The 56,970-nt window shown below is 59.4% G+C and carries 53 protein-coding genes and 1 other RNA gene (2 of these 54 running past the window's edge); 26 read left to right on the top strand and 28 right to left on the bottom strand.

Going from position 1 to position 56,970, the window contains the following annotated elements; all coding sequences use genetic code 11:
- From gshA to pyk, 3 genes are all read right to left on the bottom strand, one after another.
- Positions 1-497, bottom strand: partial view of a glutamate--cysteine ligase gene (gene gshA / locus ABIE60_RS11995; protein WP_354469616.1) — the start only. 1,075 nt of this gene lie to the left of the window's left edge; only the first 497 of its 1,572 coding nucleotides appear in the window; its start codon is at positions 495-497; its stop codon lies off the left edge, out of view.
- A 66-nt stretch (positions 498-563) separates the two neighbouring features.
- Entirely contained in the window at positions 564-2,828 is a 2,265-nt protein-coding gene (locus tag ABIE60_RS11990; RefSeq protein WP_354469615.1) for a Tex family protein, read from the bottom strand.
- Positions 2,829-2,846: 18 nt separating this feature from the next.
- Entirely contained in the window at positions 2,847-4,298 is a 1,452-nt protein-coding gene (gene pyk / locus ABIE60_RS11985) for a pyruvate kinase (protein WP_354469613.1), read from the bottom strand.
- 107 nt (positions 4,299-4,405) lie between these two features.
- Between pyk and ABIE60_RS11980 the strand changes: the two genes are divergently transcribed.
- Positions 4,406-6,292: a sensor histidine kinase gene (locus ABIE60_RS11980; RefSeq protein ID WP_354469612.1), complete on the top strand. Its 1,887-nt coding sequence runs from the start codon at positions 4,406-4,408 to the stop codon at positions 6,290-6,292.
- Positions 6,289-7,656 (top strand): sigma-54-dependent transcriptional regulator, encoded by a 1,368-nt coding sequence (locus ABIE60_RS11975; RefSeq protein WP_354469610.1) that lies wholly within the window; start codon positions 6,289-6,291, stop codon positions 7,654-7,656. Before ABIE60_RS11980 ends, ABIE60_RS11975 begins: the two co-directional genes overlap by 4 nt.
- A gap of 66 nt (positions 7,657-7,722) precedes the next feature.
- On the opposite strand, the gene ABIE60_RS11970 is transcribed toward ABIE60_RS11975, so the two are convergent.
- The 4 genes from ABIE60_RS11970 to ABIE60_RS11955 form a co-directional block, all read right to left on the bottom strand.
- A complete protein-coding gene (locus tag ABIE60_RS11970) occupies positions 7,723-9,330 on the bottom strand; it encodes a methyl-accepting chemotaxis protein (RefSeq protein WP_354469608.1) in 1,608 nt (535 codons plus the stop codon).
- A 215-nt stretch (positions 9,331-9,545) separates the two neighbouring features.
- On the bottom strand, positions 9,546-11,711 hold the full coding sequence (locus ABIE60_RS11965; RefSeq protein ID WP_354469607.1) for a TRAP transporter fused permease subunit: 2,166 nt from the start codon (positions 11,709-11,711) through the stop codon (positions 9,546-9,548).
- A gap of 82 nt (positions 11,712-11,793) precedes the next feature.
- Positions 11,794-12,777, bottom strand: coding sequence for a TAXI family TRAP transporter solute-binding subunit (locus ABIE60_RS11960; protein ID WP_354469606.1), 984 nt, complete (start codon positions 12,775-12,777; stop codon positions 11,794-11,796).
- Between the two features lie 64 nt (positions 12,778-12,841).
- Positions 12,842-13,294, bottom strand: coding sequence for a universal stress protein (locus ABIE60_RS11955; RefSeq protein WP_354469604.1), 453 nt, complete (start codon positions 13,292-13,294; stop codon positions 12,842-12,844).
- Between the two features lie 274 nt (positions 13,295-13,568).
- Here ABIE60_RS11955 and ABIE60_RS11950 point away from each other — a divergent pair, with 274 nt between their 5' ends.
- A complete protein-coding gene (locus tag ABIE60_RS11950) occupies positions 13,569-14,120 on the top strand; it encodes a hypothetical protein (protein ID WP_354469603.1) in 552 nt (183 codons plus the stop codon).
- Here ABIE60_RS11950 and ilvA read toward each other — a convergent pair.
- Positions 14,106-15,623, bottom strand: a complete 1,518-nt coding sequence (gene ilvA / locus ABIE60_RS11945) for a threonine ammonia-lyase, biosynthetic (RefSeq protein WP_354469602.1) — start codon at positions 15,621-15,623, stop codon at positions 14,106-14,108. The two genes, ABIE60_RS11950 and ilvA, sit on opposite strands and share 15 nt — an antisense overlap.
- Before the next feature lie 143 nt (positions 15,624-15,766).
- Here ilvA and rpiA point away from each other — a divergent pair, with 143 nt between their 5' ends.
- Complete coding sequence (gene rpiA, locus ABIE60_RS11940) at positions 15,767-16,438, top strand: ribose-5-phosphate isomerase RpiA (RefSeq protein WP_354469601.1); 672 nt, start codon at positions 15,767-15,769, stop codon at positions 16,436-16,438.
- A 2-nt stretch (positions 16,439-16,440) separates the two neighbouring features.
- Here the strand turns inward: rpiA and ABIE60_RS11935 are convergent, their stop codons facing one another.
- The 4 genes from ABIE60_RS11935 to ABIE60_RS11920 form a co-directional block, all read right to left on the bottom strand.
- Positions 16,441-16,890: a heavy metal-responsive transcriptional regulator gene (locus tag ABIE60_RS11935; protein ID WP_354469600.1), complete on the bottom strand. Its 450-nt coding sequence runs from the start codon at positions 16,888-16,890 to the stop codon at positions 16,441-16,443.
- A gap of 16 nt (positions 16,891-16,906) precedes the next feature.
- Positions 16,907-17,032 carry a hypothetical protein gene (locus ABIE60_RS11930; protein WP_354469599.1) on the bottom strand — a complete coding sequence of 42 codons (126 nt, stop codon included), beginning with the start codon at positions 17,030-17,032 and terminating at the stop codon, positions 16,907-16,909.
- Positions 17,033-17,162: 130 nt separating this feature from the next.
- Entirely contained in the window at positions 17,163-19,631 is a 2,469-nt protein-coding gene (locus tag ABIE60_RS11925; protein WP_354469598.1) for an ABC transporter permease, read from the bottom strand.
- Positions 19,628-20,323 (bottom strand): ABC transporter ATP-binding protein, encoded by a 696-nt coding sequence (locus tag ABIE60_RS11920; RefSeq protein WP_354469597.1) that lies wholly within the window; start codon positions 20,321-20,323, stop codon positions 19,628-19,630. Before ABIE60_RS11920 ends, ABIE60_RS11925 begins: the two co-directional genes overlap by 4 nt.
- Between ABIE60_RS11920 and ABIE60_RS11915 the strand changes: the two genes are divergently transcribed.
- Positions 20,322-20,939 (top strand): arylesterase, encoded by a 618-nt coding sequence (locus ABIE60_RS11915; RefSeq protein ID WP_354469596.1) that lies wholly within the window; start codon positions 20,322-20,324, stop codon positions 20,937-20,939. The genes ABIE60_RS11920 and ABIE60_RS11915 overlap by 2 nt on opposite strands.
- Here the strand turns inward: ABIE60_RS11915 and ABIE60_RS11910 are convergent.
- The 3 genes from ABIE60_RS11910 to nudE form a co-directional block, all read right to left on the bottom strand.
- On the bottom strand, positions 20,878-22,593 hold the full coding sequence (locus tag ABIE60_RS11910; RefSeq protein WP_354469595.1) for a sensor histidine kinase: 1,716 nt from the start codon (positions 22,591-22,593) through the stop codon (positions 20,878-20,880). The genes ABIE60_RS11915 and ABIE60_RS11910 overlap by 62 nt on opposite strands.
- A gap of 88 nt (positions 22,594-22,681) precedes the next feature.
- The gene (locus ABIE60_RS11905) at positions 22,682-23,266 is read right to left on the bottom strand and encodes a Fe-Mn family superoxide dismutase (protein ID WP_354469594.1); all 585 of its coding nucleotides are present in this window, start codon (positions 23,264-23,266) and stop codon (positions 22,682-22,684) included.
- 216 nt (positions 23,267-23,482) lie between these two features.
- A complete protein-coding gene (nudE, locus tag ABIE60_RS11900; RefSeq protein ID WP_354469593.1) occupies positions 23,483-24,031 on the bottom strand; it encodes an ADP compounds hydrolase NudE in 549 nt (182 codons plus the stop codon).
- A gap of 46 nt (positions 24,032-24,077) precedes the next feature.
- Here nudE and yrfG point away from each other — a divergent pair, with 46 nt between their 5' ends.
- A complete protein-coding gene (gene yrfG, locus ABIE60_RS11895) occupies positions 24,078-24,734 on the top strand; it encodes a GMP/IMP nucleotidase (protein ID WP_354469592.1) in 657 nt (218 codons plus the stop codon).
- A complete protein-coding gene (gene hslR, locus ABIE60_RS11890) occupies positions 24,731-25,156 on the top strand; it encodes a ribosome-associated heat shock protein Hsp15 (protein WP_354469591.1) in 426 nt (141 codons plus the stop codon). Before yrfG ends, hslR begins: the two co-directional genes overlap by 4 nt.
- On the opposite strand, the gene ABIE60_RS11885 is transcribed toward hslR, so the two are convergent.
- Positions 25,157-25,951: a phosphatase PAP2 family protein gene (locus tag ABIE60_RS11885; RefSeq protein WP_354469590.1), complete on the bottom strand. Its 795-nt coding sequence runs from the start codon at positions 25,949-25,951 to the stop codon at positions 25,157-25,159.
- A 95-nt stretch (positions 25,952-26,046) separates the two neighbouring features.
- Here ABIE60_RS11885 and hslO point away from each other — a divergent pair, with 95 nt between their 5' ends.
- Positions 26,047-26,922 carry an Hsp33 family molecular chaperone HslO gene (gene hslO, locus ABIE60_RS11880; protein WP_354469589.1) on the top strand — a complete coding sequence of 292 codons (876 nt, stop codon included), beginning with the start codon at positions 26,047-26,049 and terminating at the stop codon, positions 26,920-26,922.
- A 196-nt stretch (positions 26,923-27,118) separates the two neighbouring features.
- Positions 27,119-28,666, top strand: coding sequence for a phosphoenolpyruvate carboxykinase (locus ABIE60_RS11875; RefSeq protein ID WP_354469588.1), 1,548 nt, complete (start codon positions 27,119-27,121; stop codon positions 28,664-28,666).
- Positions 28,667-28,724: 58 nt separating this feature from the next.
- Here the strand turns inward: ABIE60_RS11875 and ABIE60_RS11870 are convergent, their stop codons facing one another.
- A complete protein-coding gene (locus ABIE60_RS11870) occupies positions 28,725-29,696 on the bottom strand; it encodes a hypothetical protein (RefSeq protein ID WP_354469587.1) in 972 nt (323 codons plus the stop codon).
- On the bottom strand, positions 29,696-31,216 hold the full coding sequence (gene ppx, locus ABIE60_RS11865) for an exopolyphosphatase (RefSeq protein ID WP_354469586.1): 1,521 nt from the start codon (positions 31,214-31,216) through the stop codon (positions 29,696-29,698). The genes ABIE60_RS11870 and ppx overlap by 1 nt, the downstream gene beginning before the upstream one ends.
- A 187-nt stretch (positions 31,217-31,403) precedes the next feature.
- Between ppx and trxA the strand changes: the two genes are divergently transcribed.
- From trxA to ABIE60_RS11845, 4 genes are all read left to right on the top strand, one after another.
- Entirely contained in the window at positions 31,404-31,730 is a 327-nt protein-coding gene (gene trxA, locus ABIE60_RS11860) for a thioredoxin TrxA (RefSeq protein ID WP_091826310.1), read from the top strand.
- 217 nt (positions 31,731-31,947) lie between these two features.
- Complete coding sequence (rho, locus tag ABIE60_RS11855) at positions 31,948-33,207, top strand: transcription termination factor Rho (RefSeq protein ID WP_354469585.1); 1,260 nt, start codon at positions 31,948-31,950, stop codon at positions 33,205-33,207.
- A gap of 154 nt (positions 33,208-33,361) precedes the next feature.
- The gene (ubiD, locus tag ABIE60_RS11850) at positions 33,362-34,843 is read left to right on the top strand and encodes a 4-hydroxy-3-polyprenylbenzoate decarboxylase (RefSeq protein ID WP_354469584.1); all 1,482 of its coding nucleotides are present in this window, start codon (positions 33,362-33,364) and stop codon (positions 34,841-34,843) included.
- 43 nt (positions 34,844-34,886) lie between these two features.
- The gene (locus ABIE60_RS11845; RefSeq protein WP_354469583.1) at positions 34,887-35,624 is read left to right on the top strand and encodes an NAD(P)H-flavin reductase; all 738 of its coding nucleotides are present in this window, start codon (positions 34,887-34,889) and stop codon (positions 35,622-35,624) included.
- A gap of 66 nt (positions 35,625-35,690) precedes the next feature.
- Here ABIE60_RS11845 and ABIE60_RS11840 read toward each other — a convergent pair whose 3' ends face one another.
- From ABIE60_RS11840 to hemC, 4 genes are read right to left on the bottom strand one after another with little or no spacing between them, the layout of a single operon-like run.
- Entirely contained in the window at positions 35,691-36,944 is a 1,254-nt protein-coding gene (locus ABIE60_RS11840) for a heme biosynthesis HemY N-terminal domain-containing protein (protein WP_354469582.1), read from the bottom strand.
- A complete protein-coding gene (locus tag ABIE60_RS11835) occupies positions 36,941-38,227 on the bottom strand; it encodes a uroporphyrinogen-III C-methyltransferase (protein ID WP_354469581.1) in 1,287 nt (428 codons plus the stop codon). The genes ABIE60_RS11840 and ABIE60_RS11835 overlap by 4 nt, the downstream gene beginning before the upstream one ends.
- Positions 38,228-38,244: 17 nt before the next feature.
- Entirely contained in the window at positions 38,245-39,027 is a 783-nt protein-coding gene (locus ABIE60_RS11830) for a uroporphyrinogen-III synthase (RefSeq protein WP_354469580.1), read from the bottom strand.
- Positions 39,020-39,958 carry a hydroxymethylbilane synthase gene (gene hemC, locus ABIE60_RS11825; protein WP_354469579.1) on the bottom strand — a complete coding sequence of 313 codons (939 nt, stop codon included), beginning with the start codon at positions 39,956-39,958 and terminating at the stop codon, positions 39,020-39,022. Before hemC ends, ABIE60_RS11830 begins: the two co-directional genes overlap by 8 nt.
- A 185-nt stretch (positions 39,959-40,143) precedes the next feature.
- Here hemC and argH point away from each other — a divergent pair, with 185 nt between their 5' ends.
- Positions 40,144-41,544, top strand: a complete 1,401-nt coding sequence (gene argH / locus ABIE60_RS11820; protein ID WP_354469578.1) for an argininosuccinate lyase — start codon at positions 40,144-40,146, stop codon at positions 41,542-41,544.
- 82 nt (positions 41,545-41,626) lie between these two features.
- On the opposite strand, the gene ABIE60_RS11815 is transcribed toward argH, so the two are convergent.
- Positions 41,627-42,142 carry a glycine cleavage system transcriptional repressor gene (locus ABIE60_RS11815; RefSeq protein WP_354469577.1) on the bottom strand — a complete coding sequence of 172 codons (516 nt, stop codon included), beginning with the start codon at positions 42,140-42,142 and terminating at the stop codon, positions 41,627-41,629.
- 71 nt (positions 42,143-42,213) lie between these two features.
- Here ABIE60_RS11815 and ABIE60_RS11810 point away from each other — a divergent pair, with 71 nt between their 5' ends.
- Complete coding sequence (locus ABIE60_RS11810) at positions 42,214-43,122, top strand: AEC family transporter (protein WP_354469576.1); 909 nt, start codon at positions 42,214-42,216, stop codon at positions 43,120-43,122.
- Positions 43,123-43,451: 329 nt separating this feature from the next.
- Here ABIE60_RS11810 and ABIE60_RS11805 read toward each other — a convergent pair whose 3' ends face one another.
- The 4 genes from ABIE60_RS11805 to ABIE60_RS11790 all read right to left on the bottom strand — a co-directional run bounded on the left by ABIE60_RS11805 (position 43,452) and on the right by ABIE60_RS11790 (position 44,860).
- Positions 43,452-44,045: a 5-formyltetrahydrofolate cyclo-ligase gene (locus ABIE60_RS11805; protein WP_354469575.1), complete on the bottom strand. Its 594-nt coding sequence runs from the start codon at positions 44,043-44,045 to the stop codon at positions 43,452-43,454.
- Positions 44,046-44,053: 8 nt separating this feature from the next.
- A non-coding RNA gene (ssrS, locus tag ABIE60_RS11800) (6S RNA) lies at positions 44,054-44,233 on the bottom strand.
- A gap of 94 nt (positions 44,234-44,327) precedes the next feature.
- Positions 44,328-44,654: a cell division protein ZapA gene (locus tag ABIE60_RS11795; protein WP_354469574.1), complete on the bottom strand. Its 327-nt coding sequence runs from the start codon at positions 44,652-44,654 to the stop codon at positions 44,328-44,330.
- Entirely contained in the window at positions 44,651-44,860 is a 210-nt protein-coding gene (locus ABIE60_RS11790; RefSeq protein WP_091826339.1) for a TIGR02449 family protein, read from the bottom strand. Before ABIE60_RS11790 ends, ABIE60_RS11795 begins: the two co-directional genes overlap by 4 nt.
- Positions 44,861-45,025: 165 nt before the next feature.
- Between ABIE60_RS11790 and ABIE60_RS11785 the strand changes: the two genes are divergently transcribed.
- From ABIE60_RS11785 to ABIE60_RS11745, 9 genes are all read left to right on the top strand, one after another.
- Positions 45,026-45,634: a UPF0149 family protein gene (locus ABIE60_RS11785; protein ID WP_354469573.1), complete on the top strand. Its 609-nt coding sequence runs from the start codon at positions 45,026-45,028 to the stop codon at positions 45,632-45,634.
- Positions 45,635-45,650: 16 nt separating this feature from the next.
- The gene (pepP, locus tag ABIE60_RS11780) at positions 45,651-46,967 is read left to right on the top strand and encodes a Xaa-Pro aminopeptidase (protein ID WP_354469572.1); all 1,317 of its coding nucleotides are present in this window, start codon (positions 45,651-45,653) and stop codon (positions 46,965-46,967) included.
- A gap of 18 nt (positions 46,968-46,985) precedes the next feature.
- On the top strand, positions 46,986-48,230 hold the full coding sequence (ubiH, locus tag ABIE60_RS11775) for a 2-octaprenyl-6-methoxyphenyl hydroxylase (protein ID WP_354469571.1): 1,245 nt from the start codon (positions 46,986-46,988) through the stop codon (positions 48,228-48,230).
- Positions 48,231-48,254: 24 nt separating this feature from the next.
- Entirely contained in the window at positions 48,255-49,520 is a 1,266-nt protein-coding gene (locus tag ABIE60_RS11770) for a UbiH/UbiF/VisC/COQ6 family ubiquinone biosynthesis hydroxylase (RefSeq protein WP_354469570.1), read from the top strand.
- A 126-nt stretch (positions 49,521-49,646) separates the two neighbouring features.
- Positions 49,647-50,750: a glycine cleavage system aminomethyltransferase GcvT gene (gene gcvT / locus ABIE60_RS11765; RefSeq protein ID WP_354469569.1), complete on the top strand. Its 1,104-nt coding sequence runs from the start codon at positions 49,647-49,649 to the stop codon at positions 50,748-50,750.
- A 29-nt stretch (positions 50,751-50,779) separates the two neighbouring features.
- Positions 50,780-51,172 (top strand): glycine cleavage system protein GcvH, encoded by a 393-nt coding sequence (gene gcvH, locus ABIE60_RS11760; RefSeq protein ID WP_354469568.1) that lies wholly within the window; start codon positions 50,780-50,782, stop codon positions 51,170-51,172.
- A gap of 75 nt (positions 51,173-51,247) precedes the next feature.
- Positions 51,248-52,444: a class I SAM-dependent rRNA methyltransferase gene (locus ABIE60_RS11755; RefSeq protein WP_354469567.1), complete on the top strand. Its 1,197-nt coding sequence runs from the start codon at positions 51,248-51,250 to the stop codon at positions 52,442-52,444.
- Positions 52,445-52,471: 27 nt separating this feature from the next.
- Entirely contained in the window at positions 52,472-53,509 is a 1,038-nt protein-coding gene (locus ABIE60_RS11750; RefSeq protein WP_354469566.1) for an NADP(H)-dependent aldo-keto reductase, read from the top strand.
- 122 nt (positions 53,510-53,631) lie between these two features.
- Positions 53,632-54,021 (top strand): CBS domain-containing protein, encoded by a 390-nt coding sequence (locus tag ABIE60_RS11745; protein WP_354469565.1) that lies wholly within the window; start codon positions 53,632-53,634, stop codon positions 54,019-54,021.
- A gap of 45 nt (positions 54,022-54,066) precedes the next feature.
- Here ABIE60_RS11745 and ABIE60_RS11740 read toward each other — a convergent pair whose 3' ends face one another.
- Positions 54,067-54,723 (bottom strand): histidinol-phosphatase, encoded by a 657-nt coding sequence (locus ABIE60_RS11740; RefSeq protein WP_354469564.1) that lies wholly within the window; start codon positions 54,721-54,723, stop codon positions 54,067-54,069.
- A gap of 165 nt (positions 54,724-54,888) precedes the next feature.
- Here ABIE60_RS11740 and ABIE60_RS11735 point away from each other — a divergent pair, with 165 nt between their 5' ends.
- Complete coding sequence (locus tag ABIE60_RS11735) at positions 54,889-55,377, top strand: RNA pyrophosphohydrolase (RefSeq protein ID WP_354469563.1); 489 nt, start codon at positions 54,889-54,891, stop codon at positions 55,375-55,377.
- Positions 55,378-55,403: 26 nt separating this feature from the next.
- Positions 55,404-56,970, top strand: partial view of a phosphoenolpyruvate--protein phosphotransferase gene (ptsP, locus tag ABIE60_RS11730; protein ID WP_354469645.1) — the 5' portion only. It continues 764 nt past the right edge of the window; only the first 1,567 of its 2,331 coding nucleotides appear in the window; its start codon is at positions 55,404-55,406; its stop codon lies beyond the right edge, outside the window.

Genomic DNA, 56,970 nt, shown 5'->3' with positions numbered 1-56,970 from the left:
GGCCAGAAAGCTTCCGGCAGGGAGAAGTTGTAGTGAATGCCTGCGATGGTCTGCATCATCTTGCCGTAGCGGTATTTCAGCCCCTGACGGTATACATGCTTGAGCTGGCCCACGTTGGAGCTGCCATAGTCGGCGATGGGGATTGCATCCTCTCCGGCAATTTCACATGGCATACTGGCACACCAGAGCTGTTCATCACCGAGCTGCTGCCAGCTGAAGGCGTGCAGATCGGAAAGAAATGCCAGCGCCGCCTCCGGACTTTCGTGTACCGGGGTGATGAACTCCAGCAGCGCTTCAGAGTAGTCGGTCGTGATGTACTTGTGAGTCAGAGCCGAGCCCAGCCCTTGAGGGTGGGGCGTCTGCGCGATCTGGCCGTCCGGGCGCACTCTCAGGCCCTCTTTCTCGATGCCCTGCAGGGTCCGAGTAAGGAGGTTGGCACAGCCCCGGCGGGCCAGAAGATCAAGTTGGTGTTCCAGAGTTGCCAGCACCGTCATCATTCCTGTCACTTGCGTTGAAGGGGCGCATTATACGTCCTGCCCCGGTTTAAATGCATCCGCTTGCTGTCAACGGTCCGGTTTGAGACCGGCTGCTCGCAGCTTGTCTGCCAGTGTTCCGCTTGCGGTGGGTGCCGACGCCGGACGTGATAACGGGGCGGGCTGCCCGGTCGCGCCGGTTGGCTGCCTGCCGGAGCCCGACTTCATGCTCAGCGCAATCCGCTTGCGTTTTTCGTCTACTTCCAGCACTCGGACCTGTACGATCTGGCCGCTGCTGACCACCGTATGCGGATCACTGATAAAGCGGTCGGCCAGCTGGGAGATGTGGACCAGTCCGTCCTGATGCACCCCGATATCGACAAAGGCACCGAAATGGGTCACGTTGGTGACGACCCCTTCCAGCTCCATGTCAGGCTGCAGATCTTTCAGGGTTTCGACGCCGGCGGCATACTGTACCGAGCGAAACTCCGGGCGTGGGTCACGGCCGGGCTTTTCCAGTTCGGCGATTACATCGCGAAGGGTATAGGTGCCATAGCCCTGCGCTTCCAGCCGGGCTCTGTCGACCTGCTGCAGCGCCTCCGGCTGCTGCAGCAGAGCCTTCAGCGGTAACTTGCAGCTGCTGGCAATCGCTTCGGCAAGGGGGTAGCTCTCCGGGTGGACCGCCGAGTTGTCCAGCGGCTCTTCGCCATCACGAATGCGCAGAAAGCCGGCACACTGCTCGAACGCCTTTGGCCCCAGACGCGGCACCTTCAGCAGCTGGCGCCGGTTGCGCAAGGCACCATTGGCATCGCGCCAGGCGATGATGTTCTCGGCCGTGGTGCGGTTGAGGCCGGCTACATGGCTCAACAGGGCTGCCGAGGCGGTGTTCACGTCCACACCGACGTGGTTGACGCAATGTTCAATCACGCCGGTCAGCGCGTCACCAAGGCGGTTCTGATCGACATCATGCTGGTACTGGCCCACGCCGATCGATTTGGGATCGATCTTGACCAGCTCTGCCAGTGGGTCCTGCAGCCTGCGCGCGATGGATACGGCACCGCGGATGGTGACATCCAGATCGGGGAATTCAGCCGCCCCCTGTTCGGATGCCGAGTAGATGGAGGCGCCGGCCTCGTTGACCAGTACGGCCTGTATATTCTGTTGTGGCAGAGCCTTGCACACCGCCTGTGCCAGCTGTTCGGTCTCACGCGAGGCGGTGCCGTTACCCACGGCGATCAGTTCGATCCGGTGCCTTTTCGCCAGAGTGGTCAGGGTGTGGAGGGCTTTGTCCCACTGCTGTTGCGGTACATGCGGGTAGATGGTTGCGTAGTCGACCAGCTTGCCGGTGGCGTCGATAACGGCCACCTTGACGCCGGTACGCAGGCCCGGGTCCAGCCCAAGAGTGGCACGTGCCCCGGCCGGAGCGGCCAGCAGCAGATCCTGCAGGTTGCGGGCAAAGACCTCAATGGCGGCCAGATCAGCCTGTTCGCGCAGGCGCCTGATCAGTTCGGTCTCCAGCGAGGGACGCAGTTTTTTCTGCCACGCCTGCTGCAGTGTTTGTTGCATCCAGCTGTCGAGCTGGGCGGGGCGCAGGCGCTGGCGTTTGGCCATCTGCTCTTCCGGCCAGCCATCGAGCGCTTCCGGCAGTTGCAGGCTGGCCTTGAGTACGCCTTCGGCTACCCCGCGCAACGCAGCCAGTGCACGGTGCGAGGGAACCCGTGCGATCGGCTCGGCGTAGTCGAAGTAATCTCGGAACTTGCTGTCCGGGTCCGCCTTGCCACGGGCGGCACGTACCTGAAACTCGCCCTGCTGCCACAATCGCTGGCGCAGTTCGCCGATCAGCTCGGCATCTTCGCTCAGGGTCTCCAGCAGAATCTGGCGTACACCCTCGGCCACGGCATCGGTATCGGTGAATCCGGCTTCAGGGTTGAGAAACTGCGTCAGCCTGGCGGTGGGCAATCGCCCCTGCTGCAGGGCTTCCAGCGCCAGCGGCTCCAGTCCGGCCTCACGTGCTTCCTGAGCCTTGTTGCGCCGTTTGGGGCGGTAGGGCAGGTAGAGATCCTCAAGGCGGGCGCGGCTGTCGGCTGTCAGCAGGGCCTGCTCCAGTTCCGGCGTCAGCTGCTGCTGTTCACGCAGGCGGCCAAGAATCGCTTCGCGTCGGCTTTCCAGCTCACGCAACTGGCCCAGACGTTCGTGCAGCTGGCGCAACTGGGTATCATCCAGTGCTCCGGTCTGCTCCTTGCGGTAACGGGCGATGAAGGGAATGGTGGCGCCTTCATTCAGCAGGGCCAGCGTAGCCGCTACCTGAGCTGGGCGGATGCTCAGCTCGGTAGCCAGTTGTTGTTCGATTGTCATGGGCGCTCGTGTTCAGGCTCAGGGGAGCTGCAGAATCTGCAGCGAGTTGGTGCCGCCATGCTCGCCGAGACGAGCGCCGCGGGTCAAGATGATGCGGTCGCCGCTGCCAAGCAGTTCTCGAGCCTGAAGGCCGGCCAGAATTTCGTCGTTGAGGCGCTCTTCGCTGACGGCGGTGGCATCGAAAAACATTGGCATCACGCCACGGTAAAGCGCCATGCGGCGCAGCGTGCGGTCATTGCGGGTAAGGGCAAAAATCGGGATGCCGGAGCGAATGCGCGACATCCACAGCGGGGTCGAGCCGGACTCGGTCAGGCAGATGATTGCCTTGATGTTCTCCACGCCGTTGGCGGTGTACATGGCAGCACGGGCGATCGCTTCGTCGGTGCGGGTACACAGGTGATCCGGTGCCACAGGGGCTGGACGCGACAGCTGATGCTTCTCGGCACCCTGGCAGATACGGGTCATCGCCTGCACCACCTCCACCGGATAATTGCCGGCGGCGGTTTCCGCCGAGAGCATGACCGCATCGGTACCGTCGAGAATGGCGTTGGCCACATCGAACACCTCGGCACGGGTCGGCATCGGGTTGAGAATCATGGTTTCCATCATCTGAGTGGCGGTGATCACCACGCGATTGAGCTGGCGTGCACGCTTGATGATATGTTTCTGCACACCGATCAGTTCGGCATCACCGATCTCGACGCCCAGGTCGCCCCGCGCCACCATGACGCCATCGCAGGCGTTGATGATCTCGTCCAGTGCCTCTGGTGTGGCGACGGTTTCGGCGCGCTCTACCTTGGCGATAATTTCGGCGCGGCTGCCGGCGGCTTCCAGCAGCTCACGCGCGACGTTAAGATCCTCGGCGGTACGCGGGAAGGAAACGGCGACATAATCCATCTCCAGCTCGGCGGCTACCTTGATGTCGTGCCGGTCCTTGTCGGTCAGCGCAGCGGCACTCAGGCCACCGCCCTGCCGGTTGATACCCTTGTTGTTGGACAGGGGGCCGCCGACCGTCACTTCGGTTTCAATGCGACTGCCATTGATCTCCAAAACCTTTAACTGTACGCGACCGTCGTCCAGCAACAGGACATCACCCGCGCTGCAGTCCTGCGGCAGTGCCTTGTAGTCCACGCTGACGGCATTCTGATCACCGGCGGTTTCATCCATACCGGCATCCAGCGTAAAGCGGTCGCCGATCGCCAGCTGGATAGGCCCTTCCTTGAAGCGGGAGATACGAATCTTCGGGCCCTGCAGATCGCCCAGCAGCGCCACGGACTCACCGGTGCGGCGGCTGGCCGCACGCACGGCATCCACCCTGCGGCGGTGATCGGCTGCGCTGCCATGCGAGAAGTTAAGACGTACCGTGTTTACGCCGGCACGGATCAGTTCATCAATCACGCCGGCTTTGTCAGTAGCAGGGCCCAGAGTGGCAACAATTTTGGTACGCTTAAGCATCTGTTTGGATCTCATGGTCGAGGATGGGACGGGAGCTGCGACTAAAGTATGATTCTGCATCTGTTTTTTCAAGCACTGCCGGGCAATCAGCCGGGGCCGGCCCGCCCCTTTGGGTGGGCTCTGTGAGTACAGCCGGTAGCCGCAGCCGTCGGCCCCTGTCGCTGTTGCTGGGGCTGCTGGTGCTGGTACTGGTGTTGCTGCAAACCGCCCAGTTGAGTCAGCGACAGGCGCTGGAAGCGCTGCAGGGCCGGGCCGAGTCGGATCTGAACCGCTATGCCCTGAGTGTGCAGCAGAAGCTGGATCGGTACAAGGATCTGCCACGGCTGCTGGCAACCCATTCCAACTTCATGGAAGCCCTGGCCCAACCGGAAAATCCGATTGTCATTCAGCACACGAACCTCTATCTGGAGCAGGTAACGCGCATTCTGGGTGCTTCGGACAGCTACCTGATGGATGCACAAGGTGTCACCCAGGCCGCCAGCAACTGGAACCGGGAGAACAGTTTTGTCGGGCTGAACTTCGGCTTTCGACCCTACTTTCGTGACGCCATGGCAGGCAAGGCCGGGCGCTATTTTGCGCTGGGGACGACCTCTCGCCAGCGTGGCTATTATTTCTCCTGGCCGGTCAGGATCGGCGAGCGGATCGCGGGAGTAATTGTGGTCAAGATTGACCTGAACGAGGTGGAGCAGGACTGGAACGATCCGGTCATCGATATTGCCGTGACGGATGAAGATGGCGTTATTGTCATCACGACTCGGCCGGAGTGGAAGTTCCATGCACTGGGTGGTCTGTCGTCACAGGATCTACAGCGTATTCAACAGAGCCAGCGCTATTTGGGACAGCCACTGGAGCCGCTGGAGCTGATTCGCCACCAGGCGCTGGAGGGGAGCCGGGCTGAACGGGTGACCCTGCGACGGACAGGTGATCAGGCATCCCACCCGGTTGCTCAGCGCAGTGAGGATTTCCTGCTGCTGAGCAAGCCGGTGCCGGATACGGGATTGAATGTGGCGGTTTTTGCACGCACCACCCCCGTGGATCGGGCCGTGCTGCAGGCGGTTGTGTTGGCCGGTTTCGTCTGTATTGCGTTGTTGTTGCTGGTGCTGTTTATTCAGGCTCGCTGGCGCATTGTGCGGCAGCGACGTGAATTTGAGGTGCGTGAACTGCAGGCCCTGCAGGCTGCACGGGATGCGCTGGAAACCCGCGTTGAAGAGCGAACAGCCGATTTGACCCGGACCAATGCTCGGCTGCTCGAAGAGATGGAGCAGCATCAAAGTACCCAGAACGAGCTGGTACAGACAGCCAAGCTGGCGGTGCTGGGACAGCTTGCGGCCGGGATCAATCATGAGCTGAACCAGCCGCTGACGGCGATCCGCAACTATGCCGACAATGCTCAGGCGTTCCTGCGACTGGAACGGTTTGATCGGGTGGGAGACAACCTGAAAGAGATAGCCGGGCTGACCGATCGCATGGCACGGATCATTCACCCGCTGAAGGAGTTCTCTCGCAAGAGCAGCGGCCGCCCGGTGCCGGTGTCGTTGCAGGCGGTCAAGGATGGCGCCATGTCGATCCTGTATGGGCGACTGAGTCAGCAGGGCGTTGAAATTGTCTGGCCCGCAGGTCTGTCTCGGGTCCATGTGCTGGGTGATATGCTCAGGCTGGAGCAGGTGCTGGTCAATCTGCTTGCCAACGCCATGCAGGCCATGGAGTCGTGCGCACACAAGCGGATCGAGGTTGGCCTGGAACAGCAGGGTGAGCGGGTAAGGCTGTCACTGCACGATACCGGTCCCGGCATCGGGGCGGATGATCCACAACAGGTATTTGAGCCTTTCTATACCACCAAACAGAGTGGTCAGGGACTGGGGTTGGGGCTGTCGATCTCCCACAGGATTATTGAAAATCTGGGCGGGCACCTGAGTGCGGCCAATCATCCAGAAGGTGGTGCCGTGTTCACCCTTGAACTGCTGCTGGCCCAGCCCGCCGAGGCTGGTACGGATGGAGAGTTACAATGAGCAAGCCTGATCTGTTACCGGTTCTTTTGATCGATGATGAGCATCATATTCGCGTGGCCGCCGGACAGACACTTGAGCTGGCCGGGTATGAAGTGACAACGCTGGAGCGAGCCGAACCGGCTCTGGAGCGCATCAGTGAGGACTGGCCAGGGGTGGTGGTCACCGACATTAATCTGTCGGGAATCGATGGGCTGGAGCTGATGCGCCGTATACACCAGGTCGACGCAGACCTGCCGGTCATTTTGATTACCGGGCATGGTGATATCTCCATGGCGGTCAGCGCGATGCGCGAAGGAGCCTACGACTTTATTGAAAAGCCCTTTGCCGCCGAACTGCTGCTGGATGTGGTGCGCCGTGCACTGGACAAGCGCAACCTGACGCTGGAGATTCGCCAGTTGCGGGATGAGCTTGAAGCGCAGAATGTGCCTGGCCCACGCATTATCGGCAATACCCCCATCCTGCGTGCGCTGCGACGCACCAGTCGGTCTGTGGCGGCGATGCCGGCAGACATTCTGATCCATGCCGAAACCGGCTGCGGCAAGGACCTGCTGGCGCGCTACCTGCATGAACATGGGCCGCGGCGTGAGCACAACTTCGTCGCCATCAACTGTGGAGCCGTGCCGGAAAACCTGATTGAAAGCGAGCTGTTCGGCCATGAAGCAGGGGCGTTTACCGATGCCAAGACGCGCCGTATCGGCAAGTTTGAACATGCCAGTGGCGGTACCCTGTTTCTGGATGAGATTGAAAGCATGCCAATGGCGCTGCAGATCAAGCTGCTGCGTGTGCTGGAAGAGCGTGCCATCGAACGGCTGGGGTCCAACACATTGATTCCGCTGGACCTGCGCGTGATTGCCGCCACCAAGTTGGAGCTCAGGCAGGAAGTGGCGGCCGGCCGCTTCCGTGAGGATCTGTACTACCGTCTCAACGTGGTCAAGCTGGATATTCCGCCCTTGCGCGAGCGGCGCGAAGATATTCCGCTGCTTTTCCAGCACTTCGCTCTGGTGGCGTCTTCCCAGTACGGGCGCGAAATGCCCTCGCTGTCAGCCGAGCGCATGCACAGCCTGATGCTGCATGATTGGCCCGGCAATGTGCGGGAGCTGCGCAACCTGGCCGAACGTTATGTTCTGCTGGGAGAAGGCTGCACCTTCGATTTCGATAATCGTCCGATCAGTGACCCTGATTCGGTCGGGGAAATGAGCCTGCCGCAACAGGTGGAACGCTTTGAAAAAATGTTGATCCATACCGAGCTGGGACGGCATGGTGGGTCGATCAAGGACACTCAGGAAAGCCTGGGGCTGCCGCGCAAGACACTGTACGACAAGATGAAAAAGTACGGCCTCGACAAGAGTGACTACAAGCAGTAATCACTCGATGCCGGAGTCGGCTGCCAGCCAAGCCTTAATGGATTCGGCCGGCAACCAGACCGGGGTCTAGAGCTTGAAGCGGCTGAGCATCTGTTCCAGCTGCTTTGACAGCTGCTCCAGCTCATCCGAAACACGGTTCAGGTGTTCGGAGCGCTCGGCGGTATCTTCGGCACTGTTGCTGATCTCGCTGATGCTGCGTTCCACACTGCTGGCCATTTCACTCTGCTCGCGTACGGCACTGGCGACCTGATGGTTAAGGTCATTGATCACGCGGACCTCTTCAGTGATGTTGGTCAGCGCCGAGTTGGTCTTCTGCACCTGCTCGACCCCGTCACCGGCCGCTGCCAGTGCCTGCTGCATCACGGTCACCGCTTCCTGGGCATCGTTCTGCAGTTCGGCAATGATGTGATTGATCTCTTCGGTGGAGTTGTGGGTCCGGCTGGCCAGGGTCCTCACCTCATCCGCTACCACCGCAAAGCCACGGCCCTGCTCGCCGGCCCGTGCCGCTTCGATCGCTGCATTCAGAGCCAGCAGGTTGGTCTGTTCGGCGATTTTCTGAATCACCTCGAGCACCGTGCCCACATTCTGGCTCTGGCTGTCCAGCTTCTGGATCACCTGAGTGGCGCGGTCGATATCCTGCTGCAATCGAGTGATGGCGGTAATGGCCTGCTGGGTCACGCGAGTGCCGTCACTGCTTTCCTGTAGTGCCATATCGGATGCGGATACCGTGTTCTCGGCACTGGCCGCGACACTGCGCGTGGCAGCTTCCATCTGTTCCATGGCCGAGGCGACGGAGCTGGTTTGCATCTGCTGATGATGCACGGCCGAGGCTGATTCGGTGGCGACTTTGCTGATACGGCTGCCTGAATCGGCCAGTCGAGCGACGGTTTGGCGAACCTGCTGCATGCTGTCGTGAATGTTTTCCAGCATTGAGTTGAATGCAGCCGACATCTGGCCGATCTCGTCGCTGGAACTGACCGGTGTACGCTGGTTCAGGTCGTTGTCGCGCTCGATGGCGTGGATGGTATCGGCCAGTCGATTCACCGGCGTTACCACCATGCGGCGCAGCAACAGGCTGATCAGAATAATGCCGGCGACAAACAGTGCCAGCTCGATCAGGGCAACACTGATCAGGTTGCTGTTGATCTGCTTGTCCAACGCTTCATAGGAATAGGTAACTCGAACGGCACCGACCACTTCACCTTCTTCCACCTGATGACAAAGCAGGCAGTTGGTGCCCTTGTAATCGGACAGGGCGCGCATTGGCGTGACGACGGTAAGGCGGTGCCCCTGCTGATCGTTAAGTTCTTCAATCACCTGCTCGCCGCGCATGGCTCGTTGATCATACTCATCAACCGGCATCGAATCTGGAGTACCGGGGCCGTAAACGTCTGTGATCTGCTGACCACGAATAATGCGGGCTTCAGTGATGGCTGGGTTGGACAGAATTTTTTGCTGTAGCGTGCCACGGTTGGCCATGGCGCCACTGAGCATCAGCATGTTGATGCTGTCGAAATAGGAATCGGCCGAGTCAAGGGTCGAACGGGTAACAACGTTGTCAACCAGTGACGTTTCACTGCGATATATGGTGGTCAGGGAACTGATGAGAATAATCAGAAATACAGCAATCAGCGAGAGATTAACCTTGTTTTGTATCGACAAACCTTTTTTCACTGTATCCCGTCCCGATCTTAGGTTGGAGGTTGTTATGTGACAGGGGGCAGACACTAATTGTGTATTCACATTACCAGATCCTAAGCGAAAAAACGCTGATCTGCTACAGATCCGGATCAACTTCAGGCCTGTTAACACAACTGCTTATGAGCGTTGAGCCCTGAAACGAAAAAAGGCGCCCTGAACAGGACGCCCTTGAGTATCATAACAGAGGTCTAGCTCGCCAAAGCGGTACGACGTATCGCCAGCTGCCAGAACAGCACCAGTACACTCAGGCCAACGCCGATCGCGTCGGTGAGCAGGCCACCGGCGATCATCGCCAGGGCTGCTGTCAGCAGCATGCCTCGCTGGATACTGTTGACACTGCCATTCAGGAACCAGCCCTGAATCGCGGCGGCCAGCAGATAGATGCCCACCGAAGCGGTAATGAATACCCGCAGGACTTCGCCCCAGCTGCCCTGCATCAGCAGTGCCGGGCTGTAGAAGAACATGAACGGAACGATGAAGGCTGCCAGACCGAACTTGAATGAAGTGACGGCTGTTTTCAGCGGATCGGTACCCGAAATCGCGGCCGCTGCGTAGCCTGCCAGTGCCACGGGAGGGGTAATGGCTGACAGCACCGCGTAATAGAACACAAAGAAGTGTGCCACCAGTGGTGGAATACCGATCTGCTGCAGGCCCGGTGCCACCACCGAAGCGGCAACGGCATAGGCAGCGGTTGTCGGCATGCCCATGCCCAGCAGAATGCTGATGCACATGGCGAAGAACAGCGCCAGCATATGGCTCGCATCCGCAATGCCCAGCAGCATGGAGGCGAAGCGGGCACCCACTCCGGTCAGGCTGATAACGCCGACAATGATACCGGCGCAGGCACAGACCGCGATCAATGGAATGGCCATGCGCGCACCCAGCGACAGGGCTTCCAGCAGTGCCCTGATGCCCATGCGGTAGGGGGTCAGCCAGGAGACAACGGCTGCACTGACCATCGCCAGTGTACCGGCCCGGATAACCGAGTAACCCATGAACAGCGTAGACACCAGAATAATGATCGGCAGGAACAGGTACACCTGTTTGATCATCTCTTTGAACACCGGCAGCTGGTCTTTCGACAGGCCGGACATCCCCTCCCGACGGGCTTCCAGATCAACCATGAAATAGATCGACAGGAAATACAGTGCGGCCGGAATCAGGGCGGCAATGGCGATATCGGTATAGGCAATACCGGTCACCTCAGCCATGATGAAGGCACCGGCACCCATGATGGGGGGGACGATCTGGCCACCGGTGGAGGCGGCGGCTTCGATACCGCCGGCACTGCGCGGGTGGTAACCGACCTTTTTCATCAGCGGGATGGTCAAACTGCCGGTGGCCACCACGTTGCCCGCAGAGGTACCGTTGATCATGCCCATCAGGCCGGATGCAAATACGGCAACCTTGGCTGGACCGCCACGAGCGCGACCGGCCGCGGCAAAGGCGAAATTGACGAAGTAGTCACCCACGCGTGATGCCTGCAAAAAGGCGGCGAAGGTGATGAACAGAATGATGTAGGTGGATGATACCGCAGTGGTTGGGCCGAGAATGCCGTTATCGGTGTAGATGTAGGTGAAGAATCGCTGCATGGAGTAGCCGCGGTGCTCCAGAATACCCGGCAGCCAGGGGCCGGCAAAGGCGTAGGCCAGAAATACCGCCGTGATGATGATCAGTGCCAGACCGGCGACACGCCGCGTCAGCTCCATGATCAGGACGACACCGGCAAGAGCCACCAGGAACTCGGTCTGGCCCGCCATCGGTGTGCCTGCGGCCATACGCCAGCGTCCCAGTACAAACAACAGATAGGCCGCAACAACAATGGCAGACAGCATCAGTACCCGGTCAGCCCAGAAAATCTGCCGGTTATGGCCGGTGCGCCAGATCCAGCTGCTGATGACGGCGGCACCTGTGCCGAGTGCCAGCGCCCATGCCACCTGCGGCAGCAGCCAGTTGGGCGGCAATTCACCCAGCACCATACGACTGAACCACGCATAGGCGATGCCTGCGGCGGCCAGAACGATGGCCAGACTGGTTGGCACGCGTGCGGCCCAGTGCAGGGGTGACAAGGGGGCCGGCTGTGTCTGCCGGTCGAGGGTAAAGGCTGCGATCAGTGCAAACCCCACCACCAGGCCGCCAGCGACATGGATGATGCGGAATGCCCAGGTTTCGATGGGGGATACGTTCAATGCGTAGAGGTGCAGCAGTGTGTAGCACACACAGGTGAAGAAAATGATCTTGCCAACTGCGCCACTCAGATCCCGCTCGTTATGACCAAGCGGAACATCGGCTACGCCTTCTGCGCCGATTTTGTCTGCTGCGGCATCGGCGGATGCCGGAGTTTTGTCTGTCATGTTATATGGACCTGCATTAAGCCATGTTGAGCGCTGCCGGCCAGTGGTCCGGCAGCGCGGGCAAACGTCCCTATTGAGCGGATCAGTCCTTCATGTTTGCCGGGATTTCATAGCCGTTCTCTTCGAACCAGCGGACTGCACCGGTGTGCCAGGGCACGATGGTGTTGTACTTGTAGTTCTCCGGCAGGGTTTCCTTGGCCGCACCATGGATCTGCAGCATGCGGTCGTTGTTTTCCATCACGGTCTTGGTTACGCCGTATACCAGCGACTCCGGCATGTCCTTATGGGTGATGGCAAAGTTCCACAGTGACAGCGCGGATACATCTTCATCCAGTGAAGAGTAAACAGAGGCAGGAATGGTACCGGCACTCAGCTCAGGGTAATCGGCTGCGATCTTTTCGATGTTCTTCGGCGAGTAGGAGAAGATGTTTACATCGGCCTGGGCTTCCAGCTGGTTGAAGGCCGAGATCGGCACGCCGGCCGCGAAGGCAAAGGCGTCAATCAGACCATCCTGCAGCTGGCCTGCCTGATCGGCAGCACCCCCGTTGCGGGTTTTGACGCTCAGGCCCAGCTTCTTGAACAGCTCCGGGTGGTACATGTCGGCAGTACCACCAGCAGGGCCGACGCCGACGGTCTTGCCATCCAGATCATCCACTGAGTCGATGCCGGAGCTCTTGAGGGCGATGATCTGGAGAGTGGTCTGATACATCGGGAATACGGCGCGGACATCTTCGTGGGACATGCCCGGTGCCAGAGCGCTCTTGCCCTGCAGGGCAGCGACCAGCGGCCCGGTGGTCACCATACCGAAGGCGTGCTCGCCCATCTGTACCAGGGTCGCGTTCTGAACCGGGCCGCCGGTCACTTCTGCACCGGCCGAGATACCCAGGGCTTCACCGACCATGTTGGCCCAGCCGGCGCCATAGATGTAGTAAGTGCCACCCTGGCTGGCGGTGCCCACCGTAATACTGCTGGGCCAATCGCTGCGATCTTCGGCGAATGCTGCGGTGGTCGCCATGACAGCACCAATGCAGCCGGCAATCAGTGATTTCTTGGACAGAATATTCATTATTGTATTTCTCCTGTTGTATTGCTTGTTGTCTTGCGGGTGTACTCCGGTGACCTGATCAGGCTCAGGACCTGACGGTCAAAACGGGAATGGGGGAGTGGCGTACCACGCGCTCGGCTGTAGAGCCGACCAGTATTTTTTCGATACCGGTCTTGCCGTGGGTACCCAGAATGATCATGTCGGCACCCAGCTGTTTGGCGGCCTCGATGATGTCGGTGTAACCACTGCCGAACACCACCGCATGGGTCAGCTGAATGCCCTGAGATTCGGCATTGGCAAAGTGCCGCTGGCAGAAGGCTTCCATATCCGTGTTGGCCACCTGGGTGACCTCGTGGATAAAGGTGTCGATCACGTCAGCAGGAATGCGCTTGCGGCGCTGGTCGGACAGCTCCGTGATCACATGCAGCAGGTGGAGTCGTGCTCCGGTCAGTGTGGCGAGGGTGCGGGCATGTTCTACGGCCTTTTCCGCCCCTTCCGAGAAGTCGGTCGCGAACAGCAATGTGTTGTAGGTCGCCATGGATGTACCTTTACTTGTTGTTGTATCCGGCGGTGGCTGATGCCAGCCCGCGCCGTGTAACAGCTGTAAAGCAGGCTCCGTGCCAACTTGCGGCAAACAACCTTTTCCGGGGGGGTGGGAGAGGGGCAGGTGATCTGGTAAACCGTCAGATGGGCGGAGAGCCACCCGTTGTCATCGGTGAAATGGGTGGAAAACCGCCCGTTCGTTGCTGTTTTCTGTCACCGGGTGGTTCAGGCTATAATGCCCCTCCTTTTGAATCCGACAGAGAGACAAAATGCTCGGAGTAATCGCAGCACTCTGGGGCTTTGCCGGCATCTGCCTTCTGCTGGGCAGTGCCGTCTGGCGCCTTGGCAGCATGGCGCTGGATGTGCCGCTGGACAGCTTTGACTGGTATCACTGGGTGGCGCTGGTACTGTGCCTGGGCTTCATGGGATTTGCAGAGGGCTACCGTGGCTTTCAGCAGAACTTTTCACCCCGCACGGCCGCGCGAATCCGCTACCTGAAAGGCCATGTTACGCCGCTGCGACTGCTGCTGGCACCGCTGTTCTGCATGGGATTTTTTCATGCCCTGCGGCGTCGGCAGATTATCACCATCTGCCTCAGCGGTGGCATTGTGCTGTTGATACTGCTGGTGCGACTGCTGGAACAGCCCTGGCGCGGGATTGTGGATGCGGGTGTGGTGTTGGGGCTGAGCTGGGGACTGGTATCGCTGGCGCTGTTTACCCTGCAGGCATTGACGCGTGAGGTATATGATGTCTCGCCGGAGACACCGGATCGGCCGGTGGGACCGAGTCCGGTGGTGCGAACGGGCTCAGCCCAGAAATAGCTGATAGGCGGGGTTGTCGGACTCGTCATACCAGGTGTAACCGATCTCTTCGAGAAAACGGGTCACCTGGGTGCGCTCGGCCAGAGGAACCTGCATGCCAACCAGTACCCGCCCATAGGCGGCGCCATGGTTGCGGTAATGGAACATGGAGATGTTCCAGCGTCCGCCCAGCTTGCTGAGAAATTTCATCAGGGCGCCGGGCCGTTCGGGAAACTCAAACCGAAACACCGCTTCGTTGTCCACACTGGCCGGCGCGTGGCCGCCCACCATGTAGCGCACATGCAGCTTGGCGGTCTCGTCGTCGGTGAGATCGACCACCTCATCCAGATGCTCGCGCAGCTCTGCCAGCAGTTCTTCGCGACCGTCATTGTTGGGCCGTATCTGAACGCCGGCAAAGACGATCGCCTGATCATCATCGCTGTAGCGGTAGTTGAATTCCGTGATGTTGCGCTTGCCCAGCACCGTACAGAACTTCTTGAAGCTGCCGGGACGCTCCGGGATTTTGGCGGCAATGATCGCTTCACGCTTTTCGCCCAGCTCCGAGCGCTCGGCGATATGACGCAGGCGGTCAAAATTTACATTGGCGCCAGAATCGATGGCGATCAGGGTCTGGCCACTGACGCCCTCACGGGCAACATATTTCTTCAGCCCGGCCACGCCCAGCGCGCCTGCCGGCTCACAGACCGAGCGGGTGTCATCGAAAATATCCTTGATGGCGGCACAGATCTCGTCGATCGAGACGGTGATCACTTCGTCCACATGGTCCTTGCAGATTTCCCAGGTGTGCTCGCCGATCTGGGCAACGGCCACGCCATCGGCAAAAATGCCAACTTGATCGAGGATCGCACGTTCGCCTTTCTCCTTTGCCAGTGCAAGGCAGGCGGATTCGACCGATTCAACTCCGATTACGCGTGTTTCCGGGCGCAGGTACTTGACGTAGGCGGCAACGCCGGCGATCAGTCCACCACCGCCTACCGGTACGAAGATCGCATCGATATGACCACTTTCCTGACGCAGAATCTCCATGGCAATGGTGCCCTGGCCCGCAATCACCTCAGGGTCGTCATAGGGGTGAACATAGACCAGCCCCTTTTCAGCCATCAGTTTTTCCGAGTGGCGGCGAGCATCGTCAAAGGCATCCCCGATCAGAACCGCTTTGCCACCAAGGCGGCGCACGTTGTTCACCTTTACATCCGGTGTGGTGCGCGGCATCACGATGGTTGCCTTGACCCCGAGCAAACGGGCCGCCATGGCAACCCCCTGTGCGTGGTTGCCGGCAGAGGCGGTAATCACGCCGCGCGCTTTCTCCTCGTCGGTGAGCTGCACCATCTTGTTGTAGGCGCCGCGCAGTTTGAAGGAGTAGACTGGTTGCTCGTCTTCACGCTTGAGCAACACTCGGTTGCCAAGACGTTCGGACAGGCCGCGCGCGTCATCCAGAGGGGTTTCGACGGCGGCATCATAGACGCGCGCTTCGAGAATTTTCTTGATATATCGGTGTGGCATAGGGACAGGTATCAGCATCGGTTCGGGTGGCCCGCAAGGGCGCAGAATCAGAGAATGGTATCGACTTGACCGTCCAGCGTCTACAAGGGCAACTCCGGGTTGCTATAATCTGAATTCAGTTTGAATCAGCGACGGGCACAAAGATGACACAGGAAAAGATGAAACTGGCGGTGGCGCAGGCAGCCGTTGACTACATTAAACCCCGCCTGCGGGATGACAGCATCGTTGGCGTCGGCACCGGTTCTACGGCCAACTGTTTCATCGACGCACTGGCGCAGGTGAAAGACCGCTTTGCGGCAGCCGTCGCCAGCTCTGAGGCTACCGCCGAGCGCCTGCGCGGGCACGGCATTGAAGTGCTGGATCTTAACTCGGTCAGCCAGATGGAGTTCTACGTTGACGGTGCTGACGAATTCGATCCCTACATGAATCTGATCAAGGGCGGTGGTGGCGCGCTGACACGGGAGAAAATTGTTGCGGCGGTAGCAAAGGAGTTTGTCTGTATCGTGGATCAGTCCAAGCAGGTTGACCTGCTCGGGGCCTTCCCGCTGCCGGTGGAGGTGATTCCCATGGCGCGTTCGTATGTGGGGCGCCAGCTGGCGGCATTGGGCGGTCAGCCCGTGTACCGTGAAGGCTGTGTGACCGACAACGGTAATGTGATTCTTGATCTGCACGATCTGGAAATTCTGGACCCGAAAGCGCTGGAAGTGCAACTGAACAATATTGTCGGTGTAGTGACCAACGGCCTGTTTGCCTGTCGCGGAGCCGACCTGGTTCTGATGGGGACGCCGGACGGGGTCCAGACCCTCAAGCGGTGATATCAGCGTCTGGTCTTGTCTGCATCCTGTGGGCAGGGCCGGGGGGCGTCGCTCTCCTGCTCCAGAAAGGCCAGAATAGGGCAGTCTGCGGCTGATCCCTTTCCGTCACACAGGGCGGAAAGGCCTTCCAGCGCCGCCAGTATCTGCTGCAGATCACGCACCTTGCTGCGGATATCGACAATGCGCTGTTCGACCCGCTGTTTCACGGCAGCCGATTCCAGCTCGGGGTGTTGCTGTAGTTGCAACAGGTCCAGCGTTTCTTCAAGGGTAAAACCCAGTGCCTTGCAACGGCGGATGAAGGCGAGTCGTTGCAGGATGGCAGGGGGATAAACGCGATAGCCCGAAGGCAGGCGTTCGGGATGCGGGATCAGGCCCCGGCGCTCGTAGTACCTGAGGGTCTCGACGCTGAGGCCTGAACGGCGCGCCAGCTCACCGATCTTGAGCGAGCTCATGCGGCCAATCCGGTGCTTACCACTGAACCACCTTGGTCAACACGATGCTTACCGGCATGGTGACCCAGGCCAATGCAACCAGGTTGATCAGAATCCAGCCATAGCCGGCGCCGTCACGAAAATTTTCGTCATGATGAGCCATGTTTCACCCTTATCCAATAGAACTGTTTAATTAATGATCAGTATGGGGTTGGCGATTATAGCTCAAGGATTGGTTTTTTTATAGCCAAAGGTAATAAGCACTCATTTTGTATGGGTATTGCTGCGCTCGGCTAACCGGAGCGCAGCAATCGGTAGCATTGGTCCAGCCGCAATGGTCGTCGAATCAGCAGCCCGATCAGTACGAACAGCAGTGCTGCCAGTGGTGGCAGGCTGAGCCAGAGCAGCGGATGCAGGCGCGGGTCGATCTGCAGCAGATACAGGTGCAGGCTGGCCAGCACGGCTTCGGCACTGATGCTGGCCAGCACGCCACACACCAGCCCGATCAGCAGGAACTCCAGCAGATCAAGTCGACGTGCCTGCTCTGCCGTAACACCCAGTGTTTGCAGCAGGGCAGATTCAAAGCGGCGTTGCTCCAGTGCCTGCAGCAGCGTGACGCCCAGCAGCAGAAGGCCACAGCCCAGGCTCAGCGCCAGTATAAGGGCTGAGCTGTCGGCCAGCCGCTTCAGCCATTGCGACAGCTGTGACAACAGTTGGTCAATATCGATCAGCGTCAGCGAGGGAAACTGCTGCAACAGCTGCCGCGAGACCTGCTGCCGCTCAGACGGCAGATGGAAGCTGGTGATCCATGTTGAAGGCGCGCCCTCAAGCGCACCCGGACTGAAAATGATGTAGAAATTGGGACGGAAGGAGGTCCAGACCACCTCGCGAATATTACTGATGCGCCCCTCTACCGGCACCCCGCCAACATCGAAACCGAGGCGGTCACCGATCTCAAGCCCCAGCTCCTGTGCCATCTCCCGCTCGATGGAGATCAGGGGCTCGGTGTTGTCAGCCGTCCACCACTCACCCGCCTGCAGTGGATTGTGTTCAGGGCGTTCAGTGCTCCAGCTCAGATTCAATTCGCGTCGCAGGGTGTTGTGCGACTGCTGTTCCTCGTTGAGCTGGGGTTGAACCGGCGCGCCGTTCAATTCAGTGAAGCGGCCGCGAATCATCGGGTAAAGCTCGGTTTCCAGCGACTGTTCAGCCAAGAATTGGTCCAGCGCCTCCTTTTCCCAGGGCTGAATATTGATCACGAAATAGTTGGGCGTGTCGCTGGGGAACTGCGCCTGCCACTGCTGCAGCAGATCGGAGCGGCTGATCCAGATGACGCTGAGCAGAGTGAGCAGCATAACGACCACGGCGGCCTGCAGCCGGTGCCACTGACGCTGCTGGCGCAGACGCATCAACAACAGACGTCCCAAAAGCAGGCGTCGAGCGAGCGGTTTGGCGCTGGCGATCAGTGCCCATTGTGCCAGCCAGCCGAACAGTGCACCCCCAATCAGCAGAAACAGCAGCAGGCTGAGTGCCGCTGCCGGTGCCTGCAGGAACGTCAACAGGGTGATGATCAGCAGCAGGGCAGAACATCCCTGCAGCAGTATGGCGGTTCGATCCCGTGGGGGCGGGTCACCCCGCAAAAGGTGAGCAACCGGAATGCGCGCCAGTTGCAGAATGGGGGGCAGGCCGAGCAGTACCAGCAGTGCCAGCCCCAGTACCGGGCCGGTCAGCCAGCGCAGCCATCCGGCTGCGGGCAGTGATTGCGGCAGCAGGTCGGTCAGCCACTGATATACGGCGGCCTGTAACAGGTAGCCGGTAACAAAACCGAGAATGGCAGTTACGGCCCAGGCCATCAGCAGCTGATAAAGGTAGAGCCGAACCAGCTGACCCGGTTTCAGCCCCAGATTCAGCAGCAGGGCGCTGCGAGTATGCTGACCGAGCGCGAAGCGTCGCAGCGCCAGCACAATGGTCATGGCGGAAAGCAACAGGGCGATCAGGGCCGTGAGTTTGAGGTAACGCAGTGCAGTGCCCAGTGCATTGCCGGTCAGGGGCTGGTCGGCCTGCAGTGCATGCAGGCGCTCGTGGTCGGCAAGGGTCGGTCGCAGCTGTTGCTCAAGCTGGCGTATCCGTTCGCTGTTGCCGGCGATCAGCAGGCGGTAGTCGGCACGGCTGCCCTCTGCCAGTACGCCGCTTGCCTCGAGGTCGGCGTGGTTGACCAGAATATGAGGGCTGAAGCTGCGAAAGCCCGAGCCCCGATCCGGTGAGGCCAACAGCCGGTGTGTGAGCGTCAGTTTTGCATAGCCGAATTCAAGTGGGTCGCCCGGCTCAAGTCCCAGTTGGGTCATGACACGGGGCTCGGCCCAGGCCTCGCCAGGTCCGGGAATGGCGTCCTGCCCGGCAGGCTCAGTGACCAGTTCGCCACGCAGGGGGTAGGGTGACTTCAGTACGCGTACTGAAACCAGCATCAACTCGTCGCCCTGCCCCACCATGCTGGGAAACTGGATCACCTGTGTGTGGCGAGTGTCAGACAGGTCAATCTGCTCCAGCCGTTCGGGGGTAATCGGACGGCTGCTGCTCAGCACAAGATCGGCTCCCAGCAGGGCAGCGCTTTCGCGCAACAGGCCACGCTCAAGCCGGTCACCCAGTACCGCGAGCAGCGTTGTCAGTGCAATGGCAACCCAGGTGGCCAACAGTAGGGCACGCCATTCGGTGGTGCGCAGCTGGGTACGTAGCTGGCGCTGGGCCAGCCGGGGCAGCAGGCTCATTCGGTCACCTCTTCCAGTCGACCGGCGTGCAGGTGCAGGCGACGGCGGCAGCGCCGTGCCAGCTCAAGGTCATGCGTGATCAGGATCAACGTGGTCCCCTGGCTGGCGTTGAGAGTGAACAGCTGTTCGATGATCTGGTGCCCTGTCTCGTCATCCAGATTGCCGGTGGGCTCATCCGCAAACAGCACGCTGGGACGGGTCGCAAATGCACGCGCGATCGCCACGCGCTGTTGCTCACCGCCGGACAGTTGCGACGGATAATGATCCATGCGAGCGCCGAGCCCTACCTCTTGCAGCCAGTGGCGGGCCTGCTGTTCGGCATCTGCAGCACCCTGAATCTCCAGTGGCAGACGCACATTGTCGAGGGCGTCCAGTTCCGGCAGCAGATGAAAGGACTGGAATATAAAGCTCAGATGACGCAGTCTGATATCAGCTCGTGCGGGGTCGTCCAGCTGGTCCAGCGGCTGACCGGCGAACAGTACGTGGCCGGAAGTCGGGGTATCGAGGCCGGCCAGCAGGCTCAACAGGGTCGACTTTCCCGCCCCCGAACGACCGATGATAGCCAGGCTTTCACCGGCCTCCACACTCAGGCTGAGGCCGGTAAACAGCTCGACCTTTCCTGCTTGTGTATTGAAACTTTTTGCGACATCGTGAGCCTCAATAATCGGTTTACCACTGTCGAGGTGCTGCATGCGTTATTTTGTCTCTTGTCTGCTGTTGCTGTTTGTTTGGGTCACTCCACTGCAGGCGAAAACCCTGCTGGTGGTTGGGGACAGCCTGTCGGCAGCCTACGGCATGCCTCAGAGCGAAGGCTGGGTCAGCCTGCTGGAGCAGGAACTGAAACAGCGTGACAGTCACCGGCGGGTGATCAATGCCAGTATCAGTGGCGAAACCAGCAGCGGCGGGCTGAGTCGGCTGCCCCGGCTGCTGCAGGATTACCGTCCGGATCTGGTACTGCTGGAGCTGGGTGCCAATGATGGCCTGCGTGGTACGCCATTGCGCATACTGGAACAGAATCTGCGCCAGATGATAGAGCTCAGCCAGGCGGCGGATGCACGGGTGCTCCTTATCGGCATACGCCTGCCCCCTAACTATGGACCTCAATATACAGAAAGGTTCTATCAAATCTATCAGCAGTTGGCTGAAGAGTATGGCCTGCCTCTGGTGCCCTTCCTGCTGGAAAGTGTGGCACAGGACCCACGACTGATGCAGCGTGATGGCCTGCACCCCAACAGGGATGCACAGCCTATCCTGCTGCAGACGGTGTGGAAGCGGTTGGCGCCACTGCTGCAGCCAGAGGAATCCTGAGCCGTAGCCGGGTGCCGCCGCCCGGCTGACTGTCGATGATTAGTTCTCCTCCCAGTGCCTTGGCGCGAGCCTGCATGCCGAGTACGCCGAAACGCCCCTTGCGGCTGATGATGGCCGTGTCGAAACCACAGCCGTTGTCGCTGACGTCCAGCTCCAGCCGGTCGCTTGGCTCGTCGGCATCAGTGCGCTGCAGCCGGATCTGAGCCTCGGTACAGCCGGCATGACGCTGGATGTTGGTCAGTGCCTCCTGAATCATGCGGTAGAGATTGATGTTAAGCCGCTCTTCCATATCGTTGAGAGCGCCTTTGAGCGTCAACTCCAGCTGAACCCCCTGTCGCTCCAGGTGCTGGCTGCGAACCAACTCGCGTACAGCGTCTACCAGTCCCAGGTCATCCAGCAGGGTCGGGCGCAGTGCGCGCATCAGGTCATAGGTAACATCGTAAATATGACGTGCGATGGCGTCTATGCTTTCGGCGTGGTGGTTAACGCTGTCCCCACTGTCGGGGTGATCCTGCAGCAGCATGCGTGCATCGGTGCGGATCGCGGTCAGACACTGACCCAGTTCATCGTGCAGTTCCTGGGCAAGGTGGCGCCGTTCCCGTTCCTGAATATCCAGAATGCGGTGGGTAAGGCGCTGGTTCTCCTGCAGCTGCTGCTGTAGCTCTTCCGAATGGGTCTGCAGGTGTTGTTTGAGGCGCTGAATTTCAAGTTTTTCAAGGTGGCTGGTGGCGGCGGCCTGGCGCTGGCGCAGCCAGGCGTAGAACAGCAGGCTGCCACTGGTGTTGAGAACCAGGGTAATCAGTACCAGCCCCCAGCTGAAGTCGGACAGTCGCACTGGATATTCAAGCAGCAGATCGAGCTGCAGCCGGCTGTTGCCCACGGCCTGTTGTCGCGGCAGGTAAAACAGTACCGATTCAGAGGCGGTATTCTGCCACAGGGTCTGGGTGCCGCTCTGCGGCAGTGTCAGGCTAACACGGCTTCCCTGCGGCAGTATCTCTGTGTCGAGCAGGTCACGTCCGCGCAGAGCTGCCGACAACAGAAGGGACGGGTCTTGCGGCAGAGCCAGAAAGGCAGCAATCAGCGGTTCGCCCCGGCCCTGATTGAATACATCCGAATAGGCGACCTGTTGTCGGTTGTGAGCGGTGGTGATGGCGGCCTTGAGGGCGGGGATAAGGCTCAGGTCTGTGCCCAGGGGTGGCAGGTCTTCCTGTCCTGCCGGCAGCGCAAGGATAACGGGCTGATAGATGGCTACCCCTGAGGTTTCAGTATTGGCGGGAGTAATGGCACTGAGGCCGTGCAGCAGAAAGTCGGGGTGCTGCAATCGCATCTGGCGTTCAAGGGCCGAGATTTCATCTTCCGTGACCCGTTGTTGCAGATGGACACGGTGGATGGCTGGGGAGAGTGGCAGGACCTCTTCCAAAGCCTGTGACAGGCTGCTCAGATTGTGGCTGCCTCGGGCTGTCAGGGTGGCCATGTGGTGCAGCAGTTGCTCTGTTTTGTTCAGGCGCTGGTTCAGGCGCTGCTCGAGGCTTGTGAGCAGGGCGCCTTGGTGTCTGCTCAGACCGCTCAGGTCGAGCTGAACCAACAGGCCGAGCAGCATCAGCGTCAGCAGTATCCAGAGCAACAGGGCTGTAAGCTTGTGGGATCCGAGCATCAGTCAGGGGTCCTTTCCCGAACGAAAAACGCTGACAGTATAAACAGAAAAGGCGCCCGCAGGCGCCCTTTCGAAACAGCATTGATGATCAGCCGTTGTAGTTTTCGTTGACGAAATCCCAGTTGACCAGTGCCCAGAAACCTTTCAGGTATTCAGGACGCAGGTTGCGGTAGTCGATGTAGTAGGCGTGCTCCCACAGGTCAACTGTCAGCAGGGCCGTCTGGCCATCGGTCATGGGGGTGCCGGCGTTGCTGGTGTTGACGATGTCCAGCGTGCCGTCTGCATTTTTCACCAGCCAGGTCCAGCTGGAACCGAAGTTGTTCACCGCCTTGTCATTGAACGCTTCCTGGAACTTCTCGAAAGTGCCCCATTTCACAGCGATGGCATCGGCGATATCACCGGTCGGTGCACCACCACCGTTTGGAGACAGGCAGTGCCAGTAGAAGGTGTGGTTCCACACCTGAGCCGCGTTGTTGAAGATGCCGCCAGCCGGAGCAGTCTTGATGATCTCTTCCAGAGACTTGCCTTCAAACTCGGTTCCCGGTACCAGGCCGTTCAGCTTCACAACGTAGGTGTTGTGATGCTTGCCGTGGTGGTATTCCAGAGTCTCGGCAGAGATGTGCGGTTCCAGTGCATCTTTTGCGTACGGCAGTGCAGGCAGTTCGAAGCTCATAGTAATCACCTTGTTTATTGAGACAGGTTCAGCATAAAACCGATTGTTGTTGGTGAGGTTGGGCCATACAGGGGCCGAACCTCTTTGGTGTCCTGATGATAGCACCGAAAAGGCGTCTTATCATGGCACAGTTTGTAGCAGTATTATGAGGAGCAGGCGGGCAGCGCCGACTGCTCCTCAATGGGTATGTTGAGGCGCGAGGGGAAAATACAAGGTCTATTTGATGCGGGACAGGCGCTGTTGTACCAGACAGAGGGCAGCGATCGCACGGCCTTCGGAGAACTCCGTGTGCTCGAACAGTTCCGGCAGTTGCGACATGGGCCAGGGCACCAGCTCCAGCGGCTCGGGCTCGTCACCCTCCAGTTTGTTGGAGTACAGATCGCGTGCCAGAATTACCTCAAGCCGATGCCCCATATAGTTGGGTGCTGCCGTAAGCTGGCGTACATGGCTCAGCTCGCGCGCGCCGAAGCCGGCTTCTTCCTGCAGTTCGCGATTGGCGGCAGTCAGTGCATCTTCACCGGGGTCGATCAGCCCCTTGGGCAGCGTCAGCACATAATCTTCAAGCCCCGCGGCATACTCGCGAATCAGCAGCACTTCATCGTGCTCATTGATGGCGACAATCATCACTGCCCCGTGACCCCCGGTTCTGAGCCGTTCATAGTGCCGCTCGACACCGTTGCTGAAACGAAGCTGCATGCTTTCAATATGAAACAGCCGGCTGCTGGCCACTTTGGTTAACTTCAAAATCTCGGGCTTGGCGGTCATACTGATATCCGAAAACTGTTATTACCTGTCAGAGTGTTCCCTGATTATGCTTGATTGGCAAGCCATAGATACCGTGCTGCTGGATATGGACGGCACCCTGCTCGACCTGCACTTCGATTCCCACTTCTGGCTCGACCTGGTGCCTGAACGCTATGCACAAAAACAGGGGCTGGCGCTTGAGAGTGCCCGTCAATGGCTGCATGAGCGTATTCAACAGGAGCAGGGCTCGCTCAGCTGGTACTGTCTGGACTACTGGACCGAGCAGCTGGACCTGCCGATTGCTCAGCTGAAACGCGACATCATGGACCGAATCGGCTTTCGCCCCGGCGCCGAAGCGTTTCTGCAGGCGTTGCGCCGGAGTGGGCGGCGTACCGTGATTGCAACCAATGCGCATCGTGACAGCCTGGCCCTCAAAATCGAGGTGACCGGTATCGATCAGCAGGTTGATCTGGTGATCTGCTCACACGATTTTGGCTATCCCAAGGAAGAGCAGGCGTTCTGGCAAGCGCTGCAGGAGGTGGAGCCGTTCAATCCGTCGCGAACGCTGCTGGTTGATGACAGCCTGGCGGTGCTGGCATCCGCGCGGCGCTATGGCATCGCCCATCTGCTGTCGATCACCCAACCGGATCTGCAGCAGCCGGCGCGGCAAATTACTGATTTCGATGCAACCAATGACTTCAGCGAGGTAATAGCAGCGCTATGAGCCATCATTACAAGGAGGAGCTGCAACGCGAAAAGGCCGAGCAGGCGCACAAAGGCGTGCGGCTGGACAAGTGGCTCTGGGCCGCCCGCTTTTACAAGACCCGAGCGCTGGCCAAGGACATGATCGAGGGTGGCAAGGTGCATTACGATGGGCAGCGCAGCAAGTGCAGCAAGCATGTCGAGATCGGCGCCCTGATTCGCCTGCGGCAGGGAAATGACGAAAAAACGGTCGAAGTGCTGGCGCTGTCGGATCAGCGCCGCGGTGCCGCCGAGGCACAAAAGCTGTATCGAGAAACCGAGGACAGCATCCGCGCCCGCGAACAGCGGACGCTGGAGCGCAAGACTCAGGGCAGTGCGCCGGAGCAGCGGCCAAACAAGAAAAGCCGGCGTGAGCTGCTGCGGATCAAGGGCAGCTGGGATTGATCAGTCGCCCGGGTTAAAGAAGGGCAGTCTTCCCAGCAGTGGAATGCGACCGGCCAGACGATACAGGGGCGACAGCCCCATCAACAGCCACCGGTTGAGCCAGCCGGCAACCGGTGTGGCCCAGGCCCATGCAAGGGTGGTCAGCGCCAGGCACATGCCCCCAACAGCCGCATCGGTAAACCAGTGTGCGCCGCCGAACAGACGCGGCAACATCAGGAAAAGACCGACCAAAACAACGGCCACTGACGCCAGTGTTGGGCGGGCAAACAGCAGAAATCCTATCCAGACCAGCAGCACGCTGGCGTGGTCACCCGGGAAGCTTGTGTTCGCGCGGTCCTTGGCCGGAATGTCGGGCAGGTGGTCACTGAACCTGTAGCTTGGCTCCAGTTGCAGTGAAGGGCTGTCGCCACTGAGGCCGCTCTGTTTAGCATAATCTGAAAGCAGCTCGCGCATGGGTAACATCAACAGCATCAACAGCAGAAAGCCGGTAAACGCCGCTTGTAGTTGATTACGCTTAAGCCCACCCAGCCCCGGAAACACCAGAAACAGCAGCATCACAACCGCCGACAGGGCATCAACCTCGCGGGTGTTCATCCAGGCCCAGAAACTGGCCCAGGATTCGCTGTGGAACAGGGAGCCGTTGAGGGTAAAAAATACCGTCTGATCCAGGCTGCGCCAGATTTCATGACCGGTCTCGCTGGCAAAGCTCAGCAGTAGCAGGACGGCTGCCAGCTGCATCGAAATGAACGCCAGCGGTCGCCAACGAGTGGAAAAGACAGGTTCCGGGGTGATCATCAGCGGTCCATTCAGCTAGAATTACGAAACCACTATTCTAGCAACACCGCTCGACCGACTCACGCGGTACGAGCAGAAATCTCCGGGAATCCTGCATGAGCAACCCAGATCAGATCCAGCGCATTCTGTTCGAACAGATCGATGTCCGCGGCGTGGTCGCCGGACTTGAAGCCAGCTACCGGGAAGTGCTGGCGCGGCACGACTACCCGCCGGTGCTGCAGCGGACACTGGGCGAGATGCTGGCGGCAGTCAGCATGCTCAGCGCAACGCTGAAGTTTGAAGGTCGTCTGCTGTTGCAGGCTGAAGGGGAGGGGCAGGTCAAGGTGCTGATGGCCGAGTGCAACCAGCATCAGGATCTGCGCGCCATCGCCCGCTATGATGGAGAGATGGCCGATGATCTGAGTTTTGATCAATTGCTGCAGAACGGTCGTATCGCCTTGACGATCGAGCCGGATAAAGGCCAGCGCTATCAGGGAGTCGTTCCGCTTGAGGGTGAGACACTGGCCCAGTGTCTGCAGGCCTATTTCGAGCAGTCAGAACAGTTGGGCACCTCGATTCAGTTGGCCGCTGACGGGCAGCGCGCCGCCGGTCTGATGCTGCAGGTGATGCCGGCCGAGGGGCGTGGAGATGAGGACTGGAACCGGGTCAGCATGCTGGCGTCTACGCTTAAGGATGAAGAGCTGCTTCAGCTGGACAACGAAGCGTTGCTGTTCCGCCTGTTCCATGAAGAGGTGTGTCGGCTGTATGAGCCTCAGCCGCTTCGATTTCGCTGCGACTGCTCACGCGAGCGCAGCGCCGAGGCGCTGAAATTCATGACCGAACAGGAATTGCTGGAGATTCTCAAGGAGCAGAATGGCATCATTGATGTGGGCTGTCAGTTCTGCAACCAGACCTATAATTTCGATGAAACTGACATCCGAGCGTTGTTCAGCGAGCCGGGCTACCTCGACAAGGATGGCAGAATGCACTGAATAATCAGTGGGTTGGGAAGGAGGCGATGAGGGCTGGAAGTATTTCAAATGAGAATGATTCCGGCAGTCCCATCCCGGCGGATTTTGTGCAATAATACGGCCCCAAAAATAACAACCCGAGCTGCGTTAACCGGAACGCAGTTGCCCTTATTTGCTTTCAGGTAATTGTTTGGCGAACAGCCAAGGGAATCCAGTAATGACCAAAGAAACCGTCACTAGCGTACACGTGAATCTGACCCCGGCTGAGCTGGTCGAGCGTGCGATTCAGCGTAACGAAGGCGTCCTCGCGGACACCGGCGCACTGGTTGTCACCACCGGTCAGCGCACAGGTCGCTCACCGATGGATCGCTTCATCGTCGAAGAGCCGAGCACGTCTGACGTGATCGAGTGGGGCAATATCAACCGTCCTTTCAATGCCGACAAGTTCGACGCTCTCTGGACCCGGGTTGAAGAGTATCTGACTGACAAGGAACATTTTGTCTCTCATGTGCACGTAGGGGCTGATCACAGTCATTACCTGCCGGTCAAAATGACCACTGAAACTGCATGGCAAAATCTTTTTGGTCTCAACCTGTTCATCCGTCCGCATGAATACAACCCGAAGAGCAAGGAAGAATGGCAGATCCTGAACGTTGCGGGCTTCCAGTGTGAACCTGAGCGCGATGGCACCAACTCCGACGGCTGCGTGATCCTCAACTTCGCCAAGCGCAAGGTGCTGATTGCCGGCATGCGCTACGCCGGTGAAATGAAGAAGGCGATGTTCTCCGTGCAGAACTTCCTGCTGCCGGAAAAAGACGTGTTGCCGATGCACTGCTCTGCCAACATTGGTGAAGATGGCTCCACCACCCTGTTCTTTGGTCTGTCCGGTACCGGCAAGACCACCCTGTCCGCCGACCCTGAGCGCTACCTGATCGGTGATGACGAACATGGCTGGGGCAAGGGTGTGGTGTTCAATCTGGAGGGTGGCTGCTACGCCAAGACCATCAACCTGAGCAAGAAGAACGAGCCGATCATCTGGGATGCCATTCGCTTCGGTGCCATCGTCGAGAACGTGGTACTGGACGGCAGTCGCAAGGCTGACTACAACGATGTTTCCCTGACCGAAAACGGTCGTTGTGCCTACCCGCTGGATCACGTCGACAAGCGTTCCGCCACCAATATGGGTGACGAGCCGGACTCCATCGTGTTCCTGACCTGTGACCTGACCGGTGTACTGCCGCCCGTATCCGTGCTGAGCAAGGAAGCGGCTGCATATCACTTCCTGTCCGGTTACACCGCCCTGGTAGGCTCAACCGAAATGGGTTCGGGTGGTGGCATCAAGTCCACCTTCTCGACCTGCTTCGGCGCGCCTTTCTTCCCGCGTGCTGCGCATGTGTACGCCGAACTGTTGATGAAGCGTATCGAAGAGTACGGCTCTCGCGTCTATCTTGTGAATACCGGCTGGACCGGCGGCTCCTACGGTACCGGTGAGCGTTTCAGTATTCCGACCACCCGTGCCATCATTAGTGCGATCCAGAGCGGTGCGCTGAAGGATTGCGAAACCGTGCAGCTGGACGGCATCAATCTGGCGGTACCGACAGCGGTTCCGGGTGTTGACGGCAAGCTGCTTAACCCGCGTGATACCTGGGCCGACCCGGCTGCCTATGACGCGGCGGCCGCCGATCTGGCCAAGCAGTTCGTCAATAACTTCACCAAGTTTGATGGCGTATCCGCCGAGATTCTGGCGGCTGGCCCCAAGGCCTGAAGCCGGACCTGATCGAGCACGGAACGCCCCGCCTGTCGGGGCGTTCTTGTATCCGGGGCTAGCGTTCAGTGGTCGGCACGACAGAACGTACCAGTAGTTTCTGCCAATGCGGGTGTTTCAGGGTGCGGCTCAGCAGGGCGATGGCCAGCAGGGCAAACCCCAGCCGAGCCCAGAAAATGCCGGACAGATCGGCCCCGATCAGCATGACCAGCAGGGTGTCTTCGATCAGGCTGTGACACAGGCCGAGCAGACTGATGGCGGCAAAAATATCCGCCGGTGCGATGTCGCCTCGCTCGGCTTCACGAATCAGCAGTCCCCCGCCGTAGGCCAGACCCAGAGTCATGCCAATCAGAGTGATCGACAGAGCGCCGGGCGCGATGCCGATCAGTTTCAGTAACGGTCGCAGCAACCATTCCAGCAGACGCTCGATGCCGAGCAGACGCAACAGGCGCAGTGCGGTCAGCAGCAGTACGATTACCCCCGCAGTCCATGCCAGTGTTTTCAATTGGCCCAATGTCCACCCGAGCAGGCCTGGGTCTTCCGGTTGAGGTACCCAGGGGACGCGATTGACGGCCTGCAGGGCTTCACTGTGCTGATAGAACTGGTGCAGCAGCACGGCCAGAACAATGCCGCCACCGATACGCAGCAGCAGTTGTGGAATGACACGGCAGCCCGCTTTCTGTGCCACGCGAATCTCAACCGGAAGGTTGTGAGCGCTGAGCAGCAGGGTACCAAGAATGGTAGCTTGAGCGATGCTCCAGTGCTCAGTGCCAGTGGTGGAAAAGAAGATGATAACGCCGGTGTAGATGTTGGTCAGCATGGCGCTGGCCCAGATCAGACCCGCCTCAGGCGGCAGTCCCATCCAGCCCATCAGGGGGGCAAACAGCTGACCCAGCAGCTCGGCAGCCCCCAGCTCGGTCAGCAGCTTAACGATTAGAATGGCCGGAATCATCACTCTGAACAGGGTCAGAATCACCTTGTAGCTGTCAGTCAGAATCTCCCTGACCGAGCGCAGCAGGGTCCGGTACATCAGCTGATCTTGAGCTTGAAGTCAATATTGCGCAGGTAGCCGGCCTCCTGTTCCAGATCGGCACGGGTCAGCGGATGCTGGTCCAGCCAGCCGGTTGGCAGCGTCAGCTCGATCCTGTGTCCGTCCACGTTAAGGCTGAAAGCGGGCAGGCGTGCCTTGCTGCGGCTGCGGTGCAGCAATACCGCCAGCCGCAGCAGCAGGCAGAGGTGGCGGCAGGGTGCCTTCAGCGCCGGTGGCAGGTTGCGAAATTCTTCCTTGGGGAACTTGCGCCGGTGGCCACGCACCAGAAATGCAAGCTGTTGCTGTTCGGGGCGCGTGAAGCCGGGCAGATCAGAGTGCTGCAGCAGGTAGGCGCTGTGCTTGTGAAACTGACTGTGGGCCACGGCCAATCCGATTTCGTGGGTTCTGGCCGCCCAGCTCAGCAGCTCCCGGTACTCGATATCCTGCAGCTTCCAGGCGTCTCTTGCCTGTTCAAGGGCGGCGAGAGCCGTCGCTTCAACCCGAGCCGCCTGGCGTCTGTCCACATGATAGCGCCGGGCAAGGGCGTTGATGGTCCGCTCACGCACATCCTCATGGCGCAGTCGGCCTGCCATGTCATACAGAAGGCCTTCGCGCAGGGCACCTTCCGAAAAACTCATGCTCTCAACGCCCAGTGACTCGAAGATGGCACTGAGGATGGCAATGCCGGCAGGCAGAACGGCACAGCGCTCGGGCTTGATGCCATCGATCTGGATGCGGTCAACATGACCAGCGCCGATCAGGTGATCACTGAGCTGTTTCAGGCCGGCGGCACCGATCTGTTCGCTGCTCAGGCCGAGTGAGATGCAGGCCTGACGGGCGGCCTTGACAGTGCCGGATGCGCCGACGCTGCTGCTCCAGCCGAGGCGGCGATAGTCTCGCCGGATCGACAGCAGCTCCTGCAGCGCTGCGGTGCGTGCTTCCTGCATGGAGGCGGCCGAGATGTCGCCGTTGGCGAAGAAAAGGTCGGTATAGCTGACGCATCCCATCTGCAGACTTTCACACAGACGTGGCTCAAAGCGGGAGCCGATAATGAACTCGGTACTGCCGCCGCCAATGTCCACCACCAGCCGGCGGCCGGCATCATCCGCCAGTGTGTGTGAAACCCCCAGATAAATCAGACGGGCCTCCTCACGACCGGCGATGACTTCAACCGGTATGCCCAACAGGGCTTCGGCTCGAGCTATAAAATCATCACTGTTGCGGGCTTCGCGCAGGGCGTTGGTGCCAACCACCCGGATCGACTGCCGGGGCAGATCCGCCACCCGCTGAGCGAAGCGGCTCAGACACTCGAGCCCCCGTGCCATTGCGGCTTCGGTCAGGCAGCCTTCGGCGTCGAGTCCGGCGGCCAGCTGCACCTTCTCCGACAGTACGTCCAGCGTGCTCAGCTCACCGGCAAAGACGCGGGCAACGATGATGTGAAAACTGTTGGAACCGAGATCGATGGCGGCCAGCAGAGAGGTGTCGGCGGTCGTCACGGCGGCCGTGTCCTGTGCGTACATCAGCGATTATCCCCAATTTACAGCGGTCAAGAGTGCAAAAATACCGGTTAACGGGGGGCGGATGCTACCCTTTTATGATGACAGACGTACTGCAGGCCGCACCGGACAGAATGTGGCAGGAGCGGGTAGCAGGTGTTATCATCCTGCCAATGTCTTAAACGCACCTGGTGCACTGGAGAATCGATCCATGAGTGAAAATATCGTCAATGTGACTGACGCCTCCTTCGAAGAAGATGTTCTCAAGGCTGAAGGCGCTGTACTGGTAGATTACTGGGCCGAGTGGTGCGGACCCTGCAAGATGATCGCCCCGGTGCTGGAAGAGATTGCCAAGGAATATGCCGGCAAGCTGAAGGTTTGCAAGTTGAACATCGACGAAAACAACGAAACGCCGCCCAAGTTCGGTATTCGTGGCATTCCGACCCTGATGCTGTTCAAGGGCGGTAATGTGGAAGCCACAAAGGTCGGTGCGCTGTCCAAGTCTCAGCTGGCGGCTTTTATTGACGCCAACCTCTGAGCCTGACAGGGTGGAAACACGCCGGCTGCTGAGCGGTCGCGTTTTTCCACCAGCTTCTGCTGGACAGGTCCTGCTTTACCTTTTATAGTGGTTCCACATACCGGCCCGGCGATCCATTGCCTGGGTGTCACAAGTAAGACCTTAACCTTATTTCTTCCGACTAACCATCCGGTTTCCATCCGTAACCAGCCGACTCTGGGCTGCTTCTCTGAATACTATGAATCTTACCGAACTCAAACTAAAAAGCGTTCCGGAACTTCTGGATATCGCCATCGAAATGGGCCTCGACAACATGGCCCGCTCCCGCAAACAGGACGTGATCTTCGCTATTCTGAAGAAACATGCCAAAAGCGGAGAGGACATCTACGGTGACGGTGTGCTGGAGATCCTGCAGGACGGCTTCGGCTTCCTGCGCTCAGCTGATTCTTCCTACCTTGCCGGCCCTGACGACATCTATGTTTCTCCCAGTCAGATCCGCCGTTTCAACCTGCGTACCGGTGATACCATCTCGGGCAAGATCCGCCCGCCCAAGGATGGAGAGCGCTACTTCGCGCTGCTGAAGGTCAACGAGATCAACTATGACCGCCCGGAAAACGCGAAAAACAAGATCCTGTTCGAGAACCTGACGCCACTGTTTGCACAGCAACGCATGCGCATGGAGATCGGCAACGGCAGCACCGAAGATCTGACGGCGCGTGTAATCGATCTGGTGTGCCCCATGGGCAAGGGTCAGCGTGCCTTGATCGTGTCACCGCCCAAGGCCGGTAAGACGCTGATGCTGCAGAACATTGCCAACAGCATCACCCGCAACAACCCCGAATGTTACATGATCGTGCTGCTGATCGACGAGCGTCCAGAGGAAGTCACCGACATGCAGCGCACCGTGCGCGGCGAAGTGGTTGCTTCCACCTTCGACGAACCGCCGTCACGCCACGTACAGGTTGCCGAAATGGTGCTGGAAAAGGCCAAGCGCCTGACCGAGCACAAGAAGGACGTGGTGATCCTGCTCGACTCCATCACCCGTCTGGCGCGTGCCTACAACACCGTGATTCCGTCTTCCGGCAAGGTGCTGACCGGTGGTGTTGATGCCCATGCCCTTGAGCGCCCCAAGCGCTTCTTCGGTGCGGCACGTAACATCGAAGAGGGCGGCAGCCTGACCATCATCGCCACCGCGCTGGTCGACACCGGCTCCAAGATGGACGAAGTGATCTTCGAGGAGTTCAAGGGTACCGGTAACTCGGAAGTACACCTTGATCGCAAGATCGCCGAGAAGCGAGTCTTCCCGGCGATCAATATTCGCCGTTCAGGTACTCGTCGCGAAGATCTGCTGACCACCGAAGAAGAGCTGCAGCGGATGTGGATTCTGCGCAAACTGCTGGACCCGATGGATGACTCTGCCGCCACCGAGTTCGTGATCGACAAGCTGAAGGACTTCAAGACCAACGACGAGTTCTTCCTGTCGATGAAGCGCAAGTAAGTCGGTCCCGCCTGCTGGTGTGAACCAAAACGACCGAATCAGGGTAAGCTAACCACTTACCCTTTTTTTATGTACAGGACGTACGGTATGCCGCGGGTGCAGGGACGCACAGGAGCGGCCATGTACCAGTCGTATACTTTGGACGGGCGATCCCATGTCGACACCCAAATACAAGGACCTGCGTGACTTCATCAAGATGCTGGAAGCACGTGGCGAACTCAAGCGTATCCGGATGCCGGTGGACCCGGTGCTGGAGATGACCGAAATCTGCGACCGTACCCTCAAGGCTGGTGGCCCCGCGCTGCTGTTTGAAAACCCCAAGGGCTACGACATGCCGGTGTTGGGCAACCTGTTCGGCACTCCCGAACGGGTGGCGCTCGGCATGGGTGAAGAATCCGTGGCGGCCCTGCGAGAGGTCGGCAAGACGCTGGCCCAGTTGAAGGAGCCGGAGCCGCCCCGTGGCATGAAAGACGCCTGGGACAAGCTGCCGTTGTATCGGCAGGTGCTCAATATGGGGCCGAAAAAGGTGCGCAATGCCCCCTGTCAGGAGCTGGTGCTTGAAGGTGACGAGGTCGATCTGTATCGCCTGCCGATCCAGACCTGCTGGCCCGGTGATGCAGGTCCCCTGGTGACCTGGCCGTTGGTGATTACACGCGGACCGGACAAGCCGCGCCAGAATCTGGGCATCTACCGCCAACAGCTGATTGGCCGCAACAAGCTGATCATGCGCTGGCTGGCCCACCGCGGGGGCGCACTGGATTTCCGTGAATGGAAACTGGCGCACCCGGGGGAAAAATTCCCGGTAGCGGTGGCGCTGGGGGCTGACCCCGCGACCATCCTCGGAGCCGTGACCCCGGTACCGGACACCCTGTCGGAGTATGCCTTTGCCGGTCTTCTGCGTGGCGGCAAAACCGAAGTCATTCAGTGTATCGGCAGTGATCTTCAGGTGCCGGCCAGTGCCGAAATCATTCTGGAAGGCTATATCGATCCAGAGGAGCTGGCGGACGAAGGTCCATTCGGTGACCATACCGGCTATTACAATGAGGTGGATCGTTTCCCGGTGTTTACCGTGGAGCGTATTACGCGGCGCAAGGATGCCATCTATCACAGTACCTACACCGGACGCCCGCCGGATGAGCCGGCGATTCTGGGTGTCGCGCTGAATGAAGTATTCGTGCCGATCCTGCAGAAGCAGTTTCCCGAAATTGTGGACTTCTATCTGCCGCCGGAAGGCTGCTCCTATCGCATGGCCGTCGTCACCATCAAGAAACAGTACCCGGGTCACGCCAAGCGGATCATGCTTGGGGTCTGGTCGTTCCTGCGCCAGTTCATGTACACAAAGTTTGTCATCGTCTGTGATGACGACATCAATGCCCGCGACTGGAACGATGTGATCTGGGCGATCACCACCCGCATGGATCCGCAGCGGGATACCGTGATGATCGACAACACCCCGATCGACTATCTCGATTTCGCCTCGCCTGTGTCGGGGCTGGGGTCAAAGATGGGACTTGATGCGACCAACAAGTGGGAGGGAGAAACCAGCCGCGAGTGGGGCGAGCCGATCAGGATGGACCCGGCCGTGAAACAGCGGGTGGACGAGATCTGGGATCAGCTGGGTATTCTCGACAACTGATACCGGCAGACGGCCAAAGCTGTCTGCAGCAAGGAGTTATGTTTTGGAAACAAGAGTGTGTGATGTAACAGGGTTTGAAGCTCTGAATCAGGATGTGTTTCGGGTCAGGCTGCGGCTGACCTCGGTGGACCCGGAGTCAATGCATTATCGTGCCGGCCAGTATCTGGATATCCTGCTGCCGGAAGGCAAGAAGGCATCCTTTTCCATCGCTTCGGCGCCGGATCAGGGGCGTGATCTTGAATTGCATATACGTCAGGTACCGGGCAGTGAATTCAATGCCATGATTCTCAGCTACCTGCAGGCCAGCCCATCCGTTGAGATCGAGCTGCCCAAGGGTGATGTGAACCTGAGCATGGCTGAAGTCAGGCCTGAAACACGGTTTGTGTTTGCCGCTGCCAGCACCGGTTTTGCCCAGATCAAGAGTATGGTCGAACATCTGCTGGCCAATCAGGTGGGCAACCGGATCGATATTTACTGGGGTGCGCGCGTGGAAGCCGATCTCTATCTGGAAAAGCTGCCACAGCAATGGGCGCATGAACATGCCAATGTGCATTTTGTGCCGGTGGTGAGCGAACCCGAAACCAGCCCGGGCTGGACCGGGCGTACCGGGCTTATGCCGGATGCCATCGCCGAGGATCTGGACAGTATCGAGGATCTGGCGGTATACGCCTGTGGTTCTCCCGGTATGGTATATGCCTTGCTGGATCGACTGACGGAAAAAGGGCTGGCCGAGGATCGGATTCACTCTGACGTGTTTGCCTGGGCGCCGCGACCGGCCTAGGCCTTTCCGTTGCCAGTCATATGAAAACGCCCGGCAAAAGCCGGGCGTTTCCGTTTGGGGAAAGGCTCAATGGCTCTCGCTGTTCGGTGCCGGCAAAGGCAGTACCGGCAGAGAGCTGTCGAGCTGTTGCAGCTCGCGTGTCATCATGTCGAGTGCGCGCCTGTCTTCACCCAGGTGATGCAGCAGGCGGTACAGCTCCTTGAAGGTTTCCGCATCGGGGCGCAGCTCGAGACTGCGCTCAAAGTGGCTGATCGCCTTGCCCCAGTGTGCGTTACGCATGCACAGACGCCCGAGGGTCAGCTCCAGATCGGCGCTGTCGGCGTGTTGCTTGAGCCAGCCTCTGGCAACATTCAGTTGCTTTTCGGCATTTTCACCCTGAATGCGTCCGTACAGCCTGACCAGGTATTCGTCCCACTTGCGCTTGATCAAGTCACGCAGCACTTTTTCGGCTTCCACTTCGGCCCCGATCTCGATCATCAGATCGGTATATCGGCTGACCAGTACCGGATTGCGCAGCAGTGGCTGTGGAATGGACTGCCAGCTGCGGCTGAGGCTGCGCAGGCGCTCCTGTGCATCGGCGCTGTCCGGCAGGCTGGAGATGCTGTATTCGAGCTGGTGCAGGTGGCATTGCAGCTCAAGCTGTTCCAGCTCGTCGTCTTTCATCGCCTGCAGTCGCCTGAGCTCCGGCAGCAGCTCGGTAAGGCCTTTCCAGTCCTCCAGCTTCAGATAGGTTTCCTTGAGCAGTCGGATGACATGGGTATGTTTGGGAGCCTGACGTCGCAGGTGGAGCAGCGTGGCCAGGCAGGGCTCCAGTTGACCACGCTCCAGCTGCATTTCCGCCTGAGTGATACCGATCGCGACCTCGGCCTCGGGTGTTGACTGGCGGGCGCGATTGAGCAGGTCATCGGATGATTTGCTGTCGCCCTGTTCGTGGGCTGCACGGGCCGCCGCAAGATAGTTGATGACTGGCAAGTCGGAGCGCTGTGCCGCCTGGGTCAGGTAGCGCTGTGCCTTCCACCAGCTGCCCTCGGACAGCGCCACAAGCCCTTTCAGGGTTTTGCTGCGCGCCAGGCGGTGGTTGCGGTCACTGCGCCAGCTGCGCAGGCGGTCGCCCGGCAGGCGAATGTTATGGACCAGGTTGAACAGCCAGTGCAGCAGCGCAAAGCCGATCACCAGTATCAGCAGCAATACCCAAAGGCTGGTCTCGACCGTAGTCTGCTGGTATGACAGCAGTACATAACCGGGATCCTGCACCATCAGCTGGCCGACCCAGGCACCGGCCACCAGCAGGATCAGCAGAATAATAAACAGCTTTTTCATCTGTCCTGCCCTCCCTCACGCAATTGCTGCATGCGGCCAAGATAGTCCTTGAGGCTGGTCAGAGAACCGGAGATGTCCGGCAGCTGAGGTGCCACGTTTACTTCGGACAGTTCAGCCAGCCCTGTCAGCAGGGCAACGGTGGTGGCATCCTTCGGGTCGAAGTGGGTGGCGATCCAGTCCTGCGCCTTGCTCAGGCTGCTGTCGAAAGCCTGTTGCTTGCGCTGCAGCAAAGCCATCTGGGCCTGTTCCAGCATCAGATGCAGGTTCTGCTGCAGGAAGAAGGTTTGCTCCGGTGACATCAGCGGCTTGATCGGCTGATCATGGTGTTGAATCACGATCAGCTGCTCAAACTTGTTCGCCGCCTTGTTCCAGCTGGCCTTGAAACCGTCGCCCCAGGACTGCTTCACGCTTTCGGGGGTAATCTCTTCCAGCATCTGTGGCAGTTCACGTCGCTCGCTCACGGGCACTACGCGCAGGTTGTCCACCTGACGGTTGAGTGCGCCCAGCCGCAGGAATACCCCCTCGGTATCCAGTCTGGGTACCGCCTCCAGTGCTGCAATGTCAGCGGCCAGCGCCTTGCGTACATCGTAGATGGTGACGTCATCGGTTTCGCTGAGAATGGTGTCGGCCGATTTCAGCAGGGTCAACGCGCCATTCGGCGTCTGCTCCATCAATACGCGCTGATTGGCCAGTCGCAACAGGTATTCCACCTCGGCCAGCAGCCAGTCTTTGCGGCTGAGTTCACGGCTCGCCGTGACCTGCTGGATACTGCGGGTCAGTCGATCCTGCAGCTCGGCGATATTCTGTGTTTCGGCTTCCGAGCGGGCCTGCAGTTGTCCCAGCTGCTGATTGACACTGCTGACCGTCTGAGCCACTTCGGCCCGACCATTGGCCAGTGCAGTTTCAACCTGTTGGCTGAGGCGCTCCTGCAGCTGGCTGTTCTGTTGTTTCAGCTGCCAGCCTTCCCAAACCAGATAGCCTCCGCCGCCGAGGGTTATAATCGACAGCACCAGTGCCAGCTTGCCGGGCCAGGTTGCGCCACAGCGTTTTTCACCTCCAGCCTTAGGCTTGCGGGGGGGCTGTTTGGCAGGTTTGTCGGCAGAAGCACTGGAAGCAGCGTTCGTGCTCTGACTGCCTTCCGGTTTTGCTGTGTCGGTGCCGGTGTCAGCGGCCGATTTGCCGGTGTCCGCAGCAGAGGAGTCCTGTGGCTTGCTGCTGGACTCATCGTGTGTGTCAGCGGGTGTATGGGTTGGTTCAGATGAATTGTCGCGGGTTTCTTTCATGCCGGTGGTTCCGATTGTCAGGCGGGTAGCAGTGCATCGACCATACTGCGGTCGTCTGGTCCCTGTGCTACCCGGATTCGGGTGAATCCCAGCGAACGGGCCAGCTCGGCAAGGCGGGCACTGGGAACGATGATCCGGATTTCGGTCAGACTTGCATGGGTGCTTCCGCTCAATGTGAGCAGGTTCCGCAAGGCTTGACCACTGGTAATGAGGATAGCCGATAACGGCTGTGCATAAATAGTACTTTGGATAATGCCGGGTGAATGGGCTGGACAGGCGCGTCGATAGATATGGGCATAGTCGACCCGGGCGCCCCGCTGGCGCAGGGTGTCGGCCAGCAGATCTCGCCCCCCTTCGGCACGCATGATCAGAAAGCGCTGCTCGGCCACGGACTGCATGGAGGGGTCGGCCAGCAGCGTTTCGGAGTCGAAGCCCCCCTCGGCATGCCAGGCATCAATGCCGAGCTGCTCCAGGGTGTCGCAGGTCTGTTGGCCGATACCGATCCAGCGCACGCCAAGCGGCAGCTGCGGCCAGTACTGGTCGATCCAGTCGGCCCCGAAGCGTGCGGCATTGGGGCTGACGAAAATGACGCCGGCATACAGATCAAGATCCAGAATACAGCGTTTGCATTGCTGATAGTCGGCACCGTCCTCTTGCCCGGTGGGCACGATTTCCAGCAGCGGCAGGCTGACGGGCTCGGCTCCGAGTCTGCGCAGACACTCGGCCTGCCCTGCGGCCTGATGAGCAGGGCGGGTCACCAGCACGCGCTGCCCACGCAGAGGCTGCATCTGTTCAGCCACGCTCCTTGTACACCTCGGCCAGAATCTTGTCGGCACCGGCGGCCAGCAGGCGGTCGGCCAGTGTGATACCCATCGCCTCGGCCTGCTCGCGCGGGCCGCGGATTTCATCGCGCAGTACCTTGCTGCCATCCGGGCGACCCACCAGCCCGCGCAGGTAGATCTCTTCGTTATCATGCTCCAGCGTGGCATAGCAGCCGATCGGCACCTGACAACCGCCCTCAAGTCGACGGTTAAGGGCGCGCTCAGCCAGTACGCGATCAGCAGTGTCGGTGTGATGCAGCGGCTGCAGCAGCTTGATCAGCTCGGCATCATCGTTGCGGCACTCAATGCCGACGGCCCCCTGGCCCCCTGCGGGCAGACTCTCTTCCGGTGACATTTCGTGGCGGATGCGATCCTGCAGCTTCAGCCTCAGCAGGCCGGCGGTGGCCAGAATGATGGCGTCATACTCGCCTGCATCCAGCTTGGACAAACGCGTCTGAACATTGCCCCGCAGGAAATGCACTTCAAGGTCCGGGCGGCGCTCACGAATCTGGACTTCGCGGCGCAGGGAAGAGGTGCCCACGATGGCGCCTTTCGGCAAGGCATCCAGGTTGTCATACTGGTTACTGACAAAGGCGTCTGTGGGTTGCTCACGCACACAGATTACCGGCAGTCCCAGTCCTTGCGGAAACTCCATCGGCACATCCTTCATGGAGTGCACGGCGATGTCGGCGCGGTTCTCCAGCAGGGCGTTTTCCAGCTCCTTGACGAACAATCCCTTGCCGCCGATCTTGGCCAGAGGGGTGTCGAGAATCTTGTCACCGCGGGATTCAATCTTGAGCAGTTCGATATGGATGCCGGGGTGGTGGAGCTCCAGCTCCGCCTTGACGTATTCAGCCTGCCAGAGTGCCAGCAGGCTGCGGCGGGTGGCGATGCGGATCGTGCGGGACATGAAACTCTCCTTATTCTGGCGACAGCGCGGCGCGCTGAAAATAACGCTGATTGTAACAGATCGCTTGAGTACGGGGCCAAGTGCGCGTTCAGGCAAGACTGGCATGGGCGCGGGTTGCTATAATCGGGCCATATTCATTCAGAGCTCGGCCAGTTGGGCCGGATCAGCAGCAGGAGAGTGCGGACATGAGCCAGCAGAAGACCAATCAGCAGTGGGGCGGCCGCTTCAGTGAGCCAACCGATGCATTCGTCGCCCGTTTCACCGCTTCGGTGGATTTCGACAAGCGTCTGTACCGGCACGATATCCAGGGCTCAGTGGCACATGCACGTATGCTGGCGAAGGTGGGGGTACTGACCGAGGAGGAGCGTGATGCCATCATCCGTGGCCTGGGCGAGATCCGGGTCGAGATTGAGCGTGGCGAGTTTGACTGGTCGGTGGAGCTGGAAGATGTGCACATGAACATCGAGGCGGCACTGACGAAGAAGATCGGCATCACCGGCAAGAAACTGCATACCGGTCGTTCGCGCAATGACCAGGTCGCCACCGATATCCGCCTTTACATGCGTGATGAGATCGACCTGATTCTGGCCGAGGTCAGCCGCCTGCAGCAGGGGCTGCTGGATCTGGCCGAGCAGGAAGCCGATACCATCATGCCCGGCTTCACGCACCTGCAAACCGCCCAGCCGGTCACCTTCGGCCATCATCTGCTGGCCTGGTTCGAGATGCTGAGCCGTGACTATGAGCGCTTTGCCGACTGCCGCAAGCGCGTCAACATCATGCCGCTGGGTGCGGCTGCGCTGGCCGGTACCACCTACCCGATCGACCGTCACTACACTGCTGAGCTGTTGCAGTTTGATGCCCCGGCCGGCAATTCGCTGGATGCGGTGTCCGACCGCGATTTCGGCATTGAGTTCTGTGCTGCTGCCAGTCTGTTGCTGATGCACATGACCCGCATGTCGGAAGAGCTGGTGCTTTGGACCTCGGCCCAGTTCAACTTCATTAACCTGCCTGACCGCTTCTGCACCGGCTCTTCCATCATGCCACAGAAGAAAAACCCGGACGTGCCCGAGCTGGTGCGTGGCAAGAGCGGCCGTGTCTATGGTCATCTGATTGCGCTGCTGACGCTGATGAAGTCTCAGCCGCTGGCCTACAACAAGGACAATCAGGAGGACAAGGAGCCGCTGTTTGACGCTGTGGACACGGTGAAGGGCTGCCTGCGTGCCTTTGGTGACATGGTGCCGGCAATTGAATCGCGCAAGGCCGAAATGCGTGAAGCGGCACGGCGTGGTTTCTCCACCGCCACCGATCTGGCCGATTATCTGGTACGCAAGGGCGTGGCTTTCCGTGATGCCCACGAAATTGTCGGGCTGTCCGTTGCCTACGGCATCAAGACCGGCAAGGACCTGTCCGACATGACACTGGAAGAACTTCAGCAGTTCTCCGATGTGATCGCCGATGATGTGTTTGAAGTGCTGACGCTGGAAGGCTCGGTGGCAGCGCGTAACCACATTGGTGGTACAGCGCCGGATCAGGTGCGGGCAGCGGTGATTCGAGGTCGTGACCTGCTGGCGGCGCGTGCCGACTGATCCTGTTACCGAAAAGGGCGGCTAGTAATATCCGCCCTGATCTACAAAAGCCGCCTGCGGGCGGCTTTTGTGTCTGTGTGGCTCAGCGCAGGGTGATATCCACCATCAGATCACCGGCGATCGCCTCCAATGCCTGCTGCAGCTCATCCGGGTCCAGGTCCGCCGGAGCCAACAGTTCCGCTTCTGCCTTGAACAGTTCTTCTGCCGACATGGAGCCAGAGGTCAGCTCGGTGCTCAATCGTTCCACGTTGATATGCCGTGCGGCCAATGCCTGCGAGATCTCGCGTACAATGCCCGGCTTGTCATGGCCCACCAGCTCCAGCGTCATCGGTTGCATCTCGCTGACGGGCGGAGCGTCCTCGCTGCGTTCGGCCGTGACCCTGAGCCCCTGTGTCTGCAGGGCTTCCAGTGCGCTGATCAGCGCCTCGGCCTGGTCGCTGGGTACCTGAGTGATCAGAATGCCGGCGAACTTGCCGCCCAGGCGTGACATGCCCGACTCCAGCCAGTTACCCTGATGCTCGGCGATGGTGCGGGACAGCAGCCCGACCAGCCCCGGCTTGTCCGGTCCGATGACCGTAAGAACCAATGATGTCAGCATGATATGCAGCCTTTGTTGGTAATGGTTGGGCAACCCATGTTGCCGTCTCTTGTAGGGGGAATGTATATCAGATGCAGCCGATAATCATCGCTCTCTGGCCTGTTTTTGCGCTCCTGCTGCTCGGTTTTCTGGCTCGTCGCAGTGGATTTCCCGGTGAGGATTTCTGGCAGCCGGCGGAAAAGGCGACCTATTATGTGCTGTTTCCGGCGTTGCTGGTGGAGCGTCTGGCCAGTGCCCAGCTGGCAGGTGACGATTCCATTCGGCTGGCGGCGCTGGTTGTTGTGGTACTGGTTGTGGCCGCTGTGCTGTGTTGTGTCTGCAAGCCGCTGCTGCGCCTGACGGCTCCGGCCTTCACCTCCTTTTTCCAGGGCAGTGTACGTTTCAATACCTATGTTGCGCTTGCCGTCACCGCGGCACTGCATGGCTCGGAGGGTATCGTGCTGGCGGCGGTGATAACGGCGGTGATGATCCCTCTGCTCAACCTGTTCAGCGTACTGGCATTTGCACTTACCTCAGAACAGACATTTTCACCGCGCCAGTTGTTGATGACGCTGGCCGGAAACCCGTTGATTCTGGCCTGCCTGCTGGGTATTGCGTTGAGCCTGTCGGGCATTGCACTGCCTCTTGGGCTGAGCTCGGTGCTGGAGCTGCTGGGGCGTATGGCGTTGCCACTGGGGCTGCTGGCGGTGGGGGCAGGGTTGAACCTGCGTGCCTTGCGCGGCGGCGGCAGGGCACTGGCCGCCGCCAGTCTGATCAAGCTTCTGTTCCTGCCCCTGCTGGCGTTTGCTTTGGCCGGGGTGTGGCAGCTGGACCCGCTGGCGACCAGTGTAGTGGTGATATTTGCGGCTGTGCCGACGGCCACTTCGGCCTATATTCTGGCCCGGCAGATGGGAGGTGATGCTGAATTGATGGCGGGCATCATTACGGCCCAGACGCTGATATCAATGCTGACGCTGCCTGTGATTTTGGTTTTGCTTTGAAAATGTCGCTAAAATCATACTTTATCGCATCCATTTTGCGGTCCGTTTGGCGACATATCCCTGAAGATATAAAAAATAGAGGTTAAAATCCGGAAAAATGCCGCCAAAGGGGTTGAAAAAAAAGCTGCGTGTGAAAGACTAGAGTTTGTCACATGATTATGCTGACACTTAAAGCATAACTTTAACTGCAACCATCGGATAACTGCTGACGATCATGAATAAAAGCCCGGATCTGGTATTGGTACTCGTGATTGTGTTCATAGTAGGTGCTGTAATGACTGGCATCTCACAGAGCGATCTCCAACTGGCCACCATGGTGCAGCAGGTTTTCAACAGTTGATGGCGTAAACCCGCGAGTCTGTCGCGATCGCGTCCAGCGGAACATCCCACCTTTCTATCGGCAGCTGATTCACTCGCTGCAACTCGTGTGCAAGCCCCACCAGCTTCGGTCCGCGCATGCCATTGCCATTCAGGCGGAAGGCAAACGTCCTGTCATAGTAGCCTCCTCCCATGCCCATCCGGCCACCATCGGCTGAAAACGCCACCAGCGGCAGCAGTACCAGATCCAGTGCCATGGCAGGGCGTACAGGCTTGCCCTGAAGTACGGGCTCCAGAATACGGTAGCGGTTGAGTTGCATCCGGGTAGCACGGGTGTAGGGGGTAAACCAGAGGCGATTGTGCCGTATCGGGTGCAGCACCGGCAGATAAAGCGTTTTGCCAAGTGTGCGGCAAAGGGTAATCAGCGGTCGGGTATCGATCTCGCCATCGTTGGGCAGATAGAGCGCTACATGGCGTGCCTTGACGAACCAAAGCTGCCGAGCGAGTTTTCGAGCAAGGCAGCGACCCGCCGTGCGCTGTTGCTGGGGGGTTAGTGCCCGTCTTCGGGCCCGCATTTCGCGGCGGAGTGTTTTGCGATCCTGCATGATGTAAGAGGCTTCCCGGAGTGCCGGTGTCGGTCGTGGCCCTGAACCCTAAGGTTCAGAGTGGAAGCGCTTACTGATATATCAGGCTTTCCGTCAGGCGGACATGCTCACAATACCAGTTGAGCGCTGCCGGGGTATTGCTTATCGGCTCGAGGGACTTGACCGACTGTCGAACACTCCAGGAACCTGATTCCATTATACGCGCGGTTGCCTGAATGTCAGCCCTTGTAATTCTTTGTGCTTCTGCTATGCGGCGATTAACATTATGAAAATAAAGCGTTTTCAGGATGATGAAGAGTTTTCATCCACCCTGGAGGCGCTATTGCGTGCCAGACTCTGGTCAATTTTCTGGCCCAGCCGGCGCAGATTGACCTCCACTGCCTGACGCTGTTCCTCTCGGCTTTTGATCAGCTCATGCGACATGTTCAGCGCGGCCATTACAGCGATCCGCTCAAGGCCGATGATCTTGCCTGAATGGCGTATATCGAGCATTTTCTGGTTCAGGTAGTCGGCAGAGGCCAGCAGTTCGGCTTCAGCGCCGTCCGGACAGCTGATGGTATATTCCTTGTCGAGCAACTTGACGGTGACTGTGCGTGCGTCTGTGCTCATGAGTTCTGCTCCAGTGCCTTGAGTCGCTGTATCATGCCTTCAACCTTGCTGCGGGTCTGGTCATTCAACTGGATCAATTGAGCACGTTCTTCGCGCAGACGGGTGTCCTGTTCGCGCAGCGTGCTGTTTTCAAGCTCAAGCTGTTCTACCCGCGCAAGCAGAAGGTCAATCTTGTGTTCGAGTGCGTTGAAATAATGTTCGGTCATGCCAGGCCCCATGCAGTATGCGCTGACTATAAACAGCCGTTGCGACAGGGTCAATCTGACACGCATGGCCCTGTATAGGGCTAAATGCTAGCATAGAGATCAATGCAGTGCCGGCCCTCTCCGGATACTCTCTGTAAAAACATGACCCAACCCGGATAGATCAATATGACAGATGAACAGGCCCCCGTAATCGAGCTGCCGGATTTTGACACCCTGGCTGACCTGCTGGTGGAAGAGGGGTTGCTAACCCTGTCCCCCGCTGAACTGCACGGGCTGCTGTGCGGTCAGGTAGCGGCCGGTGCCCGTTTTGATCCAGCCACCCTGCTTGCCCGTATCGGCGAATTGCTGGATCTGGAGCCGTTCAGCCGGGAGCTGACGCGTACCGGCATCATGCAGCTGTATCTGGCCACACTGCAGCAGCTGCAGGCGCCGGATTTCAGCTTTGAGCTGGTCCTGCCGGATGATGACCAGCCACTGGCGGGACGTGCGGATGCGTTGGGTTTGTGGTGCAGCGGTTTTCTCAGCGGTTTCGGCTTGCAGGAGCGTAAGGGCAGCCAGGGGTTGTCGATCGAAGGCCAGGAAACCCTGCGCGATCTGGCCCAGATCGTTCAGATCACGACGGCCGCCGATGCCGAAGCGGAAGAAGACGAAAATGACCTGATGGAAGTGCAGGAATACGTACGCATGGCGGCATTGCTGGTATTCAGTGAATGCAATGAGCCGGATGGTCAGCCGAGCGATGCCGCAGCCGAAACGGCGCCCGTTTTGCACTGATTCGAGGAGAGGCAGTATGAAAATCGCTCAATCTGAATTTGCCCGGCGCCGTCAGCGATTGCTGGAAAAATTGCCAGCGGGCAGTGTGGCGCTGGTCTGTGCGGCCCATCTGAAAACGCGCAACCGCGATGCCGAATACAGTTTTCGTCAGGATAGCGACTTTTACTACCTGACCGGCTTCAATGAGCCGGATGCATTGATGCTGCTGATTCCCGGACGACCCGAGGGCGAATATGTACTGTTCTGTCCGCCGCGCGACCCGCAGATGGAGATCTGGACCGGCTACCGTGCCGGCCCCGAGGGGTGTGTGCGTGACTTTGGGGCGGATCAGGCGTTCCCGCTGACAGAGCTTGAGCAGACAGTGCCGAGCCTTCTGGATGGTGCCAGACGACTCTACTATGCACTGGGCAGCGATGAGGCCCTGGATGGCCGGGTACGCGGCTGGCTCAACGAGATTCGTAACCGTGCCCGTCAGGGAGCGCAGGCGCCGGAAGAGCTGGTGCTGCTGGACAATCTGCTGCACGAGCTGCGTCTATTCAAGTCGGATGCCGAGCTGGATGTGATGCGCCGTGCCGCCGACATCTCCGCCGAGGCGCATTGCCGCGCCATGCGTACCGCCCAGCCGGGCATGTGCGAATATCAGCTGGAAGCGGAAATTACCGGCTACTGTATGCAGCAGGGTGCTCGCTTTCAGGCATACTCGCCGATCGTAGGCTCGGGCGCCAACGCCTGCATACTGCACTACATCGAGAACAGTGCGCCAATGCAGGACGGTGATCTGGTACTGATCGATGCCGGCTGTGAGCTGGACAACTACGCCAGCGATATTACCCGCACCTTCCCGGTCAGTGGCCGTTTCAGCAATGAGCAGAAGGCACTGTATCAACTGGTGCTGGACACTCAGGAAGCCTGTATTGCGGCCATGAAGCCGGGGGTGGCCTGGAACCGTATCCATGATCTGTCGGTTGAATACCTGACCGAAGGGTTAATCAGGCTGGGTCTGCTGCAGGGTGATCGGGATGTGCTGATGGAAGAGGGCGCCTACCGCCGCTTCTACATGCACCGTATCGGCCACTGGCTGGGGATGGATGTACATGATGTGGGCCAGTACAAATTTAATGGCGAATGGCGACCACTGCAGCCGGGGATGGTGATGACAGTGGAACCGGGGCTGTACATTGCCCCTGACGATGACAGTGTGGAACCCCGCTGGCGCGGTATCGGCATTCGCATCGAAGACGATGTGCTGGTAACCGAAAACGGCTGTGAAGTGTTGACCGCAGCGGTGCCCAAAACAGTGGCTGCGATTGAGCAGTTGATGGCCAGTCGCTGACAGAGTCGAGGAACATGCATGCAGCAGTATGATCTGGTCATTATTGGCGGCGGCATGGTGGGGGCCAGCCTGGCCTGTGCTCTGCTGCCCACGGCCAGGGCGCTCAATCTGAGAATGGCTCTGGTGGAGGCTCAGTCACTGCCGGCGGCGGGTGAACCGATTTTTACCCCCAGTTACGACAATCGCTCCACGGCGCTGGCTCAGGGTGTGTGTACCCTGTATGAACGCATGGGGCTTTGGCAGGCGCTGCAGGCTCACCTTACGCCGATTAAAACCATTCATGTGTCCGAGCGCGGACGCTTCGGCACGACCCGTTTGCAGGCCGAGGATGAAGCGGTACCGGCGCTGGGGTATGTGGTGGAGAACCACTGGCTGGGCCAGGTGCTCAACAGCCAGCTGCAGCGCAGTGCCGGTGAACAGCTGCAGCTGATTGCTCCAGCTGAAGTCACCGGACTGGAGCATCGGGCCAATGGTAATAGGCTGCAGCTGCGTATTGATGGACAGGAGCACACGCTTGACGCCAGTCTGGTGGTGATGGCCGACGGTGGCCGTTCATCGTTGCGTGAACAGCTGGGCATTGGCTACAGCGTACAGTCCTACGACCAGCACGCGCTGGTGGCCAACGTTTCGCTGGATCGACCGCATCGCAACATTGCCTACGAGCGCTTTACTCAGGATGGCCCCCTGGCACTGCTGCCGGGAGAACCAATAGATGGCTGCAGCCGCTGTGGCCTGGTGTGGACGCTGAATGACGCCGAACTGGACAGCGTTCTGGCGCTGGATGATGCGGCTTTTCTTGCGCGGCTGCAGGAGCGTTTTGGCTATCGGGCGGGGCGCTTTGTCGCCGTGGGTGAGCGTTATCACTACCCGCTGAAGCTGGCGCTGGCGGAAGAGCAGGTGCGGGCCGGGCTGGTGGTGCTGGGTAACGCGGCGCATGCGCTGCATCCGATTGCCGGTCAGGGATACAATCTGGCGTTGCGAGGTGCCGTGGCGCTCGCGGATCTGATTATCGAGCGCAAGCGTGCCGGCCTTGCGCTGGGTGACCTGACCGCGCTGCAGGTGTTTGTTGAGCAGCGGCGTCAGGACCAGTTCCGTACCATCCAGTTCAGCGATCGCACCATGAGGCTGTTTACCAGTCACAACCCGCTGTTGCGGACCCTGCGTGGCAGTGGTCTGCAGCTGCTGGACAGCTGCCCGCCGGCCAAAACCCTGTTTGCCCGTGCGGCCATGGGGCTGGATCAGCCGGCCGCGCGGTTGCGCTGACCCTTTTTCCTGTCGGAGCCGAACATGAAGCAATCCTGTATGAGCGATGTTGTGATCAGTGGCGCCGGCATGGTGGGTACCGCGCTGGCCTGTGCGCTGGCACCTTCGGGTGTGAAGATTCAACTGCTTGAACAGCGCGCAGGTTCACTGCAGCAGTGGCTGGACGAGGTTGACACAGTGCTGACACCGAATCGGCACGATGCACGTGTCAGCGCCCTTAACCTGGCATCTGTCCAGCTGCTGACATCGCTTTCCGCATGGGCCGGTGTGCAGTCAAGGCGTGCAGCGGCCTACACCGACATGGAAGTGTGGGATGGCGAGGGCAGTGGTCGTATCCATTTCAGTGCCGATGCTCTGCATGAAAACTGCCTGGGTTATATTGTCGAGAACAGTGTGATACTGGCGGCGCTGCATGAGCAGCTGAGTCGGTATGACAATGTGGAACTGATCAGCGGTGTTTCGCTGCGCCAGCTGTCGGCTCCGGATGCCGATGGTCATCGCGAGTTGCTGCTGAGTGATGGCCGTCGCATTGAGGCCGGGTTGCTGGTGGGGGCTGATGGCGCTGAATCTCTGACCCGGCGGTTGGCAGGTATCGGCGCCACTGAGTGGGACTATGGTCATCACGCTATTGTCACCACCGTTCGTACCGAACAGCCACACGCGGATACCTGCTGGCAGCGTTTTACCGAAGATGGCCCGCTGGCGCTGTTGCCGCTGGCGGCAGAGGATGATCGAACCCTGTCGATTGTCTGGTCGACATCACCCGAGCACGCGGCCAGCCTGATGGCGCTGGATGGGTCTGATTTCTGCGCGGCCCTAGGGCGTGCCTTTGAGTACCGCCTGGGACGTATCGAAGGCTGTGATCGACGTCGCTCGATTGCGCTGCGCCAGCGCCATGCCCATCGCTATGTCGAGGCGGGCCTTGCGCTGATTGGTGATGCCGCCCATACCATCCACCCGCTGGCCGGGCAGGGTGTGAATCTCGGTTTTATGGACGCCGCCGCGTTGGCTGAAGTGCTGCTGGCAGCGATGGTGCGGGGTGAAAACTGGACCGATGAAGCGGTGTTGCGCCGCTTCCAGCGTCAGCGCCGCAGTGCCAACCTGACCATGGCCGCCACCATGGAGGGGTTCCGTCGCCTGTTTGCACCTCAGCCGCCGGTTGTGCGTCTGTTGCGCAGCTGTGGCATGAACCTGACCGACCGGCTGGAGCCGGTCAAACAGCACCTGGTGTTGCAGGCGATGGGGCTTTCAGGCGAGCGGCCGGCACTGGCGCGACGTCCGACCATTTGACGGGCGGTTAAAGATTGAACTGCGGCGCAAATGCCGATACATTGTCTTCCCTTTTTTTGTGTTAACCGGTTGCGACGTGGCTGTTGAAGCTGCAAATTCCGAACACTGCTGCAGATGAGTTTGCCGATGGGACATAAGACCGCACTCTACGAACAACATCATGCGCTGGGCGCCAAGCTGGTTGATTTCAGTGGCTGGGAAATGCCGCTGCACTATGGTTCTCAGGTTGAAGAGCATCACAAGGTGCGCCAGAGTGCCGGCATGTTCGATGTATCGCACATGACCGTAGTCGATGTCTCCGGGGCTCAGGCGCGCAGCTATCTGCGACACCTGCTGGCCAACGATGTAGCTGTGCTGCGCCAGAAGGGCAAGGCGCTCTACAGCGGCATGTTGAACGAAAAGGGTGGCGTGATCGATGACCTGATCGTCTATCTGATGACCGAGCCGGATTCATCCGGTGAATGGTATCGGGTAGTGGTCAACTGCGGTACCCGTGACAAGGATCTGCTCTGGATGGCCGATCAGGCCGTGCGTTTTGATGTCACGCTGACCGAGCAGCCCGACCTTGCGATGATCGCCGTACAGGGCCCGAAAGCGCGTCAGCGTGTGGAACAGGTGGTGAGCGAGTCCCGTGCCCGCCTGATCTCTGAGTTGAAACCCTTTGTGGGCCAGGAATCTGAAGGCTGGTTTATCGCGCGTACAGGCTATACTGGCGAGGACGGTCTTGAAATCATGCTGCCCGAAGAGGATGCAGCGGATTTCTGGCAGCGTCTGCTGGACGCGGGTGTGGCCCCCTGTGGCTTGGGTGCCCGTGATACCCTGCGACTGGAGGCCGGCATGAACCTGTACGGCTCCGACATGGATGAAGGCGTATCTCCACTGGCCGCCGGAATGGGCTGGACCATCGCCTGGGAACCGGCAGAGCGCGACTTTGTCGGTCGTACGGCACTGGAAGCGCAGAAGGCTGCCGGGGTTGCCGAGCGTCAGGTTGGCCTGGTGTTGACCGAGCGTGGCGTGCTTCGCTCACATCAGAAAGTGGTAGTCGATGGGCTGGGCGAGGGTGAAATCACCAGCGGCAGTTTCTCGCCGACACTGGGTTACTCTATTGCGCTGGCGCGGGTGCCGGCGGGTATCGGCAGTGAGGCCGAAGTCGAGATGCGTGGCAAGCGAGTGCGAGTGCAGGTGGTCAAGCCGCCGTTCGTGCGCCATGGTGAAAAAGTTTTTTCCTGAATCCTGAACAAGACCGATAGGAAGCCCAGATGAGCAACATCCCCAATGAACTGAAGTATGTCGCCAGCCACGAGTGGATCCGCGAAGAGGGTGAAGGTGTCGTGACCATCGGTATTACCGAGCACGCTCAGGACCTGCTGGGTGATGTGGTGTTTGTCGAATTGCCGGATGTGGGTGATGAAGTTTCAGCCGGGGATGATGCCGGTGTGGTTGAATCCGTCAAGGCCGCTTCCGATGTCTATGCTCCGCTCAGTGGCGAGGTCGTGGAAATCAATGAAGCACTTGAAGATTCACCTGAACTGGTCAACTCTGATCCCTATGGTGATGGCTGGTTCTTCAAGCTCAAGCTGACTGACCTGGCAGAACTTGACGATCTGCTGGATGCCGATGGATACGCGGCGCACTGCGAGTCCGAAAGCTGAACCCGGCCGTTGGGCCTGCATAATTCCACTGTCCCGGCTCAGGCCGGGACAGTCATTTCAGAGCATGTGAATACGATGAATCTCAGACCCCTCCAGCTTCAGAACAATGCCGACCGCCGCCTCCGGGCTGGCCATCTCTGGATCTACAGTAACGAAGTGGACAACCAGGCCACACCACTGAAGGCTTTCGAGCCCGGTGAACAGGTGGTGGTGCAGGATGCCCGTGGCAAGGCGTTGGGAATCGCTTCGGTAAATCCCAATACACTGATCTGTGGTCGCATGTTGAGCCGGGATCTGCGCTACCCGCTGGATCGCTCGCTGCTGGTACATCGCTTCAAGGTGGCGCAGTCACTGCGCGAAATGTGCTTTGATCAGCCCTGCTACCGGTTGATCTTTGGTGATGCCGACCTGTTGCCCGGGCTGGTGGTGGACCGTTTCTATGACATCTTTGTGGTCCAGATATCGAGTGCCGGCATGGAGCGGCTGCAGCAGGAGATCGTGGATGCGCTGAACAAGGTGTTCCAGCCGCAGGCGATCGTATTCCGCAATGACGGCAAGATGCGTGCAACCGAAGGCCTGGAGACCTATGTTGAGGTGGTGCAGGGTGAAGTGCCGGAGCTGGCCCCGCTGATGGAGAATGGAGTGAATCTGCTGGCGCCGATCCTGACCGGACAAAAGACCGGCTGGTTTTACGATCACCGCGAGAACCGGGCGCGCATGCAGACGCTGGTCAAGGGCAAGCGGGTACTGGATCTGTTCAGTTACGTTGGTGGCTGGGGCGCGCAGGCACTGGCCGCCGGCGCTTCCGAGGTGGTGTGTGTCGATGCCTCGGTGACGGCGCTGGAAGTGGCAGCCGAAAATGCCCGTATCAATGAAGGCGAGACCCGCTTCCGTGGTCTGCAGGGCGACGCCTTTGAGCTGTGCAAGGCGCTGGTCGCAGACAAGGAGCGCTTTGATGTGGTGATTGTAGACCCGCCTGCTTTCATTGCCCGGCGCAAGGATATCCGTAACGGTGAGCGAGCCTATGCCCGTATCAACAATCTGGCCATGCGGCTGCTGGAAAAGGACGGCACCCTGATCTCCGCCTCCTGCTCCATGCATCTGGAAAAGAGCCGCCTGGTGGATATTCTGCGCGCCAACAGCCGAGAATTGGACCGTAACGGCCAGATCTTCGCGCAGGGCAGCCAGGGGTCAGACCATCCGATTCACCCGGCCATACCCGAGACCGAATACCTGAAAGCCTACTTCATGCGCGTGCTGCCGGCAGGCTAGGCACGTCGACAGCCCAGGGAGACCAAAATGCAGTATCAGACGCTTGGACAGTCCGACCTTAATGTCAGTCGCATGGCGCTGGGGACCATGACCTTCGGGCGCCAGAACACCGAGGCAGAAGCGTTCGAACAGCTTGATTATGCACTGGCTCAGGGCATTAACCTGATTGATGCCGCCGAGATGTATCCGGTACCCACTGCCGCCGAGTTTCAGGGCCGGACGGAGCAGTACATCGGCAACTGGATGCGTCAGCGCGGTTGCCGGGAACAGGTCATTCTGGCGACCAAGGCGGCCGGTCCCGGTGATATGGTCAGCTATTTGCGCCCTGATCTTCATCATGACGAGGCCAATCTGCGTGCGGCAATCGAAGGCAGCCTGACCCGTTTGCAGACGGATTATATCGACCTGTATCAGCTGCACTGGCCTGATCGCAGAACCAACTTCTTTGGCCAGCTGGGCTATCAGCACGACCCTTCTGCCGACGGCACGCCATTGGCGGAAACACTGCGCGTGTTGGGGGATCTGGTCAGGGAGGGTAAGGTCCGCTACATCGGTCTGTCCAATGAAACGCCCTGGGGTACCATGAAGTGTCTGCAGTTGGCCGAACAGCTGGGTCTGCCACGGATCATCTCGGTACAGAATCCCTACAGCCTGCTCAACCGCACGACCGAGGTGGGGCTGGCCGAAGTACTGCTGCGTGAGCAGGTGGGTCTGTTGGCCTACTCCCCGCTGGGTTTTGGTGTGCTCAGTGGCAAATACGCCGGTGGTGCTCGTCCTGAGGGGTCGCGTCTGGCGCTGTTTCCCGAATACAAGCGCTATATTACCGAGCAGGGGCAGGCGGCCACCGATGCCTACCTGGCGCTGGCGGTCGAGCAGGGGCTGGATCCGGCGCAGATGGCGCTGGCCTATGTGAACAGTCGCCCGTTTCTGGGCAGCAACATCATCGGCGCCACGAGCATGGAGCAGCTGCGCTCAAACCTGGCATCGCTGCAGCTGACGCTCGATGCGGATCTGCTGGTCGAAATTGAAACGATCCATCAGCGTTACCCCAATCCCTGCCCCTGACTATAATCAAGACAGAGGCGGACAGTTGACCTGAACGGGCAGGTGTCTGAGACAACCGATTCACAGGTTATTGTTACTCAAGGAGAGTCGACGTGATACATCAGCAAAGAGTAGAGGATTTGATGCAGCCCGTGCCCCATCCGCTGCATGTGGATATGTCTTTGGCGGAAGCCGTGGATCTGATTCTGCAGTCCGGTCTGAGCGGTTTGCCGGTGGTAGACAATGAGCATCGGGTGTGTGGTTTTGTATCCGAACATGATTGTGTCGGTTACCTGATCAGCGACAGCTACCATTGTGACAGCCGGATTCAGGTGCGCGATATCATGTACAAGGAGCCGCTGTGTGCCAGCCCCGGCGAGAACATTATTGATCAGGTGCAGAAAATGGGCGGTGACAAGCCCAAGACTTGGCCGGTGGTGAACAAGGACGGCCGGCTGGCGGGTGTGATCAGCCGTCGCTCCATCATGCGTGCGCTTAATGCCAGCATGAAAGGTTGCCGTACTCGCCTCTGAGGAAAAGCGTTGCACCGGAGTGCATTCACTCCGGTGCAACGGGTATCACTCTACCAACTGCAGAATCTGCCAGCCTCTTGCCTCTGCGGTTGTACGCAGGCGCTCATCCGGGTTGGTAGCTACCGGGTTATCCACCACTTCCAGCAGCGGCAGATCATTGTTGGAATCGCTGTAGAACCAGCTGTCTTTCAGATTGTGACCGGTCTGTTCCAGCCACTGCTGCAGGCGCGTTACCTTGCCGCCCTGGAAGCAGGGGGTGCCGGCGACCTTGCCGGTGAAGCGGCCATTGATCATTTCCGGATCGGTGGCGAGTAGATCATCAACCCCCAGTCGCTTGGCGATGGGCGCCGTGACAAAACGGTTGGTCGCGGTAATGATCAGCAGGAAGTCGCCCCGTTCCCTGTGCTGTTGCAGCAGGGCTTCCGCCTTGGGCAAGATGATCGGTTCGATGCACTCCTGCATGAATTCCGCATGCCAGCTGTCCAGTTGTTCCGGGGAGTGCTGTGCCAGTGGATTCAGCGCGAAGTTCAGAAACTGGTGGATATCCATCTCGCCGCGCAGGTACTCTTCATAGAAGCGGTCGTTGGCGGCGCGGTATTCCGTTTCGTCCACCACGCCCTTGCGGCACAGAAACTCGCCCCAGGCGTGGTCACTGTCGCCACCGATCAGGGTGTGGTCCAGATCAAAAATCGCCAGGCTCACGGTCAACTCCCTCAATGTCGGCTGCCGGCTGAGCCGGCGGAAAATAAAGCGCAAGCATAGACGGGCTTGGAGGTGCGTGCAATTGCCGAGAAGCAGCGGCTATTTGCCAAATCATGGATCTGTGGAACAATAAAACCAAAACGTATATTGATCGGGATCAGAATTGTGATTGATGCAGATGGATTCAGGCCCAATGTCGGAATCATTCTGGTTAATTCGCAGGGTCAGGTTCTTTGGGCAAGACGCATCGGGCAGAACGCCTGGCAGTTCCCTCAGGGGGGCATACAGTCGAACGAAACGCCGGAGCAGGCGATGTACCGCGAGCTGCGCGAAGAGATCGGTCTGTCACCCCGTGATGTTGAAATCATGGCGGTTACGCGAGGCTGGCTCCGTTACCGTTTGCCCAAGCGCATGATCAGGCGCCACTCACACCCCGTGTGTGTAGGCCAGAAACAGAAATGGTTCCTGTTGCGGATGCTCAGTGAAGACAGTGCCGTACGGATCGACCATACCGACTCGCCCGAGTTTGATGGCTGGGAATGGGTCAGTTATTGGTACCCTCTGGGACAGGTGGTGTCCTTCAAGCGCGAGGTGTATCGGAAAGCGATGAAGGAATTGTCACCGCGGTTGGCACGTTTGCCAGTCGGCGTCTGACGCAGAGATAGGAGCGCTCCATGAGCATGTTGAGTGTACTGCGCAAAATCGTACAGGAAGTCAGCACCGCCCCGGATCTGGAGTCCGTGCTGGATCTGATCGTGCGCCGCATTCAGCGTGCCATGCGCACGGAGGTTTGCTCCATCTTTCTGCTTGATCCTGTGCAGCAGCGTTACGTGCTGCGCGCGACTCAGGGGTTGAATCAGGAGGCGGTCGGCAAGGTCAGCCTGTCGATGACCGAAGGCATTGTCGGTCATGTCGGTCAGCGAGCCGAGCCGATCAACCTGGAGGATGCGTTCCGCCATCCTGCCTTTCATTACCTGCAGTCGACCGGTGAAGAGCGCTACCATGCCTTTTTGGGAGTGCCGATCATTCATCATCGCAGTGTGTTGGGTGTACTGGTGGTGCAGCAGCACGATCTGCGTCGCTTTGATGAAAGTGAAGAGGCGTTTCTGGTCACGGTGTCGGCCCAGCTGGCGGGAGTCATCGCGCATGCGGAGGCGACCGGCTCAATCAATCCAGAACAGCACCCTCAGGCCGAATCGAAGGCGGTACGTGATCGACGGTTTGACGGCGTGGCGGCTGCCTCGGGGGTTGCGATCGGGACCGTGGTCGTGGCGACCATCGATGCCGAGCTGGAAACCGTTCCGGACAAAACGCCGCGTGATGTGGAGCAGGAATTGCACAGTCTGGAGACGGCGATGGAAGCGGTGCGGGATGATATCCGTACCGCGGGACGCAGTCTGGCACAGCGACTGAAGTCCGAAGAGCAGGCGCTGTTTGATGTCTACCTGCGCATGTTGGATGACCCGGCACTCAAGAGCGAAATCGAGGCACGTATTCGTGCCGGCAACTGGGTTCAGGGGGCGCTGCGCGAAGTTATCCTTGGCCATGTGAAGCAGTTCAATGCCATGGAAGACGCCTACCTGCGTGAGCGTGCCACCGACGTGCGTGATCTTGGCCGGCGTATTCTCAGCTATCTGCAGGAAAGTGCGGGTCCGATGGAGGTGGATTATCCCGATGACAGTATCCTGATCGCGGATGAACTGTCGCCGGCGATGCTGGGCATGGTGCCGGAGGACAAGCTGGTCGGGCTGGTATCGGTTACCGGCTCGGGCAATTCCCATGCAGCGATCATGGCACGTTCAATCGGCATACCCACCGTGATGGGGGTGGTCGACCTGCCCTTTACCCGGCTTGAGGGGCGCAAGGTGATAGTGGACGGTTACTCCGGCCGCATCTATGTGAACCCTTCGGAGCAGTTGCTGGAAGCCTTCCGTGAAGTGATGCGCGAAGAGCGGCTGGTGGCGGCCGGGCTGGAAGGCCTCCGGGACCTGCCGGCCGAAACCACGGACGGCTATCGCATGCCGTTGTGGGTCAATACCGGGTTGGTGGCGGATGTGACCCGCTCACTGGAGCGCGGTGCCGAAGGGATCGGTCTGTATCGTACTGAAATTCCCTTCATGATCCGTGACTTCTTCCCCAGTGAGCAGGAGCAGCTGCAGAGCTATCGCAGTCAGATGGAAGCGTTTGCACCGCGCCCCGTGACCATGCGAACACTGGATATCGGCGGCGACAAGGCGCTGCCCTACT

It is taken from the genome of Marinobacterium sp. MBR-109, from assembly GCF_040547565.1.
Lineage (GTDB): Bacteria > Pseudomonadota > Gammaproteobacteria > Pseudomonadales > Balneatricaceae > Marinobacterium.
This window is presented reverse-complemented; position numbering and strand designations above follow the sequence as displayed.

Coding starts and splice junctions, on each gene's coding strand:
- ABIE60_RS11990 (WP_354469615.1), bottom strand. CDS start 2,828: ATGACAATCGAACAACAACTGGCTACCGAGCTGAGCATCCGCCCAGCT.
- pyk (WP_354469613.1), bottom strand. CDS start 4,298: ATGAGATCCAAACAGATGCTTAAGCGTACCAAAATTGTTGCCACTCTG.
- ABIE60_RS11975 (WP_354469610.1), top strand. CDS start 6,289: ATGAGCAAGCCTGATCTGTTACCGGTTCTTTTGATCGATGATGAGCAT.
- ABIE60_RS11965 (WP_354469607.1), bottom strand. CDS start 11,711: ATGACAGACAAAACTCCGGCATCCGCCGATGCCGCAGCAGACAAAATC.
- ABIE60_RS11960 (WP_354469606.1), bottom strand. CDS start 12,777: ATGAATATTCTGTCCAAGAAATCACTGATTGCCGGCTGCATTGGTGCT.
- ABIE60_RS11955 (WP_354469604.1), bottom strand. CDS start 13,294: ATGGCGACCTACAACACATTGCTGTTCGCGACCGACTTCTCGGAAGGG.
- ABIE60_RS11950 (WP_354469603.1), top strand. CDS start 13,569: ATGCTCGGAGTAATCGCAGCACTCTGGGGCTTTGCCGGCATCTGCCTT.
- ilvA (WP_354469602.1), bottom strand. CDS start 15,623: ATGCCACACCGATATATCAAGAAAATTCTCGAAGCGCGCGTCTATGAT.
- rpiA (WP_354469601.1), top strand. CDS start 15,767: ATGACACAGGAAAAGATGAAACTGGCGGTGGCGCAGGCAGCCGTTGAC.
- ABIE60_RS11935 (WP_354469600.1), bottom strand. CDS start 16,890: ATGAGCTCGCTCAAGATCGGTGAGCTGGCGCGCCGTTCAGGCCTCAGC.
- ABIE60_RS11930 (WP_354469599.1), bottom strand. CDS start 17,032: ATGGCTCATCATGACGAAAATTTTCGTGACGGCGCCGGCTATGGCTGG.
- ABIE60_RS11925 (WP_354469598.1), bottom strand. CDS start 19,631: ATGAGCCTGCTGCCCCGGCTGGCCCAGCGCCAGCTACGTACCCAGCTG.
- ABIE60_RS11915 (WP_354469596.1), top strand. CDS start 20,322: ATGCGTTATTTTGTCTCTTGTCTGCTGTTGCTGTTTGTTTGGGTCACT.
- ABIE60_RS11920 (WP_354469597.1), bottom strand. CDS start 20,323: ATGCAGCACCTCGACAGTGGTAAACCGATTATTGAGGCTCACGATGTC.
- ABIE60_RS11910 (WP_354469595.1), bottom strand. CDS start 22,593: ATGCTCGGATCCCACAAGCTTACAGCCCTGTTGCTCTGGATACTGCTG.
- ABIE60_RS11905 (WP_354469594.1), bottom strand. CDS start 23,266: ATGAGCTTCGAACTGCCTGCACTGCCGTACGCAAAAGATGCACTGGAA.
- nudE (WP_354469593.1), bottom strand. CDS start 24,031: ATGACCGCCAAGCCCGAGATTTTGAAGTTAACCAAAGTGGCCAGCAGC.
- yrfG (WP_354469592.1), top strand. CDS start 24,078: ATGCTTGATTGGCAAGCCATAGATACCGTGCTGCTGGATATGGACGGC.
- hslR (WP_354469591.1), top strand. CDS start 24,731: ATGAGCCATCATTACAAGGAGGAGCTGCAACGCGAAAAGGCCGAGCAG.
- ABIE60_RS11885 (WP_354469590.1), bottom strand. CDS start 25,951: ATGATCACCCCGGAACCTGTCTTTTCCACTCGTTGGCGACCGCTGGCG.
- hslO (WP_354469589.1), top strand. CDS start 26,047: ATGAGCAACCCAGATCAGATCCAGCGCATTCTGTTCGAACAGATCGAT.
- ABIE60_RS11875 (WP_354469588.1), top strand. CDS start 27,119: ATGACCAAAGAAACCGTCACTAGCGTACACGTGAATCTGACCCCGGCT.
- ABIE60_RS11870 (WP_354469587.1), bottom strand. CDS start 29,696: ATGTACCGGACCCTGCTGCGCTCGGTCAGGGAGATTCTGACTGACAGC.
- ppx (WP_354469586.1), bottom strand. CDS start 31,216: ATGTACGCACAGGACACGGCCGCCGTGACGACCGCCGACACCTCTCTG.
- trxA (WP_091826310.1), top strand. CDS start 31,404: ATGAGTGAAAATATCGTCAATGTGACTGACGCCTCCTTCGAAGAAGAT.
- rho (WP_354469585.1), top strand. CDS start 31,948: ATGAATCTTACCGAACTCAAACTAAAAAGCGTTCCGGAACTTCTGGAT.
- ubiD (WP_354469584.1), top strand. CDS start 33,362: ATGTCGACACCCAAATACAAGGACCTGCGTGACTTCATCAAGATGCTG.
- ABIE60_RS11840 (WP_354469582.1), bottom strand. CDS start 36,944: ATGAAAAAGCTGTTTATTATTCTGCTGATCCTGCTGGTGGCCGGTGCC.
- ABIE60_RS11835 (WP_354469581.1), bottom strand. CDS start 38,227: ATGAAAGAAACCCGCGACAATTCATCTGAACCAACCCATACACCCGCT.
- hemC (WP_354469579.1), bottom strand. CDS start 39,958: ATGTCCCGCACGATCCGCATCGCCACCCGCCGCAGCCTGCTGGCACTC.
- argH (WP_354469578.1), top strand. CDS start 40,144: ATGAGCCAGCAGAAGACCAATCAGCAGTGGGGCGGCCGCTTCAGTGAG.
- ABIE60_RS11815 (WP_354469577.1), bottom strand. CDS start 42,142: ATGCTGACATCATTGGTTCTTACGGTCATCGGACCGGACAAGCCGGGG.
- ABIE60_RS11810 (WP_354469576.1), top strand. CDS start 42,214: ATGCAGCCGATAATCATCGCTCTCTGGCCTGTTTTTGCGCTCCTGCTG.
- ABIE60_RS11805 (WP_354469575.1), bottom strand. CDS start 44,045: ATGCAGGATCGCAAAACACTCCGCCGCGAAATGCGGGCCCGAAGACGG.
- ABIE60_RS11795 (WP_354469574.1), bottom strand. CDS start 44,654: ATGAGCACAGACGCACGCACAGTCACCGTCAAGTTGCTCGACAAGGAA.
- ABIE60_RS11790 (WP_091826339.1), bottom strand. CDS start 44,860: ATGACCGAACATTATTTCAACGCACTCGAACACAAGATTGACCTTCTG.
- ABIE60_RS11785 (WP_354469573.1), top strand. CDS start 45,026: ATGACAGATGAACAGGCCCCCGTAATCGAGCTGCCGGATTTTGACACC.
- pepP (WP_354469572.1), top strand. CDS start 45,651: ATGAAAATCGCTCAATCTGAATTTGCCCGGCGCCGTCAGCGATTGCTG.
- ubiH (WP_354469571.1), top strand. CDS start 46,986: ATGCAGCAGTATGATCTGGTCATTATTGGCGGCGGCATGGTGGGGGCC.
- ABIE60_RS11770 (WP_354469570.1), top strand. CDS start 48,255: ATGAAGCAATCCTGTATGAGCGATGTTGTGATCAGTGGCGCCGGCATG.
- gcvT (WP_354469569.1), top strand. CDS start 49,647: ATGGGACATAAGACCGCACTCTACGAACAACATCATGCGCTGGGCGCC.
- gcvH (WP_354469568.1), top strand. CDS start 50,780: ATGAGCAACATCCCCAATGAACTGAAGTATGTCGCCAGCCACGAGTGG.
- ABIE60_RS11755 (WP_354469567.1), top strand. CDS start 51,248: ATGAATCTCAGACCCCTCCAGCTTCAGAACAATGCCGACCGCCGCCTC.
- ABIE60_RS11750 (WP_354469566.1), top strand. CDS start 52,472: ATGCAGTATCAGACGCTTGGACAGTCCGACCTTAATGTCAGTCGCATG.
- ABIE60_RS11745 (WP_354469565.1), top strand. CDS start 53,632: ATGCAGCCCGTGCCCCATCCGCTGCATGTGGATATGTCTTTGGCGGAA.